General features: G+C 67.0%; 49 protein-coding genes and 1 pseudogene (1 of these 50 running past the window's edge). 26 read left to right on the top strand and 24 right to left on the bottom strand.

Annotated features, from left to right (window positions below):
* The 12 genes in view from ACIGFL_RS22550 to ACIGFL_RS22495 are tightly spaced (at most 34 nt apart) and all read left to right on the top strand, a layout consistent with a single transcriptional unit that may run on beyond the window.
* Positions 1-381 carry the 3' end of a type VI secretion system accessory protein TagJ gene (locus tag ACIGFL_RS22550; protein ID WP_397498644.1) on the top strand. It extends 405 nt beyond the left edge of the window, so only the last 381 of its 786 coding nucleotides appear in the window; its start codon lies off the left edge, out of view; its stop codon occupies positions 379-381.
* Positions 382-383: 2 nt separating this feature from the next.
* Positions 384-899 (top strand): type VI secretion system baseplate subunit TssE, encoded by a 516-nt coding sequence (tssE, locus tag ACIGFL_RS22545; RefSeq protein ID WP_397498643.1) that lies wholly within the window; start codon positions 384-386, stop codon positions 897-899.
* Positions 896-2755, top strand: coding sequence for a type VI secretion system baseplate subunit TssF (gene tssF / locus ACIGFL_RS22540; RefSeq protein ID WP_397498642.1), 1860 nt, complete (start codon positions 896-898; stop codon positions 2753-2755). The genes tssE and tssF overlap by 4 nt, the downstream gene beginning before the upstream one ends.
* Positions 2719-3756: a type VI secretion system baseplate subunit TssG gene (gene tssG / locus ACIGFL_RS22535; RefSeq protein WP_021444751.1), complete on the top strand. Its 1038-nt coding sequence runs from the start codon at positions 2719-2721 to the stop codon at positions 3754-3756. The genes tssF and tssG overlap by 37 nt, the downstream gene beginning before the upstream one ends.
* Positions 3749-6451 carry a type VI secretion system ATPase TssH gene (gene tssH, locus ACIGFL_RS22530; protein ID WP_397498641.1) on the top strand — a complete coding sequence of 901 codons (2703 nt, stop codon included), beginning with the start codon at positions 3749-3751 and terminating at the stop codon, positions 6449-6451. Before tssG ends, tssH begins: the two co-directional genes overlap by 8 nt.
* Before the next feature lie 29 nt (positions 6452-6480).
* Complete coding sequence (locus ACIGFL_RS22525; RefSeq protein WP_397498640.1) at positions 6481-8706, top strand: type VI secretion system Vgr family protein; 2226 nt, start codon at positions 6481-6483, stop codon at positions 8704-8706.
* A gap of 34 nt (positions 8707-8740) precedes the next feature.
* Entirely contained in the window at positions 8741-9175 is a 435-nt protein-coding gene (locus tag ACIGFL_RS22520) for a DUF6484 domain-containing protein (protein WP_397498639.1), read from the top strand.
* A 13-nt stretch (positions 9176-9188) separates the two neighbouring features.
* Entirely contained in the window at positions 9189-10301 is a 1113-nt protein-coding gene (locus ACIGFL_RS22515; RefSeq protein ID WP_397498638.1) for a DUF2169 domain-containing protein, read from the top strand.
* Positions 10298-11338, top strand: coding sequence for a hypothetical protein (locus ACIGFL_RS22510; protein ID WP_397498662.1), 1041 nt, complete (start codon positions 10298-10300; stop codon positions 11336-11338). The genes ACIGFL_RS22515 and ACIGFL_RS22510 overlap by 4 nt, the downstream gene beginning before the upstream one ends.
* Complete coding sequence (locus tag ACIGFL_RS22505; RefSeq protein ID WP_397498637.1) at positions 11338-12519, top strand: PAAR-like domain-containing protein; 1182 nt, start codon at positions 11338-11340, stop codon at positions 12517-12519. Before ACIGFL_RS22510 ends, ACIGFL_RS22505 begins: the two co-directional genes overlap by 1 nt.
* A 21-nt stretch (positions 12520-12540) precedes the next feature.
* Positions 12541-13449, top strand: coding sequence for a hypothetical protein (locus ACIGFL_RS22500; protein ID WP_397498636.1), 909 nt, complete (start codon positions 12541-12543; stop codon positions 13447-13449).
* Complete coding sequence (locus tag ACIGFL_RS22495; protein WP_397498635.1) at positions 13449-14693, top strand: TIGR02270 family protein; 1245 nt, start codon at positions 13449-13451, stop codon at positions 14691-14693. Before ACIGFL_RS22500 ends, ACIGFL_RS22495 begins: the two co-directional genes overlap by 1 nt.
* A gap of 30 nt (positions 14694-14723) precedes the next feature.
* Here ACIGFL_RS22495 and ACIGFL_RS22490 read toward each other — a convergent pair whose 3' ends face one another.
* The 3 genes from ACIGFL_RS22490 to gorA are packed head-to-tail and all read right to left on the bottom strand — an operon-like array spanning position 14724 to position 17099.
* Positions 14724-15107: a VOC family protein gene (locus tag ACIGFL_RS22490; RefSeq protein ID WP_397498634.1), complete on the bottom strand. Its 384-nt coding sequence runs from the start codon at positions 15105-15107 to the stop codon at positions 14724-14726.
* A gap of 2 nt (positions 15108-15109) precedes the next feature.
* Positions 15110-15733 (bottom strand): trimeric intracellular cation channel family protein, encoded by a 624-nt coding sequence (locus ACIGFL_RS22485; protein WP_397498633.1) that lies wholly within the window; start codon positions 15731-15733, stop codon positions 15110-15112.
* Positions 15734-15740: 7 nt separating this feature from the next.
* Positions 15741-17099, bottom strand: a complete 1359-nt coding sequence (gene gorA, locus ACIGFL_RS22480) for a glutathione-disulfide reductase (RefSeq protein WP_397498632.1) — start codon at positions 17097-17099, stop codon at positions 15741-15743.
* A gap of 76 nt (positions 17100-17175) precedes the next feature.
* On the opposite strand from gorA, the gene ACIGFL_RS22475 reads away from it, so the two are divergent.
* Positions 17176-17598 (top strand): VOC family protein, encoded by a 423-nt coding sequence (locus ACIGFL_RS22475; protein WP_397498631.1) that lies wholly within the window; start codon positions 17176-17178, stop codon positions 17596-17598.
* A gap of 87 nt (positions 17599-17685) precedes the next feature.
* Here ACIGFL_RS22475 and galU read toward each other — a convergent pair whose 3' ends face one another.
* The 12 genes and pseudogenes from galU to ACIGFL_RS22415 form a co-directional block, all read right to left on the bottom strand.
* On the bottom strand, positions 17686-18525 hold the full coding sequence (gene galU, locus ACIGFL_RS22470; RefSeq protein ID WP_397498630.1) for a UTP--glucose-1-phosphate uridylyltransferase GalU: 840 nt from the start codon (positions 18523-18525) through the stop codon (positions 17686-17688).
* A 39-nt stretch (positions 18526-18564) separates the two neighbouring features.
* The gene (locus ACIGFL_RS22465; protein WP_122107878.1) at positions 18565-19926 is read right to left on the bottom strand and encodes a UDP-glucose/GDP-mannose dehydrogenase family protein; all 1362 of its coding nucleotides are present in this window, start codon (positions 19924-19926) and stop codon (positions 18565-18567) included.
* 102 nt (positions 19927-20028) lie between these two features.
* The gene (locus ACIGFL_RS22460; protein ID WP_021442129.1) at positions 20029-20352 is read right to left on the bottom strand and encodes a hypothetical protein; all 324 of its coding nucleotides are present in this window, start codon (positions 20350-20352) and stop codon (positions 20029-20031) included.
* 372 nt (positions 20353-20724) lie between these two features.
* Positions 20725-22278 (bottom strand): BCCT family transporter, encoded by a 1554-nt coding sequence (locus ACIGFL_RS22455; RefSeq protein ID WP_031302648.1) that lies wholly within the window; start codon positions 22276-22278, stop codon positions 20725-20727.
* A gap of 268 nt (positions 22279-22546) precedes the next feature.
* The gene (locus ACIGFL_RS22450; protein WP_256217931.1) at positions 22547-23824 is read right to left on the bottom strand and encodes an MFS transporter; all 1278 of its coding nucleotides are present in this window, start codon (positions 23822-23824) and stop codon (positions 22547-22549) included.
* 91 nt (positions 23825-23915) lie between these two features.
* A complete protein-coding gene (locus tag ACIGFL_RS22445; protein ID WP_021442126.1) occupies positions 23916-24287 on the bottom strand; it encodes an ethanolamine utilization protein EutQ in 372 nt (123 codons plus the stop codon).
* Complete coding sequence (locus tag ACIGFL_RS22440; RefSeq protein WP_397498629.1) at positions 24284-25612, bottom strand: NAD(P)/FAD-dependent oxidoreductase; 1329 nt, start codon at positions 25610-25612, stop codon at positions 24284-24286. The genes ACIGFL_RS22445 and ACIGFL_RS22440 overlap by 4 nt, the downstream gene beginning before the upstream one ends.
* A gap of 10 nt (positions 25613-25622) precedes the next feature.
* Positions 25623-26873, bottom strand: a complete 1251-nt coding sequence (locus tag ACIGFL_RS22435) for an FAD-dependent oxidoreductase (RefSeq protein ID WP_256218099.1) — start codon at positions 26871-26873, stop codon at positions 25623-25625.
* A pseudogene (locus tag ACIGFL_RS22430) lies at positions 26862-27026 on the bottom strand (rubredoxin); the annotation flags it as partial. The gene ACIGFL_RS22435 and the pseudogene ACIGFL_RS22430, both read right to left, overlap by 12 nt.
* Before the next feature lie 5 nt (positions 27027-27031).
* A complete protein-coding gene (locus ACIGFL_RS22425; RefSeq protein WP_397498628.1) occupies positions 27032-28477 on the bottom strand; it encodes an aldehyde dehydrogenase family protein in 1446 nt (481 codons plus the stop codon).
* A 10-nt stretch (positions 28478-28487) separates the two neighbouring features.
* Positions 28488-29678, bottom strand: a complete 1191-nt coding sequence (locus ACIGFL_RS22420) for an aromatic ring-hydroxylating dioxygenase subunit alpha (protein WP_031303219.1) — start codon at positions 29676-29678, stop codon at positions 28488-28490.
* A gap of 269 nt (positions 29679-29947) precedes the next feature.
* Entirely contained in the window at positions 29948-30877 is a 930-nt protein-coding gene (locus ACIGFL_RS22415) for a LysR substrate-binding domain-containing protein (RefSeq protein ID WP_031303220.1), read from the bottom strand.
* A gap of 479 nt (positions 30878-31356) precedes the next feature.
* On the opposite strand from ACIGFL_RS22415, the gene ACIGFL_RS22410 reads away from it, so the two are divergent.
* From ACIGFL_RS22410 to ACIGFL_RS22395, 4 genes are all read left to right on the top strand, one after another.
* Positions 31357-32541: an acetyl-CoA C-acyltransferase gene (locus ACIGFL_RS22410; RefSeq protein WP_397498627.1), complete on the top strand. Its 1185-nt coding sequence runs from the start codon at positions 31357-31359 to the stop codon at positions 32539-32541.
* A gap of 421 nt (positions 32542-32962) precedes the next feature.
* A complete protein-coding gene (locus ACIGFL_RS22405; protein ID WP_397498626.1) occupies positions 32963-34510 on the top strand; it encodes an AMP-binding protein in 1548 nt (515 codons plus the stop codon).
* Positions 34511-34524: 14 nt separating this feature from the next.
* Positions 34525-35688, top strand: coding sequence for an acyl-CoA dehydrogenase family protein (locus ACIGFL_RS22400; protein ID WP_397498625.1), 1164 nt, complete (start codon positions 34525-34527; stop codon positions 35686-35688).
* 73 nt (positions 35689-35761) lie between these two features.
* Positions 35762-37063 (top strand): MFS transporter, encoded by a 1302-nt coding sequence (locus ACIGFL_RS22395; RefSeq protein ID WP_021442726.1) that lies wholly within the window; start codon positions 35762-35764, stop codon positions 37061-37063.
* Here the strand turns inward: ACIGFL_RS22395 and ACIGFL_RS22390 are convergent.
* Positions 37027-37998 (bottom strand): LysR family transcriptional regulator, encoded by a 972-nt coding sequence (locus ACIGFL_RS22390; protein WP_021442727.1) that lies wholly within the window; start codon positions 37996-37998, stop codon positions 37027-37029. The two genes, ACIGFL_RS22395 and ACIGFL_RS22390, sit on opposite strands and share 37 nt — an antisense overlap.
* Positions 37999-38285: 287 nt before the next feature.
* Here ACIGFL_RS22390 and ACIGFL_RS22385 point away from each other — a divergent pair, with 287 nt between their 5' ends.
* From ACIGFL_RS22385 to ACIGFL_RS22370, 4 genes are all read left to right on the top strand, one after another.
* On the top strand, positions 38286-40067 hold the full coding sequence (locus tag ACIGFL_RS22385) for a DUF1302 domain-containing protein (protein WP_397498624.1): 1782 nt from the start codon (positions 38286-38288) through the stop codon (positions 40065-40067).
* Between the two features lie 12 nt (positions 40068-40079).
* Positions 40080-41450: a DUF1329 domain-containing protein gene (locus ACIGFL_RS22380; RefSeq protein WP_397498623.1), complete on the top strand. Its 1371-nt coding sequence runs from the start codon at positions 40080-40082 to the stop codon at positions 41448-41450.
* Between the two features lie 265 nt (positions 41451-41715).
* Positions 41716-42099, top strand: coding sequence for a YidH family protein (locus ACIGFL_RS22375; protein ID WP_397498622.1), 384 nt, complete (start codon positions 41716-41718; stop codon positions 42097-42099).
* Positions 42092-42385 carry a DUF202 domain-containing protein gene (locus ACIGFL_RS22370; protein WP_397498621.1) on the top strand — a complete coding sequence of 98 codons (294 nt, stop codon included), beginning with the start codon at positions 42092-42094 and terminating at the stop codon, positions 42383-42385. Before ACIGFL_RS22375 ends, ACIGFL_RS22370 begins: the two co-directional genes overlap by 8 nt.
* 40 nt (positions 42386-42425) lie before the next feature.
* Here the strand turns inward: ACIGFL_RS22370 and ACIGFL_RS22365 are convergent, their stop codons facing one another.
* Both ACIGFL_RS22365 and dsdA read right to left on the bottom strand, forming a co-directional pair.
* Positions 42426-44390 (bottom strand): alkyl/aryl-sulfatase, encoded by a 1965-nt coding sequence (locus tag ACIGFL_RS22365; protein WP_397498620.1) that lies wholly within the window; start codon positions 44388-44390, stop codon positions 42426-42428.
* A 130-nt stretch (positions 44391-44520) separates the two neighbouring features.
* On the bottom strand, positions 44521-45870 hold the full coding sequence (dsdA, locus tag ACIGFL_RS22360) for a D-serine ammonia-lyase (protein ID WP_397498619.1): 1350 nt from the start codon (positions 45868-45870) through the stop codon (positions 44521-44523).
* A gap of 164 nt (positions 45871-46034) precedes the next feature.
* Here dsdA and ACIGFL_RS22355 point away from each other — a divergent pair, with 164 nt between their 5' ends.
* The 3 genes from ACIGFL_RS22355 (at position 46035) to ACIGFL_RS22345 (ending at position 48684) form a co-directional block, all read left to right on the top strand.
* Positions 46035-47474, top strand: a complete 1440-nt coding sequence (locus tag ACIGFL_RS22355) for a sensor histidine kinase (protein WP_397498618.1) — start codon at positions 46035-46037, stop codon at positions 47472-47474.
* A complete protein-coding gene (locus ACIGFL_RS22350; RefSeq protein ID WP_021442539.1) occupies positions 47471-48097 on the top strand; it encodes a response regulator transcription factor in 627 nt (208 codons plus the stop codon). Before ACIGFL_RS22355 ends, ACIGFL_RS22350 begins: the two co-directional genes overlap by 4 nt.
* A gap of 98 nt (positions 48098-48195) precedes the next feature.
* Entirely contained in the window at positions 48196-48684 is a 489-nt protein-coding gene (locus ACIGFL_RS22345) for a heme-binding protein (protein ID WP_397498617.1), read from the top strand.
* A 108-nt stretch (positions 48685-48792) separates the two neighbouring features.
* On the opposite strand, the gene ACIGFL_RS22340 is transcribed toward ACIGFL_RS22345, so the two are convergent.
* Genes ACIGFL_RS22340 through ACIGFL_RS22315 form a run of 6 tightly spaced genes read right to left on the bottom strand, consistent with a single transcriptional unit; the run spans position 48793 to position 55172 of the window.
* Entirely contained in the window at positions 48793-49740 is a 948-nt protein-coding gene (locus ACIGFL_RS22340; RefSeq protein WP_397498616.1) for a D-2-hydroxyacid dehydrogenase family protein, read from the bottom strand.
* 22 nt (positions 49741-49762) lie between these two features.
* Positions 49763-51274: a tripartite tricarboxylate transporter permease gene (locus ACIGFL_RS22335; protein WP_021442542.1), complete on the bottom strand. Its 1512-nt coding sequence runs from the start codon at positions 51272-51274 to the stop codon at positions 49763-49765.
* 4 nt (positions 51275-51278) lie between these two features.
* Positions 51279-51731, bottom strand: a complete 453-nt coding sequence (locus ACIGFL_RS22330; protein ID WP_122107862.1) for a tripartite tricarboxylate transporter TctB family protein — start codon at positions 51729-51731, stop codon at positions 51279-51281.
* A 52-nt stretch (positions 51732-51783) separates the two neighbouring features.
* On the bottom strand, positions 51784-52764 hold the full coding sequence (locus tag ACIGFL_RS22325) for a Bug family tripartite tricarboxylate transporter substrate binding protein (RefSeq protein WP_397498615.1): 981 nt from the start codon (positions 52762-52764) through the stop codon (positions 51784-51786).
* Positions 52765-52806: 42 nt separating this feature from the next.
* Positions 52807-54057: an OprD family porin gene (locus ACIGFL_RS22320; RefSeq protein ID WP_397498614.1), complete on the bottom strand. Its 1251-nt coding sequence runs from the start codon at positions 54055-54057 to the stop codon at positions 52807-52809.
* A 38-nt stretch (positions 54058-54095) separates the two neighbouring features.
* On the bottom strand, positions 54096-55172 hold the full coding sequence (locus ACIGFL_RS22315) for a 4-oxalomesaconate tautomerase (protein ID WP_397498613.1): 1077 nt from the start codon (positions 55170-55172) through the stop codon (positions 54096-54098).
* Positions 55173-55384: 212 nt separating this feature from the next.
* Between ACIGFL_RS22315 and ACIGFL_RS22310 the strand changes: the two genes are divergently transcribed.
* Both ACIGFL_RS22310 and ACIGFL_RS22305 read left to right on the top strand, forming a co-directional pair.
* On the top strand, positions 55385-56308 hold the full coding sequence (locus ACIGFL_RS22310) for a LysR family transcriptional regulator (protein WP_021442547.1): 924 nt from the start codon (positions 55385-55387) through the stop codon (positions 56306-56308).
* A gap of 288 nt (positions 56309-56596) precedes the next feature.
* Entirely contained in the window at positions 56597-57538 is a 942-nt protein-coding gene (locus tag ACIGFL_RS22305; RefSeq protein ID WP_397498612.1) for a 1-phosphofructokinase family hexose kinase, read from the top strand.
* Positions 57539-57671 lie beyond the last annotated feature (133 nt).

The raw sequence follows: 57671 nt of genomic DNA, 5'->3' as shown, positions 1-57671 counted from the left end.
CTCAACGACGAGCCCTTCGCCTGGTGCGCCGATGCCGATCCGCGGCTTGGCCCGGTGCTGGAGCTGATCGTCAACGGCCGCTACGTCTGGCTGCCCATGGAGAACATCGCCAGCCTCAGCTGCGAGGCGCCCAGCGACCTGCGCGACCTGGTGTGGATGCCGGCCGAGCTGACCCTGCGCAACGGCGGCAGCACGGTGGCACTGATCCCCAGCCGCTACCCGGACACCGTCGAACTGGGCGACGACGCCGCGCGCCTGGCGCGCAAGGTCGACTGGCTGGATAGTGGCGTGCCCATCGGCCAGCGCCTGTTCGCCACCGACCGCGGCGAAACCGCGCTGTTCGACCTGCGCAGCCTGCGCTTCGCCGCCGGGGACGCCTGAGCATGGCCGAGCTGACCCTGCAGGAGCGGCTGCAGCCCTCCCTGCTCGATCGTCTCACCGACGACGACCCGGGCAACCCCAAGGAAAGTGCCGAGCGCCGGGTGATGAATCTCAATCAGCTCAAGGCCTCGGTGCTGCGCGACCTGGCCTGGCTGCTCAACACCACCGCCCTGTTCGATAGCGAAACGGCCGCACAGATGCCGGCCGGCAGCTCGGTGATCAATTTCGGCCTGCCGCCGCTGTCCGGCCACACCGCCTCGAGCATCGATGTGCAGCTGGTCGAGGACCTGCTCGCCGAGATCATCGAGACCTACGAGCCGCGCCTGCTCAAGGGCTCGCTGCGGGTGCGCGCGCAGCTCGAAGGCGAGGAGATGAACCACAACGCCCTGAGCTTCGAGATCGAGGCCGACCTCTGGGCCGAACCGGTGCCGCTGCGCCTGCTGCTGTCCACCGATCTCGACTTGGAAACCGGGCATATCAAGGTGGCGTCGGCCGACACCGGCAGGAGGCGCGCATGAACCCGCGCCTGCTCGACTACTACAACCAGGAGCTGCAGCACATCCGCGAGAGCGCCGCCGAGTTCGCCGCCGAGTTCCCCAAGATCGCCAGCCGCCTGACCCTGGCCGGCATCGACTGCGCCGATCCCTATGTCGAGCGCCTGCTGGAGGGCTTCGCCTACCTCACCGCGCGGGTGCACCTGAAACTGGATGCCGAGTACCCGACCTTCACCCATAACCTGCTGGAGATCGCCTACCCCCACTACCTGGCACCGACCCCATCGGTGGCGGTGGTACAGCTGTGCGCCGATCCCGAAGAGGGCTCGCTGGCCAGCGGCTTTCGCGTCGAGCGTGGCGCCGCCCTGCGCGGCCAGCTCGGCCACGAGGAGCAGACCGCCTGCGAGTACCGCACCTGCCACGACGTCACCCTGTGGCCGCTCACGGTCAGTCGCGCCGAGTATTTCGGCAACCCGGCCACCGCCCTCGGCCGTCTCGCCGCCGCAGAACCCAAAGCCAAGGCCGGCCTGCGCATCCGCCTCAGATGCGGCGCCGGCATGCCGTTCAAGGCCCTGGCGCTGGACAGCCTGCCGCTGTTTCTCGGCGGCGCCGACGAGCAGCCGTTTCGTCTGTACGAGCAGCTGCTGGGCAACGCCTGCGCCTTGATTATCAAGAGCGTCGATGGCGAATGGGTCGAACGCCTGCCGCTGACCTGCATCCAGGCGCGCGGCTTCGACGACGCGGATGCGGTGCTGCCGGTGGTGCCGCGCGCCTTCCAGGGCTACCGCCTGCTGCAGGAGTACTTCGCCCTGCCCAATCGCTTCCTGTTCGTCGAGTTCAGCGGGCTGTCGCGGGGCGTGGCGCGTTGCGCCGCCCAGGAGCTGGAATTGGTGGTGCTGTTCAACCGCCTCGATAGCAGCCTGGAAGGTGCGGTGTCGGCCGCCCAGTTCGTGCTTTTCTGCACCCCGGCGGTCAACCTGTTTCCGCGCCGCGCCGACCGCATCCACTTAAGCGACCGGGTCCACGAGCACCAGGTGATCGCCGACCGTACCCGCCCGCTGGACTTCGAGATTCATTCGCTGACCCAGGTCAGCGGCCACGGCAGCGGTCCCGAGCAGCCGTTCCAGCCCTTCTACGCCATTCGCGATCCGGCCCGTTACGGCCGCGAACAGGCCTATTACGTGGTGCGCCGCGAGCCGCGCCGGTTGTCCAGCCAGGCGCGCCGGCGCGGGCCGCGCTCCACCTACGTCGGCAGCGAGACCTTCGTCTCCCTGGTCGACGTCAACCAGGCGCCCTATCGCCACGACCTGCGCCAACTGGGCATCGGCGCGCTGTGCACCAACCGCGACCTGCCGCTGCTGATGCCCATCGGCACCGGCAAGAGCGACTTCACCCTCGAAGACAGCGCCCCGGTGCAGACCGTGCGTTGCCTGGCTGGGCCGAGCCGGCCGCGCGCCAGTCGCGCCCATGACGCCAGCGCCTGGCGGCTGATCAGCCAGCTGTCGCTCAACTACCTGTCGCTCAGCGAGCGCGGCCAGGGCGCCGCGGCCCTGCGCGAGTTGCTGCGCCTGTACGGCGATCCGGCCGATTCGGCGCTGCAGCTGCAGATCGAGGGCCTGCGTGAGGTGCGCAGCCAGCCCTGCACGCGGCGCCTGCCGATGCCCGGGCCGATCGTATTCGGCCGCGGCCTGGAGATCAGCCTGGAATTCGACGAGAACGCCTTTCGCGGCACCGGCGTATACCTGCTCGGCGCGGTATTCGAGCGCTTTCTCGCCCGTTACGTATCGATCAACAGTTTTACCGAAACGGTATTGCGCACCACCGAGCGCGGAGAGGTCATGCGATGGCAGGCACAACCGGGTCGCCGCCCGAACATCTGAGCGGCGCCGCCGAGATGGCCGCCGCGCCCTGGAGTTACGACTTCTTCCAGGCGCTGCGCCGTATCGAATGCACGGCCGTGGCGCAGCCGCGCATCGGCCGTTCCGTGCGCCTGGCCGACGATCCGCTGCGCCTGGGCCAGCAGCCCGACTGCAGTTTCGCCCCGGCGACCCTGGCCAGCGTGCACCAAGGCCCGGTGCCGCGTATCGAACAGTTCTTCTTCGGCCTCACCGGCCCCAACGGGCCGCTGCCGCTGCACCTGACCGAGTACGCCCGCGAGCGCCAGCGCAACAATGGCGACGCCACCTTCAAGCGCTTTCTCGACGTCTTCCACCATCGCCTGCTGACCCTGTTCTACCGCGCCTGGGCCGAGGCGCGGCCCACCGTCAGCCACGACCGGCCAGACGACGACTACTGGTCGATGCGCCTGGCCGCCCTGTCCGGCCGCGGCATGCCCAGCCTGCTCGGCCAGGGCCCGCTGGCCGATTCGGCGAGCCTGCACTTCAGCGGCCACCTGGCCGCGCAGACCCGCTACCCGGACGGCCTGCGCAGCATCCTCGAAGCCTATTTCGAGGTGCCGGTGCGCATCGAGGAATACGTCGGCCAGTGGCTGCAGCTGCCGCAGTACAGCCAGGTCGGCGCGGCCGCCTGCACCCTCGGCAGCGACCTGTGCCTGGGCACCCACGTGTGGGATCGCCAGCACAAGTTCCGCATCCGTCTCGGCCCGTTGAGCCTCGAGCAGTACCAGCGCCTGCTGCCGGGCCAGGAGAACTTCGCCGAGCTGGCCGCCTGGGTCGCCGAGCACCAGGGCGACGAGTTGGACTGGGAGATCAACCTGGTGCTGCGCTGCCAGGAGGTGCCGCGCATCGACCTCGACGGCGGCACCCAGCTCGGCTTCAACACCTGGCTCGGCACCCCGTTGCACGACCCCGACGACCTCTCGCTGGTACGCGACTACGCCAGCCAATCCATCCCCGATTCGAGGAGCTGCGAACATGAGTGAGATCAGCCGCGCCGCGCTGTTCGGCAAGTTGAACAGCCTGGCCTACAAGGCCATCGAAGCCGCCACGGTGTTCTGCAAGCTGCGCGGCAACCCCTACGTCGAACTGGTGCACTGGCTGCACCAGATCCTCCAGCTGCAGGACTCCGACCTGCACCAGCTGGTGCGCCAGTTCAGCCTCGACCCGGCGCGCCTGGCCAAGGACATCACCGAGGCGCTGGATCACCTGCCGCGCGGTTCCACCTCGATCACCGACCTGTCCTCCCACGTCGAGGAAGCGGTCGAGCGCGGCTGGGTCTACGGCAGCCTGATGTTCGGCGAGAGCCAGGTGCGCACCGCCTACCTGATCGTCGGCATCCTCAAGACGCCGAGCCTGCGCCATGCGCTGACGGCGATTTCCCGCGAGTTCGACAAGATCAAGGTGGAGAGCCTGATCGAGCGCTTCGACGAGTATGTCGGCAACTCGCCGGAGAACGGCCTCGGCGCCAGCGACGGCTTCAACGCCGCCGGCGCGCCGGGCGAAGCCAGCGGCGCCATGGCCCCCAGCGCCATGGGCAAGCAGGAGGCGCTCAAGCGCTTCACCGTCGACCTCACCGAGCAGGCGCGCAGCGGCAAGCTCGACCCCATAGTCGGGCGCGACGAGGAGATCCGCCAACTGGTGGACATCCTCATGCGCCGCCGGCAGAACAACCCGATCCTCACCGGCGAGGCCGGCGTCGGCAAGACCGCGGTGGTCGAGGGCTTCGCCCTGCGCATCGTCGCCGGCGACGTGCCGCCGAGCCTCAAGGACGTCGAGCTGCGCGCCCTCGACGTCGGCCTGCTGCAGGCCGGGGCGAGCATGAAGGGCGAGTTCGAGCAGCGCCTGCGCCAGGTGATCGAGGACGTGCAGAGCTCACCCAAGCCGATCATCCTGTTCATCGACGAGGCCCACACCCTGGTCGGTGCCGGCGGCGCGGCCGGCACTGGCGATGCCGCCAACCTGCTCAAGCCGGCGCTGGCGCGCGGTACCCTGCGCACCGTGGCGGCCACCACCTGGGCCGAGTACAAGAAGCACATCGAGAAAGACCCGGCGCTGACCCGGCGCTTCCAGGTGGTGCAGGTGGACGAGCCGTCCGAGCACAAGGCGATCCTGATGATGCGCGGCGTGGCCTCGACCATGGAGCAGCACCACAAGGTGCAGATTCTCGATGAGGCGCTGGAGGCCGCGGTCAAGCTGTCGCACCGCTATATCCCGGCGCGCCAACTGCCGGACAAGTCGGTGAGCCTGCTGGATACCGCCTGCGCCCGCGTCGCCATCAGCCTGCACGCGGTGCCGGCCGAGGTGGACGATAGCCGCCGGCGGATCGAGGCGTTGGAAACCGAGCTGGCCATCATCGCCCGCGAACAGGCCATCGGCATCGCCATCGGCAGCCGCCAGAGCGACGTGCAAGGCGCCCTGGCCGAGGAGCGCGAGCGCCTGGCCGCCCTGGAAAGCCGCTGGAGCGAGGAAAAGGCCCTGGTCGACGAGCTGCTGGCGACCCGCGCCAGCCTGCGCGCCGCCGCCGAAGCGGTGGACACCACCGGCGCGGCCCAGGCGCAGCCGCCGAGCCCGCAGCTGAGCGACGACGAACGCCAGGCGCTGCACGGCAAACTGGCGGATCTGCAGAGCCGCCTCAGCGCGCTGCAGGGTGAAACGCCACTGATCCTGCCCACCGTCGATTACCAGGCGGTGGCCTCGGTGGTCGCCGACTGGACCGGCATCCCGGTCGGGCGCATGGCGCGCAACGAGATCGACACCGTGCTGCGCCTCGACGAGCACCTGAAAAAACGCATCATCGGCCAGGACCACGCCCTGAGCATGATCGCCAAGCGCATCCAGACCTCACGCGCCGGGCTGGACAACCCGAGCAAGCCGATCGGCGTTTTCCTTCTCGCCGGCACCTCCGGGGTGGGCAAGACCGAGACCGCCCTGGCCCTGGCCGAGGCCATGTACGGCGGCGAGCAGAACGTCATCACCATCAACATGAGCGAGTTCCAGGAGGCGCACACCGTCTCCACCTTGAAGGGCGCCCCGCCCGGCTACGTCGGCTACGGCGAAGGCGGCGTGCTGACCGAGGCCGTGCGGCGCAAGCCCTACAGCGTGGTGCTGCTGGACGAGGTGGAAAAGGCCCACCCGGACGTGCACGAAATCTTCTTCCAGGTGTTCGACAAGGGCGTGATGGAAGACGGCGAAGGCCGCATGATCGATTTCAAGAACTGCCTGATCCTGCTCACCACCAACGCCGGTACCGAGATGATCGCCGGCCTGTGCAGCGACCCCGAGCTGATGCCGGACCCCGAGGCCATCGCCAAGTCGCTGCGCGAGCCGCTGCTCAAGGTGTTCCCCCCGGCCCTGCTCGGCCGCCTGGTGACCATCCCCTACTACCCGCTGAGCGACAAGATGCTCGAGAGCATCAGCCGGCTGCAGCTGGACCGCATCAAGAAGCGTGTGGAGGCCACGCACAAGGTGCCGTTCGACTACGAGCAGAGCGTGCTCGACCTGGTGGTGTCGCGCTGCACCGAGGCCGAGAGCGGTGGCCGGCAGATCGACGCCATCCTCACCAACAGCCTGCTGCCGGACCTGTCGCGCGAGTTTCTCGGCCGCCTGCTGGAGGGCAAGCCGCTGGCCGGTGTGCATATCGGCGCCGAAAATGGCCAGTTCAGCTACCGCTTCGACTAGCAGGCCGTGATCGCCAAGGGAGAACGTAGATGGCACTGACCCAATCCCAGCGCCTGGTGCAGGTCAACGGCCCGCTGGGCGCCAACGTCCTGCTGCTGCAGAGCCTGGAAGGCAGCGAGGAACTCGGGCGGCCCTTCCAGTACCACCTGGAGCTGACCTCGGAGGACGCCTCGGTCAAGTTCGACCAACTGCTGGGTAAACCCATGGGCCTGGCGCTGGAGCTGTACGACGGCGGCGAGCGTTACTTCCACGGCATCGTCTGTGCCTGCCGGCAGACCGTCGGCACCGGCCAGTACGCCGGCTACCAGGTGACCCTGCGGCCCTGGCTGTGGCTGCTCAGCCGCACCTCGGACTGCCGCATCTTCCAGAACAAGACGGTGCCGGACATCATCAAGCAGGTGTTCCGCGACCTGGGGTTCTCCGACTTCGAGGACAGCCTCAGCGGCAGCTACCGCGAGTGGGAATACTGCGTGCAGTACCGCGAAACCAGCTTCGACTTCGTCAGCCGGCTGATGGAGCAGGAAGGCATCTACTACTACTTCCGCCACGAAAAGGCGCGCCACGTGCTGGTGCTGGCCGATGCCTACGGCGCCCATTCGACGGTGGAGGGCTACGCCTCGGTGCCTTTCTTCCCGCCCGAGCAGCAGATGCGCGAGCGCGATCATTTCTACGACTGGCAACTGGCGCGCGAGGTACAGCCCGGCGCCCTGGCGCTGACCGACTACGATTTCCAGCGCCCCAGCGCCAGCCTGGAGGTGCGCTCCAGTGTGTCGCGCAGCCACAGCAACGCCGAATACCCGCTGTTCGACTACCCCGGCGAGTACGTGCAGAGCAAGGACGGCGAGCATTACGCGCGCACCCGCATCGAGGCCATCCACACCCGCTTCGAGCGCGTGCAGCTGCGCGGCCGCGCCCGCGGCCTGGGCTCGGGGCACCTGTTCAAGCTCAGCGGCTACGAGCGCGCCGACCAGAACCGCGAATACCTGGTGGTGGGCGCGCGCTACCGCATCCACCAGGAGCCCTACGAAACCGGCTTCGGCGACAGCAGCGAGCAGTTCACCAGCGAGCTGGACTGCATGGACGCCAGCCAGGCCTTCCGCCCGCTGCCGCTGACGCCGCTGCCCATCGTCCGTGGGCCGCAAACCGCCATGGTGGTCGGGCCCAGCGGCGAGGAGATCTGGACCGACCAGTACGGCCGGGTCAAGGTGCACTTCTACTGGGATCGCCACGACCAGTCCGACGAGAACAGCTCCTGCTGGATGCGCGTGTCGCAGGCCTGGGCCGGCAAGAACTGGGGCGCGATCCAGCTGCCGCGCATCGGCCAGGAGGTGATCGTCAGCTTCCTCGAAGGCGACCCGGACCGGCCGATCATCACCGGCCGCGTCTACAACGCCGAGCAGACGGTGCCCTACGACCTGCCGGCCAACGCCACCCAGAGCGGGGTCAAGAGCCGTTCGAGCAAGGAAGGCACGCCGGCCAACTTCAACGAGATCCGCATGGAGGACAAGAAGGGCGAAGAGCAGCTGTTCATCCACGCGGAAAAGAACCAGGACATCGAGGTGGAGAACGACGAGACCCACTGGGTCGGCCACGATCGCACCAAGATCATCGACAACGACGAAACCGTGCACGTCAAACACGACCGCACCGAGACGGTGGACAACATCGAGACCATCACCATCGGCGTGGACCGTATCGAGAAGGTCGGCAACAACGAATCCATCACCATCGGCGTCAACCGCACCGAAAGCGTCGGCAGCAACGAAGACATCACCATCGGCGCCAACCGCACCGAGAACGTCGGCAGCAACGAGAGCATCACCATCGGCAGCAACCGCACCGAGAACGTCGGCAGCGACGAGAGCATCACCATCGGCAACAACCGCACCGAGAACGTCGGCAGCAACGAGAACATCACCATCGGCAGCAACCGCACCGAGAGCGTCGGCAGCAACGAAGAGATCAGCATCGGCAGCAACCAGAGCACCAGCATCGGCAAGAACGAGTCGCGCAGCGTCGGCCAGAGCCGCGATAGCAGCATCGGCAAGGACGACAGCCTGAGCGTCGGCAAGAACTTCTCGCTGACCGCCGGCGACTCCATCACCCTGACCACCGGCTCGGCCAGCATCACCATGAAAAAGGACGGCACCATCACCATCCGCGGCAAGGACATCACCATCGACGGCTCCGGCGCGATCAACGTCAAGGCGAGCAAGAACGTGGTGGTCAAGGGGCAGAAGATTCTGCAGAACTAGCAGGCCGGTTCTACCCACGGCCAGGAGCCCAGCTATGACGGTTCAATACTGCCTGCCCAGCCAGGCGCGCCTCGACGGCGTGATGATCGGCACCCTGCTCGCCCTGTCCGAGGACGGCGTGCCGCGGGTGAACTTTCCCGGTTGCGCCGATGCCCTGGGACTTGTCGCCCGCAGCATGGCGCCGCTGGCCGCCGCGGATATCGGCGCCCAGGTCGCGCTGATGTTCGAGAACGGCGACCCGAGTCGCCCGCTGCTGATCGGCCGCCTGCTCGGCGCGCCGGCGACGCCCCAGGTGCAGCTGGACGACGAACGCCTGGAGCTGCGCGCCGAACGGGAAATCGTGCTGCGCTGCGGCAAGGCCAGCATCACCCTGACCCGCGCCGGCAAGGTGATCATCCAGGGCGCCTACCTCTCCAGCCGCTCCAGCGGGGTCAACCGCATCAAGGGCGGCTCGGTGCAGATCAACTAGAAGGCGCAGGCCCATGCAACTGCTCAATGCCACCCGACTGATGGCGGCCTTCACCCAGGGCCTGGCGCCCGACGGGCGCGAATCGCTGGTAGTGATCGCCAAGGGCACCTTCGACCTGCCGCTGGACGGCCGCGAGGCGCGCCTGCTCGACACCCAGCAGCCGCTGCTGATGGCCGATACCTTTCACGGCGAGCCGGGCCTCAGCGCACCGCTGCAGGAAATGGACTTCGCCCCGGTCAAACCCTTCTGCGACGTGCTGGTACAGGGCAAGGCCCATGCGCCGGGCGGCAAGCCGGCGACCCAGATCACCGCCGGCATCCGCATCGGCCGGGTCGGCAAGGCCTTCTCGGTACTCGGCCCCAGGCAGTGGCAGCCAGGCCTGCTCGGCGTCGCCCCCGGGCTGCCGCAGCCTTTTCTCGAACAGACGATTTCCTACGCCCAGGCCTTTGGCGGCGCCCATCCGCTCAAGGGCAACCCCGAGCAACAACAGGCCTACCCGGATAATCCGGCCGGCATCGGCTGGTATCCGCGCGGCACGGACAGCGCCGACATGCTCGGCATGCCGATGCCCTGCACCGAGGAGCTGGGCAAGCCGGTCGACAGCCCGCAAGGGGACTTCCGCCCCATGGCGCTGGGGCCCATCGGCCGTCACTGGCCGCAGCGCGCCGCCTTTGCCGGCACCTACGACGAGGCCTGGTTGGCGGACTGCTTTCCCTTCCTGCCGGCCGATTTCGACAACCGCTACTTCCAGGCCGCGCCGGCCGATCAGCAGACCGATTACCTCAAGGGCGGCGAGGAGGTGCTGCTGCTCAACCTCACGGCGCAGGAACGCGCGGGCTTTCGCATTCCCCAGATGTCCGTGCCGGTAACCTTCTTTCTCAACAAGGGCGGCCATGAGACGGTGCATGCCGTGATCGACACCCTGCTGATCGACACCGAGGCGCGCCAGGTGCAGCTGACCTGGCGCATATCGCGTCCGCTCAAACGCAACATGTTCGAGATCGCCCAGGTACTGGTGGGCAGCATGTCGCGCGCCTGGTGGCGTGCGCGCGAGCTTGGCAAGGATTACCACGCCGGCCTCGGCAGCCTGGTCAAGTCCAGACACCAGGCGACGGAGGCCGACTGATGAACGCCCTGTGCATTCTCGGCTCCGGCATGGTCAGCGCGGTCGGCCTCAGCGCCCCGGCCAGTTGCGCGGCGATTCGCTGCGCCATCGACAACTTCCAGGAAACCCGCTTTATCGACCGCGGCGGCGAATGGCTGATCGCCGCCAGCGTGCCGCTGGAACAGCCCTGGCGAGGCCGCGCCAAGCTGATCAAGATGGCCGCCCGCGCCATCGCCGAAGCCCTGCAGAATGCACCCGGCGTCGATCCGGCGCAAACCCCGCTGCTGCTCGGCGTCGCCGAACTGGAACGCCCAGGGCGGCTGGAGGGCCTGGACATCGAATTGCTGCACGATATCGAACGGGAACTGGGCCTGGCCTTTCATCCCAGCTCCAACCTCATCGCCCGCGGCCGGGTCAGCGGCGCGGTGGCCCTGCTCAACGCGCGCAAGCTGATCTACCAGGGCGGCCATCGCCACGTGCTGATCGCCGGTGTCGATTCCTTCCTCAGCGCGCCGACCCTGGCCGCCTTCGAGGAGCGCGAACGTCTGCTGACCAGCCAGAATTCCAACGGCTTTATCCCGGGTGAAGGTGCCGCCGCCGTGGTGATCGGCGCTCCGGTCGCCAGCGAGGAGCCGCAACTGGCCTGCCTCGGCCTGGGCTTCGGCATGGAGCCAGCCACGGTGGAAAGCGAAGACATCCCCCTGCGCGCCGAGGGCCTGACGCAGGCCATCCGCGCTGCGCTGGCCGAGGTGGGCTGCGGTCTGGAGCAGATGGACTACCGCGTCACCGACCTGTCCGGCGAGCAGTACTACTTCAAGGAAGCCTCGCTGGCCCTGAGCCGCAGCCTGCGTGTGCGCAAGGAGTTCTTCCATATCTGGCACCCGGCCGACTGCATCGGCGAAGTCGGCGCCGCCATCGGTCCGGCAATGCTCGCCGTGGCCCTGGCCGCCAGCCGCAAGGCTTACGGCGATGGGCCGAACATCCTCTGCCACCTGGGCAACGACGCCGGCCAACGCGCCGCCGCCCTGCTCAGCTACCAACCGGTGAGGGCCGCCTGATGGGCAACCAGGTCTACGCCAACAATATGGAAGTGTCGTGCAAGTCGGCCGACGGCAAGGCCGTGGCCTGCTTCCCCGACGTCTGCTTCACCCCGCCGCAGACCCCGGCCACCCCACCCGGGGTGCCCATCCCCTACCCCAACACAGGCATGGCCAAGGACACCACCAACGGCACCCGCACGGTGAAGATCACCGGCAAGGAAGTAATGCTCAAGAACAAGAGCTACTTCAAGACCAGCTACGGCGACGAGGCCGGTTGCGCGCCGAAGAAAGGGGTGATCACCAGCAAGAACAAGGGCAAGGTGTACTTCACCTCCTGGTCGATGGATGTGAAGTTCGAGGGAGAGAATGTGGTCAGGAACCTGGATATGACCACCCATAACCATGCTTCGATGCCAGGCAATACTCCCCCCTGGATGTACGCCGATGAAATTGCGACCCCTGGCGGCAAAGACCCCTGCGCCAACGATCGCAAAAAGCAGCAAGACAACTGTAAGGACTACAAGCCCAACGAAGCCTGTGACGGTGCCAAACCTTCCAGGCGTAAAGACAGTGGCGAGGCACACTCCCTGGCGGATCAAACTGCTGCGGACAAATGTCTGGCGGCGATGCGCTGCACCCTACGCCCGTACAAGCCAACCGACTCCGAGAAAGCAGAAGGCAACTCCTGCTGCCCCTCGCAAACTCCGCACCACCTGATTGAAGCCAGCGCAGTACATGCCAGTGGCCGCAGCGGTTCAACACTGGCTGGGGTTTCCGAAAACTACCGCGAGGGTAAGGCGCTCTCTATTTGTGCCGAGGGGCAAACACAGTTCACCGGATCTCACGGCATGTTGCATACCTTCCAGAGCGCGGCTGCGGCTGGGGCCCCGACCGAAACGCTGGCGGTCAACGGTGGCGGTTCGGTGACGGCGCCAGCGACAACTTATGGGGTGGCCAAGGCGAATGCGGCCAAGGCCGTCACCAAGACATTCCCTGAGTCGGCGTGCAACGAGGAATGCATCAAGCATCAGCTGGACTACTACCACAAGCGTCAGGGCATGACGGACGACACGAAGATCAAGGCGGTGCAAACCGGAAACTTTGCCGCTGAAGATGTGTCTGCCGCAACGGCACAGGCTGCTGCACGCACAAACGCTATTCGCTCAGCAGGCACGTCCGGCCCTGGCGGCGGGCGATAAACAATACCCAGGAGGAAATCAATGAGTGGCCATTGGACTGGTACCTATTCGTTTGTAACCGGCGCAGTTCGTTTTTTCGATCTGACCTACATCGCAATGAGCGCCGACGAGCTCGATAAAGCGAAATATCCCCATTCTGACTTCGTCGAATGGGATAACCACGTCTGGCGCGATGGGGGACGCACACTGTGGCCGACTGTGGGTATTGCCATTGCGCAAAAACCGCTGCAGCAGATGTGTGCCGTCGGCGTTTATGGGGGAGTGTTGCTGCTGGGTAGTGGTGATCGACACGAAGAACAGATCGGCAATACCGACGAGCTCATCAGAGCCCGAGGCCCGTTACGGGGTGTTCGTACCATCGGTGAACATGTCTACGTCGTTGGAATGAACCGACAGGCTTGGCGTAGAAACGACGCCCATCAGTGGGTCTCCATAGATCAGGGCGCTAGACCGGCAGACGGCAGCAAAGAAGTCGTCGGTTTCGAGGCGGTGGACGGATTCTCCGAGTCGGATATCTATGCGGTGGGGTGGAACGGTGATATCTGGCACTTCGACGGCAAGACCTGGAGCCAGAAGGAAAGCCCAACCAACCTTGTGCTGACCCGGGTACTCTGCGCGGACGACGGTATGGTTTACGCATCGGGACGCAAGGGGTTGCTGCTCAGGGGGCGCGGGGATGTATGGGACGTCATCGATCACCAGAGCATGATCGACGATATCTGGGATCTCGCCTGGTATCAGGACAAGCTGTATCTATCGACCATGTACGGACTATTCACGCTCAACCAGGGCAGGCTCTTGTCGGTCGATTTCGGTGAGGACTCGCCCAGTAGCTGCTATCACCTCAGCGCCTCCGATGGTGTGTTGTGGTCAATTGGCGGCAAGGACATCATGGCCTTCGATGGTAACAATTGGGCGCGTATTGATTGATGAGCGCCAGAATTCATCAGGTCATTGACCAGCACATCGAAGAAGCCGCCTTCCTCGGCCTGCTGCGCAGCATCGCCGTCCACCAGCCCCACTACGACCTCAACCATCTGAGCACCCTGGACAACCGAATCGAGGCCCATCTGGACGGCCTGCGTATCGCCGGCCCGGTCGCTCTAGAAACCCTGCTCCAGCAGCTCGATCCCAACGCCCAGGGCGAAATCTTCGCGGCCACGGTGCTGGCCTTCGAGACCGCCAATACCGCCGCCATGGCCCGGCTGGCCGAGCATGTGCGCGCCGCCCCCGACAGCGCGCGCTTTATGGCCGCGGCCCTGGGCTGGCTGGATTGGGCCCGAGTCGAGCCCTGGGTGGACAAGCTGCTTGGCTCGCCCGAGGCACTGTTTCGTCAGATAGGCCTGGCCGCCTGCGGCATGCACCGCCGCGATCCGGGGCCGGCGCTGATCGCCGGGCTGGCGCATGCCGACGCGGCAGTCGTCGCCCAGGCCGCGCGCACCGCCGGCGAGTTGCGCCGGCGCGATCTGCTGCCGGCGATCCGTGCCCATCGCCTGCAGGCCGACGAAAACGCGCGCTTCTGGGCCAACTGGGCCACGGTGCAGATGGGCGACGAGGAGGCGCTGCTGCCGCTGCGCCAGTTCGCCGAACAACCGGGCCCGCTGCAGCAGCGCGCCTTGCCGGTGCTACTGGCCTGGCAGCCCAGAGAAACCAGCGTCGCCTGGATTCGTCAGTTGATGCCGCAAGCGCAGCAGCGCCGCATGGTCATCCAGGCGGTCGGCCTGCTGGGCGATCCGCTAAGTCTGCCCTGGCTGATCCAGCAGATGCAGGAGGTGCCGCAGGCCCGGGTCGCCGGCGAGGCCTTCAGCCTCATCACTGGAGCAGACCTGGCGTTGCTCGATCTGGAGCTGCGCGACACCCCCGAGCACGACGCCGGCCCCAACGACGATCCGGCGGATGCCAACGTGGCCATGGACGAGGACGAGAACCTGCCCTGGCCCGATCCGGCGTTGGTCGAGGCCTGGTGGCAAGGGGAGAAAGGCGCGTACCAGAATGGCCAGGGCTATTTCCTCGGCCAACCGGTAAGCGAGCAGGGCTATCGCCTGGCCCTATCCACGGCACAGCAGCGCCAACGCAGGGTCGCGGCCTATGGCCTGGCGCGTTTTCGCCCGACCGAGGCGTTGTTCCCGGTCGCCGCGCCCGCCTGGCGGCAGCGGGCCTTGCTCAAGACATGAACGTGAAACAACCGCTCCTGGCGGTGCACCCTAGGCGGCCGGATAACGGCTGACTTCGATCAGATTGCCGTCCGGGTCGCGGAAGTACACCGACTCGATGGGCCCGACGGCGCCGGTGCGCGCCACCGGCCCCTCCTCCACCTCGACGCCCTGCTCCGCCAGATGGCTGAGGATGCGCTCCAGCGGCCAGGCGCTGATCAGGCACAGGTCGATGGCACCCGGCGTCGGCCTGGCGGCCTTGGGCTCGAACTCGCGGCCGGCCCGGTGCAGGTTGAATTTCTGTTGGCCGAAGACCAGCGCATTGCGCCCGGCGCCGAAGCGCTCGTGGCGCATGCCCAGCACGCGTTCGTAAAAGGCGACGGTGGCGTCGATATCGGCCACGGTCAGCACCAGGTGATCCAGTCGTTCGATCATGTTCAATGCCTGTCCAGCAGATGAAAACGCGGCAGCCCCAGGTGCCAGTGGATCGCCGCCAGGCGCGCGCCCAGCACCACCAGCATGGCGGCGCTGGTATCCAGCCAGTGCGGCGTGTCCAGCGCGCGCAGGCCGATGAAGGTCAGCGCGCCGGCGATGCAGGCGGTGGCGTAGATTTCCTTTTGAAAGATCAGCGGGATCTCGTTGCACAGCACGTCGCGGATCACCCCGCCGACCACGCCGGTCATCACCCCCATGATCACCGCGGTGCTGACCGGCGTGCCGTGCTGCAGGGCCAGTTCGGTGCCGTACACGGTGAACACCGCCAGGCCGAAGGCGTCGGCGATCAGCAGGCCCTTCTCATGGATCGGTCGGGTCATGCGCACCCAGACCACCGTGCCCAGCGCCGCCAGCGACGCCACCAGGATATAGGTGTCGTCGCGTATCCAGCTGACCGGGTGATTGTCCAGAATCAGGTCACGCAGGGTGCCACCGCCCAGGGCGGTGACGATGGCCATGACCAGCACGCCGAACAGGTCCATGGATTTGCGCCCGGCCATCAGCGCGCCGGTGATGGCGAACACCGCCACGCCGAACAGGTCGGCGAAGTAGAACAGCTCCTGCATAACCGCCTCAGCGACTGACTGGCGTACGCAAAGTGACGAACTCTTCGGCGGCGCTCGGGTGCACGCCGATGGTTTCGTCGAACACCTGCTTGGTGGCACCAGCCTTGAGCGCGATGGCCAGGCCCTGGACGATCTCGCCCGCCTCCGGGCCGACCATGTGGCAGCCCAGCACGCGGTCGCTGTCGGCATCGACCACCAGCTTCATCAGGGTGCGCTCCTGGCATTCGGTGAGGGTCAGCTTCATCGGTCGGAAGCGGCTCTCGAAAATCTGCACGCGGTGCCCCGCTTCGACCGCCTGTTCCTCGCTCAGGCCGACGGTGCCGATATTCGGCAGGCTGAACACCGCGGTGGGGATCATCCGGTAGTCCAGCGGGCGGTACTGCTCCGGCTTGAACAGGCGGCGCGCCACGGCCATGCCTTCGGCCAGCGCCACCGGGGTCAGCTGTACGCGGCCGATCACGTCACCGATGGCGAGGATCGACGGTGTACTGGTCTGGAACTGCTCGTCCACTTCGATATGGCCGCGCTCGTCCAGCTTCACCTCGACGTTTTCCAGGCCCAGGTTGTCCAGCATCGGCCGGCGGCCGGTGGCGTAGAACACGCAGTCGGCCTGCAGCACGCGGCCGTCCTTGAGGGTGGCGTTGAGGCTGCCATCGGTTTGCCGTTCGATACGCTCGATGTCGGCGTTGAACTGCAGGTCGATACCTTTCTTGCTCAGCTCCTCCTTCAGGTGCCGACGCACCGCGCCGTCGAAGCCGCGCAGGAACAGATCGCCGCGGTACAGCTGGGTGACCTGGGCGCCCAGGCCATGGAAGATCGAGGCAAATTCCACGGCGATATAGCCGCCGCCCACCACCAGCACGCGCTTGGGCAGGGTTTCCAGGAAGAACGCCTCGTTGGAGCTGATGGCATGCTCGCGCCCGGGAATGTCGGGGATCTGCGGCCAGCCGCCGGTGGCGATGAGGATGCGTTCGGCGCTGTGGCGCTGACCGTTCACCTCGACGCTATGGGCGTCGAGAATCCGCGCGTGACCTTCGAACAGGCTCACCCCGCTACTCTCCAGCAGGTTGCGGTAGATGCCGTTGAGGCGCTGGATCTCGCGGTTCTTGTTGGCGATCAGGGTCGCCCAGTCGAAGTTCGCCTCGCCCAGCGACCAGCCGAAACCGCCGGCCTGCTCGAAATCTTCGGAAAAATGCGCGCCGTAGACCAGCAGCTTTTTCGGCACGCAGCCGACGTTGACGCAGGTGCCGCCCAGGTAGCGGCTCTCGGCCACGGCCACGCGGGCCCCAAAACCGGCGGCGAAGCGCGCCGCGCGGACGCCGCCGGAACCGGCGCCGATAACGAACAGGTCGAAGTCGTAACTCATCTGCGGCCTCCTTGGACAGGACGCCAGCATACCGGAAAGGCAAAGACTAAGCTGACTGCCAAGGAGGAAAGCCGCCATGCGTCCGACCCTGACCCACCTGGCGCTGCACGTGCCCGACCTGGACGCCTGCATCGCCTTCTACCAACGCTACTGCGCCATGCAGGTGATCCACCAGCGCCCCGGCAAGGGCACGCGCATCGTCTGGATGGCCGAGCCGGGCAAGGAGCATCAGTTCATCTTCGTCATCATGCCCGGCGGCCAGGATCGCCGGCTGGCCAGCGACGACTACAGCCATTTCGGCTTCGCCCTGGCCAGCCGCGAGGAGGTCGACCGCGTCGCGGCCATGGCCGAGGAAGACGGCTGCCTGATCTGGCCGCCACGCGACGAGCCCTACCCGGTCGGCTACTACTGCGGCCTGCGCGACCCGGCCGGCAACTACGTGGAGTTCAGCTACGGCCAGCCGCTGGGGCCGGGGTCGGAGCGGATGCCCATCCCCTGAAACGCAAGACGCCACCCGAAGGTGGCGTCCTGTGTTGCGCAGGCCTGGTGGCACGGCACATCCTACGGGGGCCCCGGTCGCCGAAGCTCAGTAGGCCTTGCCGGTCTTGTACAGGTTCTCGAAGCAGAAGTTGGTCGCCTCGATATAGCCTTCGGCGCTGCCGCAGTCGAAGCGCTGGCCCTTGAACTTGTACGCCATCACGCAGCCCTGCTGGGCCTGGCGCATCAGCGCGTCGGTGATCTGAATCTCGCCGCCCTTGCCCGGCGGGGTGTCGCGGATCAGATCGAAGATGTCCGGGGTGAGGATGTAGCGGCCGATGATCGCCAGGTTCGACGGCGCGTCCTCGGGCTTGGGCTTCTCCACCATGTTGCTGACCCGGTAGATGTCGTCGCGGATCATCTCGCCGGCGATCACCCCGTACTTGTGGGTCTCGTCCCGCGGCACCTCCTGGATGGCGACGATGGAGCAGCGGAATTGCTTGTACAGCTTGACCATCTGGGTCAGCACGCTGTCGCCTTCCAGGTTCAGGCACAGGTCGTCGGCCAGCACCACGGCGAAGGGTTCGTCACCGATCAGCGGCTGGCCGCAGAGGATGGCGTGCCCCAGGCCCTTCATCTCCACCTGGCGGGTGTAGGCGAAGCTGCAGTCGTCGATCAGGCGGCGGATGCCGACCAGGTACTTTTCCTTGTCGGTGTCGCGGATCTGGTGCTCCAGCTCGTAGCTGACGTCGAAATGGTCCTCCAGCGCGCGCTTGCCGCGGCCGGTGACCATGGCGATCTCGGTGAGGCCAGCGGACAGAGCCTCTTCGACGCCGTACTGGATCAGCGGCTTGTTCACCACCGGCAACATTTCCTTGGGCATGGCCTTGGTCGCGGGCAAGAAGCGGGTGCCGTAACCGGCGGCGGGGAACAGGCATTTCTTGATCATGGGACTCCCAGATGGCGTGTGGAATGCGCCGCCAGTCTATCAAGCTGCGCTGGCCTTACAACTGCCCAGCGCCGGCCGGCCGATGCCGCGATAGAGGAAACCCAGCTCGGCGAGCTGCGCCGCATCGTAGATATTGCGCCCGTCGAACAGCACCGGCATGCGCATCGCGGCGCGGATGCGCAGAAAGTCCGGCTGGCGGAACTGCTTCCACTCGGTCACCAGCACCAGGGCGTCGGCGCCCTCGCTGACCACATAGGGCGAATCGCTGAGCAGCAACTGGCCCTTGGCCAGGTACTCGGCGTAGCGCGACGCCAGCGCCGGGGTCGCCACCGGATCGCAGGCCTGTACCCGTGCGCCCGCCGTCAGCAGCGCGTCGAGCAGCACCAGGCTGGGCGCCTCGCGCAGATCGTCGGTGCCGGGTTTGAACGCCAGCCCCCAGAGCGCCACCACCCTGCCCTGCAGATGGCCGTTGAAGTGCTCGCGCAGCGCCTGGAACAGCAGGGTCTTCTGCAGCGCATTGCGCGCCTCCACCGCCCGCAGGATGCCCGGTTCGAAACCCTCCAGCTCGGCGGTGCGGATCAGCGCGCGCACGTCCTTGGGAAAGCAGGAGCCGCCGTAGCCGCAACCGGCGTAGATGAAGTGGGTGCCGATGCGCTTGTCGCTGCCGATGCCGCGGCGCACCTCCTCGATGTCCACCCCCAGGCGCGCGCAGATGCCGGCCATCTCGTTGATGAAGGAAATCTTGGTGGCGAGGAAGGCATTGGCCGCGTACTTGCTGAACTCCGCGGCGCGCACGCCCATGCACAGCAGGCGGTCGTGGTTGCGCAGGAACGGCGCGTAGAGTCGGCGCAGCAGCTCCCGGCCGCGCTCGTCGTCGCAGCCGACTATGACCCGGTCGGGGCGCATGAAGTCCTCGACCGCCGAACCCTCCTTGAGAAACTCCGGGTTGCTCGCCAGCATGACCCGGGCACGCAGACCACGCCGCGCCAGGGCGGCGTTGATGCGCTGGGCGACGCGCTCGGCGGTGCCCACCGGCACGGTGGACTTGTCCACCACCAGGCAGCCGTGCTCGAGTTGTTCGCCCAGCTCATCCGCCACCGCCAGCACATGGGACAGATCGGCCGAACCGTCCTCGCCGCTGGGCGTGCCCACAGCGATGAAGACCACCTCGGCGCGGCGAATGCCGGCCTTGAGCTGTGCGGTGAAACTGAGTTGGCCGCTGGCCAGTTGCGCCTTGAGCATCGCCTCGAGGCCGGGCTCGTAGATCGGCACCTCGCCGCGGGCGAGCCGCGCCACCCGCAGGGGATCGCGCTCGACGCAGATCACCCGGTTGCCCATCTCGGCAAAGCAGGTCGCCGTCACCAGCCCAACGTAGCCAGCCCCAATTACGCATATCTGCATCGCTGCATCCTCTCGACGGGTTGCAGCGATTGCAGCGGATGGCGGTGGCAGCGGTATGACCGTCAGGTGACCGGGCCATGACAGTCGGCGCAAGGTCGTCCCTCAGTCGTCATCCCACTCCTTGCATTTCACCTCTTTCTTGTACTCGTCGCGCTTGGCGTCGATCTTCACCCGGCAGGCACCGTCGCGGAACTCCTCCTTCCATTCGCCGCGCGGCCAGCTTCGCCCGTGGCCGTCCGGGCATTTGATTTCCAGCAGGTAATCGCCCCGGTCGAACTCCTCTTTGACGCGGCACGGCCCGTCCCGGTAGCGGTTTTCCCATTTGTCATGACCATCGTGACGGTGTTCGGCACTGGCCTGGCTGGCCAATAGCGCCGCCCAGCAGAACGGCAGAACACCGCGCGAAATGAACCGACAGAGCATCATGCAACCTCGCCAATCAACCTCCTCCGCGACGGCGGAGGCACCGGATACCTCTCAGACAGCGGCGCCAGGCTATTTGCTCGCGGCTTGTTCGTTGCTTTTACGCCGGCTCGCTGCCCCCCGCCGCTCTCCTGGGAATTCGTACGTTTGCGAAACTGCCCCGGGACGATGTCGAACATCTCGCGCAAGCGCCGCTGAAAATGCGAGGAGGTCACCAAGCCGCCGGCAATGGCGACTTCGCGCAGGGATTTGAGGGTGGATGGCCGAGTGGCGGTCGGCGGCGTTAGAGGGCTGCCCTGCTTTTCGCCAACTGCAACAACGCCGCCCAACGACTGCCAGCGGGCAGCGCGTCGGGCGGCGTGGGTAGCCCGTGGTTCAGCTGCGGCAGTCCTGGATCAGGCCTTTGACCAGGCCGACCATCATCAGCAGCATCAAGGCCATGAACGGCAAGCCCATCGCCACTGCGCCGGCCTGAATGCCCTTGAGCGCGGTGTCGCCGCCGACCACGAACAGGGTGACGGTGACCAGGGCAATCATCACCAGCCAGAGCACCCGCTGCAGCGGCAGGGTATCGGGATCTCCGCCGGCGGCGAGGTTATCGACCACCAGGGCGCCGGAGTCGACCGAGGTGACCATGAAAATAACCAGCAAGGCCACGACCAGCAGCGAGGCAAGACCGCCCAGCGGCAGCACTTCGAGGAACTGGAAGATGGCCATGTTGACGTCGGTCAGGCCCGCCGCCAGCGCCCCGCTGCCGTCGACGACCTGGGCGATGGCGCCGCCGCCGAAGGCGGCGAACCAGAGCACGGCGACCAGGGTCGGTGCCAGCATCACCATGCCCACCATCTGCCGCAGGGTGCGGCCTTTGGACACGCGCGCGACGAAGATGCCAACCAGCGGGCCCCAGGTGCACCACCAGGCCCAGTAGAACACCGTCCAGCCCTGGAACCAGTCCTGATCCGGGCGTTCGACCCAGTTGCTCAGCGGCAGGAAGAAGCGGCCGTAATCCAGCGCGGCCGTCAGGGCGCCGAAGAAGAACTCCAGCACGCCGATACCGACCACCACCAGCAGGAACAGCCCCAGGGCCAGTAGCATGTTGATATTGCTCAGCAGCTTGACCCCGGCATCCAGCCCGCGCCACAGGGAAATCGCGGCGATGCCGGTCACGGTAGCGATAAACAGCAGCTGGAAGGTGAAGTTGTTGGGCACGCCCAGCACATGGGAAATGCCGGCGGTGGCCTGCATGGCGCCGAGGCCCAGCGAAGTGGCCAGGCCGAAGACGGTCAGCACCACGGTGAACACATCGACCAACTGCCCCGGCAGCCCCTTGTGCGCCTTGCCGATCAAGGGCTGCAGGCCGGAGCTCAGCGACAGCGGCAGGCCCTTGTTGTAGGAGAAGTAGCCGACCACCAGGGCGCTGGTCAGATAGATGGCCCAAGGGTGGAACCCCCAGTGAAACAGGGTGGCGCCCATCGCCGCGTGCTGCGCCTCCGGCGTGTTGGCCGTGACATCCAGCGGCGTCTTCCACCAGGCGGTGTACTGCGCCACGGGTTCGGCCACGCCCCAGTACAGCAGGCCGACACCCATGCCGGCAGCGAACATCATGGAGAACCAGGACAGCGTGCTGAACTCCGGCTTGGCCTCGCGCCCGCCCAGGCGCACCTTGCCCAGGGGCGAGAGCGCCAGGCCCGCGCAAAACAGCACGGCCAGGTTGCCCATGATGATGATGAACCAGTCGCAGTTCTTGAGAATCCAGCCCTTGACGCTCTCCAGTGTCTGGCCGAAGAGCACCGGGTTACTCAGCGCCAGCAGAACCAGCAGCAGGACTATTGAGAACGAGACTGGAAAGATAACCCGATGGAAGTTCAGGCCCAGCACTCGAATATTGAACTCTCGACTGACCAGGCCTTGCGCAGCTATAGGCTTCATGCACGCACCTCGATATTGTTCTTGTAATAAGTTGTTCTACCGAACCCAACCCAGGCACCGAGGTTCCTGGTTCTGGACGTTCTGCAGATGCTCAATGGTCAGTCAGGGGTATGTCCTCGACAAACCATTTAAACTCCGCGACTTATGAGTTTTGGTCATTAATCCGGGCGTGCGCGGCGCCTGCCCTTAACGCCGGGAGAGTCCGACGCCAGCGGCTCCGTTGCCGGCATGGCCGCGTCCGCGCCGCTTCGCTATGAGACTCGATGGCTCATGGACCGGAGTGGCCGGGGTCGCCTGTCAGATCGGGCGCAGGCGTCAGCGGCCCTGCACCGGGCGGCTCGATCACCGCCGCCAGAGTCGCACAGGCGATGCCGTTGGGGGTGGCCTGATGATGCAACGGCGCATCGTCCTGCAGGTGCTCGCCAGTCATGCGCCCCTGCCCCACCGCCAGCGCCAGCACGGCGGCGCTGACGGCGAAGAACAGATAGAGGCTGGAGGCGCCGAAATGCCCCATCAGCGCACCGGCCAGCAGCGGGCCGATACAGGCGCCGACGCCGAAGGTGGCCAGCAATAGCCCCGCCAGCGAAACCCGCAGGCGTGGCTCCATGTTGTCGTTGGCCAAGGCGACGCCCAGTGGATACAGGCAGAACTGCAGAAAGCCGATGCAGGCGCTGAACAACAGCAGCACACCGAACGACAACCCCTGATAGAACGCCAGCGGCAGGCAGGTAAGCATCAGCAACGCCGCCACCGCGCGAATCAGGCTGGCCCGCGGCAGTCGGTCCGACAGCCAGCCGAGCGGCAGTTGCGCGAGCAGGCCGGCAGCGATCGCCAGGGCCATGAACTGCCCCACTTCGACCGTGCCCAGGCCCTGCCGGCTGGCGTAGATCGACGACAATCCATAGAAGCCGCCATTGATCATGCCCGATACCAGCACGGTGATCAGCGACTGCGGCACCCGCTGCAGGAACAGCCGCAGATCGACCGGTTCCGCACTCGGTATGGCCGGGTGCGTGCTACGGGTCAGCGCCATCGGCACCTGGCTCAGGGCGAAGGCGATGACCACGCCGAGCAGCGCGTGCAGGCCCAGGTCGCCGTCGATACTCAGCGCCAGCTGGCCGAGCATCATGCCGACGTAGGCCGAGACCATGTAGATGCCCAGCACCTTACCGCGCTGATCGCTCTGTGCGCAGTCGTTGAGCCAGCTCTCCACCACCATCAGCTGACACATCATCGCCACGCCGACCAGCAGGCGCAGCAACAGCCAGAGGGGCAATCCTTCACTGAAGGCGTGGGTCAGCACCGCCGCGCAGATGATGCCGGAGCAGGCCACGTAGGTGCGGATATGGCCGACGCGACCGATCAGCACCTGGCCGACCTTGCCGCCGACCACCATGCCCAGGGCATTGGCCGCCATCAGCGCGCCGCCCCAGAAATCGGCGACACCGCCGGCGGTCAAGCGCAGCGCCAGATAGGTCATCAGCAGGGTCGAGCCGAGCTGCATCAGCAGACTGGCCAGATACAGTGCAGCGAACGCCTGGGTCAGTCCGAGCAATTGCTCACCCCTTTTTCACGGATAACAACTGCGCCTGAGCCGGGCGCGCAGCAAAGCGGGACCATCTGCAACGCTCCCCTGGCTAGGCCAGACCGTGGCGCTGCTTCCAGTCGCCCGGATGGACCACGTAACCGAACAGCGCATGCCCGCCGTAGACCAGCTCGGTGCCCTCGGGAATCCACAGCAGCTGGCCCGGCCCGACCCGGTACAGCTGGCCGTTGGCCTTGAGTTCAAAGCAGCCCTGGATGACGAAGATCACCTCGTCGTACAGCAGGGTCCAGGCCACCTCGGCACCCTCCCAGCGGGCGAAACCTATGCCGATGTGCGGCGAGACCTCGTTGCCGATCGCCCGCGCCACGAAGGCGGCGCCGGGCGGGCCGCCGCGCGGGATGAAGTCCAGGTCATGGTGATCGACCAGCAGCACCGGGCCTTTGTCGGAAACGACCTGGCTCATAGCTCGCTCCGACTGTTCCAGGCCGCCAGGCGAATGCGCGAGCGCACGCCGAGGCCGAGGAAGGGTTCCGGCGGGTTCAGCGACGGCATGCCGGTGACCGCCTGGATGTCGCGCAGCTGCGCCGAATCGGCGCCCACCGCCAGGTCGGCCAGCAGAGTGCCGGAGATGGTGCCCCAGGCCGCGCCGACGCCGTTGTCGCAGGCCGAGGCGAACACGCCTGGCTCCAGCTCGCCGAAGAAGTTGGTGAAGTTGCGTGAAATGGCGTAGACGCCGCCCCAGGTGTGGCTGAACGGCACCTCGGCCAGCTGCGGGAAGCGCGCTAGGAAAGCCTTGCGATGGTCATTGCGCACCGACTCGCGCATGGCGTCGCTGGTGCTCTTGCCGTACTTGGGCACGTGCTTGTAGGTGTTGCGGATGATCAGGCGGCGGTCCTGGGTCATGCGCACCGTGGTGCCGGCGTGATCGGCCGGGGTCAGCCCCCAGTCGAGCTGGCCGCCATAAACGGCCAGTTCGGCGTCACTCAGCGGCCGGGTCCAGCTGGCGAAGGTCATCACCGGCAGCAGGCGGTTGCGCAGGTAGCCGAACTCCTGGGTGAAGATGCTGGTGCCCAGCAGCAGCCGCGGGGTGCGGATGCTGCCGGTGCTGCCGTGGAGAATCCAGCCGCCCTGGCCATCGCGCTGCAGGCGCTGGATCGGTGACTCCTCGAGCAGCTCGACATTGCCGGGCAGCGAGCGACCCAGGCCGCCGACCAGCGCCGCCGGCTGCATCAGATAGCACCCCGGGGTGTAGATCGCCCCGCTGTAGTGCTGACTGCCCAGGACCTTGGCCAGTTCGCCGCGCTCGACCCACGCGAAGGGCTCGCCGAGATCCTGCATCAGGCGCTCGAAATGCTGCAGATAGGCCACGCCGCGCGGCCCCACCGCGCCCTGGTACTTGCCGGCGTGGGACCACTGGCAGTCGATCCCGTGACGCTGGATCAGCCCCTGCAACTGGGCGATGGCGGCGCGGTTGAGGCCGAGCAGGCGCTGCTTGTGCGCCGGATCAGGGTGTTCCAGGGCGAACTTGTGCGGCAGGTCGATGACGAAGCCGGAGTTGCGCCCCGAGGCGCCGTAGCCGACGCGCTGGGCATCGACCAGCAGGATGCGCGCCTCGGGATGGTGCTCGGCCAGGCGCCGGGCGGCGGCCAGGCCGGCGAAACCGGCGCCGATCACCGCGTAGTCGGCACGCTGCTCGCCCTGCAGGCGTGTGGCGGGCTCGGCGGCGGGCAGCGCGGCGTACCAGCCGCAGCTGGCGTCGTCGTGGGGCAGATTGATGCTCTTGTTCATGCTTGCGCCCTCAGGCCACGGCCCGTTGTGCGTTCTGACAGGATTGCAGCCAGCTGTTGCGCTGCGCTTGGGCTTGCCGGCCGAGCAGGACGAAGCCGCACAGGGTGCCGGCGGTGTCGTAGTAGCCGGCGCTGAGGCCATCGGCGGTCGCCGTGCAACGCCATTCGCCGGCTACGCCGACGGCCGGCGGCAGCAGGCACAGCGGTGCGGCCGGGGTCTTCACCGTCACCGGCATCAGCGGGTAGCTGACCGTGGTTGGCTGGCCGAGCAGGGTCTTGCTCAGGGCGGCGATGCCCTGGTTGATCGGCGCCAGGTAGGGCAGCAGCTGGCCGTCGATCTCGATGCAGTCGCCCAGGGCGTAGATCCCCGCTTGCGAGCACTGCAGGCGGGCATCGACCCGGATGCCGCGACCCACGGCGAGCCCGGCGCTTTCGGCCAGGCCCAGGTTGGGCCGCAGGCCGACGGCGGAGAGCACCAGATCGGCGTCCAGGCCCTCGCCATCGGCCAGGGTCAGGCGGTAGCCCTGCTCCAGTGCGTCTATGCGCTGCAGAGTGTTCTGCAGGTGCCACTGCACGCCCAGCTCCGCCAGCGCGGTCTGCAGCTGCCGGCCGGCCTCGGCCGGCAACAGGCGCTCCATCGGCCATTTACCGAGGCCGATAACGCTGACCTCGAAGCCGCTGGCCGCCAGGTCATTGGCGAACTCGCAGCCGATCAGGCCGTCGCCGAGGATGGCGACGCGGCGCACGCCGACCAGGCGCTCGCGGAAGCTGCGATAGTCGTGCAGGTTGTTGACGCTGAGCAGCGCGTCGCTGGCCCCTTCGATGGGCAAGCGAATCGGCGCCGCGCCGCTGGCCAGCACCAGCTGGCCGTACTCCATCTCGCCGATAGTGGTGTGCAGGCGTCGCTCCGTGGTGTCGATGCGCTCGACCCTGCAATGCGGGTAGACGCGAATCTTCAGGCGCCTCTCGATGGCCAGGGCCGACTCGCCGGCCAGCGCCTCGGCGCTCTTGCCCTGAGCCAGGCCGATGGACAGCGCCGGTTTGGAGTACAGGTGCCCGGACTCCTGGGTTAGCACGCGGATTTCAACCTCGGCATCGGCGCGGCGCAACGCCTGGGCCAGGCCATAGCCGGCATAACCGCTGCCGATGATGACGATGGGCTGACGCACGCCAGCCGCAGGTTGTGCGGGCGCCGCCGGGGGCACCGGCAAGGGCGTCGAGGGGGTCGCTGCCGCGGCGACTACCGGGCTGATGTCGAGCATCTCGAAATCTTCCTTGCCGACCTTGCACTCCGGGCACTTCCAGTCCGCCGGCACATCTTCCCAACGGGTGCCGGCGACAATGCCGTCGTCCGGCCAGCCCAGGGCCTCGTCATAGATCAGGCCGCAGACCACACAGAGCCAGGTCTTGAACATGTCGTTCACTCCCCCGCCACGCGAATGGCGACGTTCTTGGTACGTACGTAGCTATACAGCGCTTCCTGGCCCTTCTCGCGGCCGAAACCGGACAGCCCCACACCGCCGAACGGCGTTTCGATGCCGCCGGCATACCACTCGTTGACGAATACCTGGCCGGCCCGCAGGCGCCGCACGCAGCGCATGGCGCGGCTGATGTCCTGGGTGAAGACGCCGGCGACCAGACCGAAGTCGGTGCCGTTGGCGATCTCGATGGCCTGCTCCTCGCTGTCGAAGGGGATGATCGCCAGGACCGGGCCGAACACCTCTTCCCGGGCGATACACATCTCGGGGCGCACATCGCGGAACACGGTCGGGCGCATAAAGTGCCCGGCCCTGTCGCTGAAAGCCTCGCCACCGGTGGCCGCCACTGCGCCCGCGTCGACGGCGCGCCGGCACAGGCTTTCGATGCTGGCCAGTTGTGCGGCGCTGACCACCGGGGTGAGGTCCGGGTTGTCCTGGCCGAGGCCGACGGACAGCCCTTCGGCCAGCTCGACCACGGCGGCGACGATCTCTTCGTAGATCTCGCGCTGCACCAGCAGGCGCGACATGGCCGAGCAGACCTGGCCGGCATTGAAGAAGATGCCGCCCTTGACGCTGGCCAGCAGCTGCTGGCGGTCGACGTCGGCGAAGGCGATGGCCGCCGACTTGCCGCCCAGCTCCATGACGCTGGGAATCGCATTCTCGGCGGCATCGCGCAGGATGGTCTGGCCAGTGGGCACCGAGCCGGTGAAGACGATCTGGTCGACCTTGGCGCTGCTCACCAGATGCGCCCCGACCTCGCGGCCGCGGCCGCAGATCAGGTTGACCGCGCCCCTGGGCAGGCCGGCGCGGGCGATGGCACGCAGCAGCACGCACAGGCCCAGCGGCGACAGCTCCGGCGACTTGATCACCACTGCGTTGCCGGCAGCCAAAGCGGGTGCCAGGGAGCGGGCGCAGATGGACACCGGGAAGTTCCACGGCACGATCTGCGCCGACACGCCCATGGGGTCGTAGAGGGTGAAGTCCATGTAGCCGTTGCCCAGCGGGATCGAGGTGCCCTCGATCTTGTCGGCCATGCCGGCGTAGTACTCGAAGTAGCGAGCGGCTTCGATGAACTCGTCGCGGGCATCGTTGAGGCTCTTGCCGTTTTCCTGGCACAGCACCCAGGCCCCCTCCTCGGCCACCGCGCGAATCTCGGCGGCGGCGCGCAGCAGCCAGGTCACCCGCTGCGCCGGGCGGGCGCGGGTCAGCTCACCGCTGTCGACGCAACGCCGCGCCGCCAGCAGGGCGTGCTCGGCGTCCTCACGCGAGGCCTGGGCGATGGTCGCCACCGGCTCGGCGGTACCGGGATTGCTCACCTGCAGGTGCTGGGCACTGTCCACCCATTCACCGTCGATGTAGTTCAGCCAGTGTTCGGCAATCGGAAACATGGCGAGCTCCTCAGGCGTTCTGGGCGATGGCCAGCAGCTTGCGCGCGGCCCACTGGTGGAAGTAGTGAGTCGGGATGTCCATCTCCGGGGAGAACGCGCCGCCGCCGTAGCCGGGCGAGTGACGGCCCTTCTGCATGCCTTCGACCGAGGCGATGTCCTCGGCGAACACCACCTTCCACGACTCCAGGATGGCGTTGCGGCAGGCGGCGTATTCGTCGCCCAGCGCCTCGTCGCCGACGTAGAACAGGCGCAGGTGCTCGATGGTGCGCCCCGGTGCGACCGGTTCCAGCTGCATGGCGAAGGCGTGGTCGGCCTGGATACCGAGCAGCACGTTGGGGAAGAAGGCCACGTACTCGGCGTTGCGCAGGCGATCCTGCGGCCAGCTGGGGAACTGCGGCAGGTGGGTGCCGGCGACGTCGGAGAGGTTGTACGCGTAGCTGCCCTGGCCGGCGAACTGCTCGTCGAACAGGATGTTGTAGTGATCCTCCAGGCGCGAGTAGCTGTTCAGACTCGGGTGCACCCACGGCAGGTGGTACGCCTCGCAGTAGTTCTCCACTGCCAGTTTCCAGTTGCAGGCGATGTCCAGGGTGGTGGCGTCCATGTTGGCGCGGCGGCGCATCAGGCCCATGCCGTCGTCGCCGAGGAACTGGCTCCAGCGCGCGGTCAGCGGCGCCAGCATCTCTTCCAGCGGCTGCGCGTCGCCGGACAGGTTGACGAACACCATGTCCATCCAGATGGCGCTGCGGATGGCCTTGAGGCCGTGCTTTTCGCAGGCGAAGCGCTCGTCCTTGTGCTTGTCGATGCCGCCGACGTGCGGGGTGCCCTTGAGGCCGCCGTTGAGGTCGTAGGTCCAGGAGTGGTAGGGGCAGCGGATCACGCCCTGCACAGTGCCCTCTTCCTCCACCAGCTTCATGCCGCGGTGGCTGCAGACGTTGTGGAACACCTGTACCAGGCCGTCGCGGTTGCGCATCAGCAGCAGCGGCAGGCCCATGAAGTCGACCGGCTTGACCGAGCCGTTCTGGCTCAGGTCGCTGGCAAAACCGACGCAGGCCCAGGTCTTGCCCATGATCTGGTCGCGCTCGAGCTCGAACAGCTTCTGATCGGTGTAGAACGCGTTGGACAGGCCGGTGGCCTCGTGGATCGGCGCGAGAACGGTTTCCAGCTGATGCACTGGGATCTGCTGAGAAGTGGCTTGAGTCATTGTTGTTATCCCCTGCAAGGCACGGTGGTGGTGATCGGCAGGCGCGCTGGCCTTGTCCGTTGGCGGCCAGTTTCGGAAAGCGGGGGATTGTTCGACAAACGATTTTTTACCGCCGCATTTATGACTATTACTCATTAATGCGTCAATGCAGAGCGGCCGCAGGCAGCACGGGACGGTAGCTCCCCATGCGTGAAGATAAGCGGTTTATGACAAAGCATGGCCCGACGAGCGGGCGTAGGCTATCGCGCGACCTAAGCGGCCGCGTCGCTTCAGGGGGGGCTTGCTTCGCCGTTCGCCTGGCCGGCTACCTGCTCCATCAGCCAGCTGCGAAAACGCTTGACGCTCTGCCGGCTGCTGCCGCGACCAAGCGGCTCGAGCAGGCAGAATTGCGCCTCGGTGCGCAGCACGTCCTCGATGGGCCGCACCAGCGCGCCGGTCTGCAGGTGATTGTCGACCAGGTTCGACCAGGCCAGCGCAATGCCCTGCCCGCTCAGCGCCGACTGGATCAGCATCGAGTAGCTGTTGATGTTGATCCTGTGCCTGGGGTTCCGTGCCTTGTGGCCCAGTCGCTGAAACCATTCCGGCCAGCTGATCCAGTCGCGCTGCGGGTCTTCCAGCCACAGCCAGGTGCCGGCGGCCAACTGCGCCAGCCCGGTGAGCTCCGGATGCTTGGCGAGATAGCCCGGGCTGCACACCGGGAACACCTCCTCGGCGAACAGCGACGTCACCTGCATGTTCTTCGGCGGCGTGCGGCAGTAATAGAGCGCCAGGTCGCAATCGAGCCGGGAAAAGTCCCTGACATGGTCGTAGGCGATGATGCGCAGATCGACCTCCTCGTTGTCGCGCTGGAACTCAGCGACCCTGGGCAACAGCCAGAGCGACGCCATCGCCGTGCTGGTGACCACCGTCACCTGCTGGGCGCCGCGCCAGTGACGGATTTCGCCCGTGGCGTGGGCCAGCTGCAGCAAGGCCTCGCGCACCGTTTCGTAGTACTGGCTGCCGGTGGGGCTGAGGTTGATCTCGCGGGTGGTGCGCTCGAACAGGGTCTTGCCGAGGTAATCCTCAAGCAGGCGCACCTGTCGACTGATCGCCCCCTGGGTGACGTTCAGCTCTTTGGCGGCCAGGGTAAAGCTCAGATGCCGGGCGGCGGACTCGAATGCCACCAGGCTATTCAGGGGCGGTAGAGGTTGAATTTTCATGCAGGCGTTCACGCAGGCGTTGTTGTTGTTTGGCAGGAGTCTATAGCTCCGGCCTGCCGCCGGCATTCAAATTGTGCTGGTCGCGGCGTCAGTAGCGCCGATCACCCTGACTGGGAAAATGGCCGCTAAAAATCAGTTAAATAGAAGCGATAAGTCGTAATCAGGCGGCCATCCTGCAAATTATCCAGCAGTGCTTCGGGGCCGCCTGACAGCGCGTCCGCGAGCGCTGCGAGAAGCCTGCCGGCCGTTGAGCTGGGCGGATCAAGCCGGCGCATCAATTCAGCGAGCGAATACCTGGCATCACGACATGTCATTTCTCAAATAGTCGCCGGGTCACTAGGGTGCGATGAGCCGGGCTCAGCGACATCGGCCAGGCGGTGTAGCTCGCCGGCCCCGCTGTCCGGCCTTCAGGGCCGGCCCGCTTGGCGGTCTCGCCTCCATTTCCCTCCGCGACGCCAGCGATCAGCCAGGAGTTGACCATGCAAGATGCCGTAATCCTTTCCACCGCGCGCACGCCGATAGCCAAGGCCTTTCGCGGCGCATTCAACGACCTCAAAGCGCCCAGCATGAGCGCCATCGCCATCCAGGCGGCCGTGCAGCGCGCGGGGATCGACCCGGCGGCTATCGACGATGTGGTGATGGGCACGGCGATGCAGGGCGGTAGCGCCTCCACCAACCTGGCGCGCCTGTCCCTGCTGGCCGCCGGGCTGCCGCTGACGGTCAGCGGGCAGACCATCGACCGCCAGTGCGCCTCCGGCCTGATGGCCGTGTCCATCGCCGCCAAGCAGATCATGGTCGACGGCATGCAGATCGCCCTGGGCGCCGGCCAGGAGCAGATCAGCCTGGTGCAGAACCCGCATATGCAATGGGCCGCCGCGGATGCCGACGCCAATGTCACCCGCCACGCCGAGCACGCCTACATGCCCATGCTGCACACCGCCGAACGAGTGGCCAAGCGCTACGGCATCAGCCGCGAGGCGCAGGATGCCTATGCCCTCGAATCGCAGCGGCGCACCGCCGCGGCCCAGGCGGCCGGCCTGTTCGCCGAGGAGATAGTGCCGGTGACGGCGCGCAAGAAGCTGGTGGACAAGGCGAGCGGCGAAGTCAGCTACGAGGAAGTGACCCTGAGCCTGGACGAAGGCAATCGCCCGCAGACCCAGCTGGAGGATCTGAGTCGGCTCAAGCCGGTGGTCGACGGCGGCTGCGTCACCGCCGGCAACGCCAGCCAGCTGTCCGATGGCGCCAGCGCCTGCGTGCTGGTGAGCGGCAGCCTGGCCGCCCGCCACGACGTCGCCCCGCTCGGCCTCTATCGCGGCATCGCCGTGGCCGGCCTGGCGCCGGAGGAAATGGGCATCGGCCCGGTGTTCGCCGTGCCCAAGCTACTCAGGCAGCATGGCCTGAGGGTCGACGACATCGGCCTGTGGGAACTCAACGAAGCCTTCGCCTGCCAGGTGCTGTACTGCGCCGAACGACTCGGCATCGACCCGAGCAAGCTCAACGTCAACGGCGGCGCCATCGCCATCGGCCACCCTTACGGCATGAGCGGCGCGCGCATGGTCGGCCACGCACTGCTGGAGGGCAAGCGCCGCGGCGTGAAGTTCGTCGTGGTGACCATGTGCGTGGGCGGCGGCATGGGCGCGGCCGGTCTGTTCGAAGTGCTGTAACGCCGTTCATACCCCATCCAGCCCGGCCGAAACCGTGCGCACCAGCCGTTGGTGCGCGCGGCGCAGCCTACGAGCGGCCGCTTGGCCGCCGATGCAGGGCCAATGCATCGGCCGGCCCCTCCGCTGAAATAGTCGTCATTCCCGCGCAGGCGGGAGCGCAGCTTTATCGCTGAACAGCGCTTGCGCTGACCTGATCCACAACCGGCCTGGTAGCTGGGCTCCCGTCGTCGCGGGAGTGACGGTACAGGGCATTTTCAGCACGTCCCCGGACACTCTTGCCGCACGGTAAGTTAGCGCCGGTTGGCGTTATATCTGTCGCCATCCAATAACGATATGGGCTGCATCGAACTCTTGTATTAGTTATCGACGAACTTGCCTGGCTAGCATCGGCGAACATTGTCCAGCCGATGAGAACAACAAATTGAACCTCGGAAAAATCATCAACCGCAGTGCACTTTATTGGCCAGACCATGAGGCACTCGTCGATAACAAACAGCGCATCAACTTCGCGCAACTGGAACTTCGCACCAACAGGTTGGCCTCGGGCTTGTTCGAGCTCGGCCTGCAGCCCGGTGCGCATCTGGCCATATTGGCGCTGAACCGGGTCGAACTGGTCGAGGCGGAAATCGCCCTGTACAAGACCGCCATGGTCAAGGTGCCGGTCAACGCCCGCCTGTCCCTGGATGAGATCGTGCAGATCCTCAACGACTCGCACAGCCAGGCGGCCATAGTCGAGGGGCGCTTCGCCGCCGCCTTGCACGCCCGCCGTGGAGAGCTCCCAAGGCTGCGCTGGATCGTCTCGCTCGACGACGAGGCCGGCGATATCGCCTATTCCAGGCTGCTGGAACGCGGCAGCGAGGCGCCGGTGCACAGTGACCCGGCCGACGACGCCCTGGCCGTGCTGCATTACACCTCCGGCAGCTCCGGGGTGCTCAAGGCCGCCATGCTGACCTTCGGCAACCGCAAGGCGCTGATCCGCAAGAGCATCGCCAGCCCCACCCGCCGCGCCGCACCGGGCGACGTGATGGCCCATGTCGGGCCGATCACCCACGCCAGCGGCATGCAGATCATGCCGCTGCTGGCGGTCGGTGCCTGCAACCTACTGCTGGAGCGCTACGAAGACCGCCTGCTGCTGGAGACCATCGAGCGCGAACGGGTGACCCGGCTGTTCCTGGTGCCGGCGATGATCAATCGCCTGGTCAACTTCCCCGAGGTCGAGCGCTTCGACCTGTCCAGTCTGCGCCTGGTGATGTACGGCGCCGCACCCATGGCGCCGGCGCTGGTCAAGCGCGCCATCGCGGTGTTCGGGCCGATCCTCGCCCAGGGTTATGGCGCCGGCGAGACCTGCTCGCTGGTCACCGTGCTGACCGAGCAGGACCACCTGATCGAGGACGGCGACTTCAGCCGCCTGGCCTCCTGCGGCCGCTGCTATTTCGAGACCGACCTGCGGGTGGTCAACGACAACTTCGAGGACGTGAAGCCCGGCGAAATCGGCGAGATCGTGGTCAAGGGCCCGGACATCATGCAGGGCTACTGGCAGGCGCCGGAGCTCACCGCCGAGGTGATGCGCGACGGCTACTACCTCACCGGCGACCTGGCCACGGTGGACGCGCGCGGTTACCTGTTCATCGTCGACCGCAAGAAGGAAATGATCATTTCCGGCGGCTTCAACATCTACCCCACCGAAGTGGAACAGGTGCTCTACAGCCTGCCGCAGGTGTTCGAGGCGGCGGTGGTCGGCGTGCCCGACGAGCAATGGGGCGAGGCGGTGCGCGCCGTGGTGGTGCTCAAGCCGGGCGCGAGCCTGAGCGCCGAGGCCATCATCGAGCATTGCGGCCGCAGCCTGGCCAGCTTCAAGAAACCGCGCGCGGTGGACTTCGTCCAGGAGCTGCCGAAGAACCCCAACGGCAAGGTGGTGCGCCGCCTGATCCGCGAAGCCTACTGGCAAAACACCGACCGCCGCATCTGATGGGAGAGTTCAACATGATCGAACCAAGCGCCAAGGCCAGCCAACTGATCGACGGGCTCAAGGCCTTTATCCGCGACGAGGTCGCCCCGCTGGCGCAACGCGAGGGCATCCTCTGGGGCGAACCGGTGCCCAGGCCGCTGCTGCGCGACCTGTGGAAGCGTTCATGCGAACTGGGTTTCTACAACGCCATGCTGCCGGAAAGCCTCGGCGGCGCCGGGCTCAGTGTCGCCGAACTGTGCGCGGTGAAGGAGGCGGCGGCGCTCAGCGGCTCGCCGCTGGCCGCGCACGTGCTCGGCGAGCTGTCCGGGCCACCGCGCATCGGCCACCTGTTCAAGGTGGCCAGCGCCCACCAGGTCGACGCCTTCCTGCGCCCGGTGTGTGCGGCGGACAAGGCCGTGTGCTTCGCCCTCACCGAGGCCGAGGCCGGCTCCGATGCCAGCGCCATCGGCACCACCGCGCGCCGCGACGGCGAGCACTATGTGCTCAACGGCGCCAAGCGCTACATCTCCGGCGCGCCCTATGCCGACCTCGCCGTGCTGCTCGCGGTGACCGAGCCCGGCCGCGGTGCCCAGGGCATCTCGGCCTTCTTCGTCGACCTGCACGCCGAGGGCGTGAGCATCGACAGCGACTATTCGGTGATGTCCGGTGGCGGCGCCCACGGCAACATCTACCTGGACAACGTACGGGTGCCGGTGGACAACCGCATCGGCGAGGAAGGCGCAGGCTTCAAGCTGGCCATGGGCCGCATCACCCTCAACCGCCTGCTGCATTGCCCGACCATGCTCGGCATGGCCGGCCTGGCGCTGAACCTGTCGCTCGAACATGCCCGCACGCGCAAGCAGTTCGGCCAGCCGATCGCCATGTTCCAGGCCATCAACCACCAGCTCGCCGACATGGCCACCGAGCTGTACGCCGCGCGCAGCATGATGTACGCCACCGCCGCGCTGAACGACGCCGGCGGCGACATCAAGCTGCAGGCGCCGATGTGCAAGCTGTTCGCCTCGGAAACCGCCTTCCGCATCGCCGACAAGGCGGTGCAGGTCCACGGCGGCGCCGGGCTGATCAAGGGCCATCCGGTCGAGTGGCTGTTCCGTGCCACGCGTATGATGCGGGTACTCACCGGCACCAGCGAAATCCAGCGCAATACCATTGCCAAGGGCATCCTGATGCCCGGCTAAGGGCGGCAGGACAGGCCCGCCCCCCACGCGGGACGGGCCTTTTTCCATAACAACAAGATCAGAGATTACCCCCATGACTCGCGACGCCCCTGCCTTCCACCCTCGCACCGCCTGGACCATCGCCTTCCTGCTGGCCTTCATGATGCTGGTCAACTTCCTCGACAAGGTGGTGATCGGCCTGGTGGCCGTGCCCATGACCCAGGAACTGGGCCTGACCCCGACCGAGTTCGGCCTGATCGGCGGCGCCCTGCACTGGTTCTTCGCCATCTCCGCGGTGATCGGCGGTTTTCTCGCCAACCGCCGGCCGACCCGCACCCTGCTGCTGGGCATGGGCCTGTTCTGGTCGCTGATCCAGCTGCCGATGCTGTTCGCCAGCTCGTTGTGGATGATCGTCGCCTGCCGCGTGCTGCTCGGCATCGGCGAAGGCCCCGCCTCGCCGGTGGCCACCCACGCGCTGTACAAGTGGTTCCCCAACGACCGCCGCAGTCTGCCGGTGGCCCTGCTCCATTCCGGCAGCGCCATGGGCCTGCTGGTGGCCGGCGCGATGATTCCCTGGATCAGCCTGAACTACGGCTGGCGGGTCAACTTCGCCGTGCTGGCCGCCATCGGCGCGGTCTGGTGCGTGCTGTGGCTGCGTTTCGGCCGCGAAGGCAGCCTCGATAGCCTGCGGGCCGGCCAGCTGGCGCCGGATGGCGAACGCCTACCCTACCGCCGCCTGCTCAGCGACGGCAGCGTGCTGGGCAACTACCTCTGCCACTTCGCCGCCAACTGGTCGCTGGCGCTGACCCTGACCTGGGTGCCCAGCTACCTGGAGATCGGCCTGGGCATCGACCCGCTGAAAACCGGGCACATCTTCGTCATGTTCGTGGTGGTGACCACCCCGCTCAGCCTGTTCATGGCCTGGCTGTCGCAGCGCCTGCTGCGCAGCGGCTACTCCTCGCGGGTGGCGCGCGGCGCCTTCGTCTCGGTGTGCCTGATCGCCAGCGGCCTGCTGTCGGCCTCGCTGATCCTCACCGAGCTGTCGGTCGCCACCCGCGTCGCCTGCCTGACCCTGAGCGGCGGCCTGGCGCTGGTGATGTACTCGGTGGGCCCGGCCATGCTCGGCGAGTTCACCCCCAGCAGCCAGCGCGGCGGCATCCTCGCCATCGGCAACGCGGTGGCCTCGCTGGCCGGCCTGTCGGCGCCGGTGATCACCGGCATGCTGGTACAGGGCGCCGGCGCCGCGCATCCGCTGGGCTATGCCCAGGGCTTTCTGGTGTGCGGCGGCGTGCTGGTGGTGGCGGGCCTGATCGGCCTGGTGAGCATGAACCCGCAGCGCTCGCGCCAGCGCCTGCTGGCTCAGGAAGCGGTGTCCGGCGCCTGTTCGCGGGCCTGATCCGACTCCTCCGGGCTGCGCTCGATCAGGCTGCCGCGCCAGCGGCCGTCGCCCACCGCATCGAGCAGCAGCCCGCGCACCAGATCGCGCATGCACGAGGCCGCGAAAGACAGCGGCTTGTGCACCGAGTAGGCGATGGACACGGTGCGGGTGATGCGCGGCTCGACGATCAGCCGCGCCGCGGTGGACTCGAACAATTCCTCCAGCGGCGGCCAGTTGCAGATGGTCGCCGCCAGCCCATGGCGCACCAGGCTGGCGATCCCCGGCGCGGATTGCTGCTCGTAGACCACGTTGAGCGTCACCCCCGCCTCCATCGCCGCCTGCTCGATACGCCGGCGCAGGTGCAGGGCCCGCGGCGCCATCACCAGGCGCGTGGCGCCGGCCTCGGCCAGGCTGATCGGCGTGCCGCTCTCGGCGCTCGAGCCCGGCCCAACCCAGTACAGGTCCTCGGTGAAGATCGGCTCGGCGATCACGTGCTCCAGCTCCTCGGCGTTGGGCACCACGCCGAAATCCACCTTGCCCAGCTCGATGGACTGGCCGCCTTCGCGGGTCAGGCCGTCGCAGATGGTCAGGCTGATGCCGGGGAACTTGTCCGAGGCCCGGCGGATGATCTCCGGCAGCAGCAGCGCCGAGACCGTGGCCGGAATCGAGATGGACACGTGGCCCCTGGGGTCGCCGCGGGTCGACGCCAGCTCGTCCTTCACCGAATCGAGTTTCTGCACCACCGAGCGGGCCACCTCGTAGAGCCGGCGCCCGGCGTCGGTCAACGCCACGCCGTCGTGCTGGCGCTCCAGCAGCTGCATCTCCAGCTCGCTCTCCAGCAGGCCGATCTGCCGGCTCAGGGCCGGCTGGGCGATATAGGCGCGGCGTGCGGCGGCGGAGAAGCTGCCGGCCTCGGCAATGGCGATCAGGTAGCGGAGCTGCTTGAGGGTCATGCGGTTCTCTCTGGCTATGCCGAAGCGTTATGGCAACTATCCGAAGACACTATTTGTCGGCTTTTTCAGGCGCCCCTAGTATCGCCGAAACACCGCCATCCAGGGAGTAGGCACTACCCAGAGTTACCGCGCGAAACATTAAGTTTTTCCATCGGGACAATTAATTCGCGGCCTGCCCTATATCGCCAGACGAATTAAACGTTCACCCCGAATATTGTCCGGACCAACTTATCGACAGCGCACCCACAACTTAACTATTCACTCGACAACAAAGAGGATAATGAGTGATGAGATGCAAAGCATCGGGCTTTATCAAGCCCCCTTATCTGCTGTTGCCGTTGAGCTGCCTGATCGGCTCGGCCGCCGCGGCGAACTTCCAGTTTGGCGAACTCGAAGCCCAGCTGGATTCTTCGCTGTCGATCGGCACCAGCATCGCCACCGCCAATCCCGACCCGAAGCTGATGCAGAGTGCCAGCGGCGACGACGGTCGGCGAAATTTCGGCGCAGGCGACGCCTTCTCCGGCATCTTCAAGGGCACCCACGACCTGGAGCTGCGCCATGGCGACTTCGGCGCCTTCCTGCGCGGCAGCTACTGGTATGACTACGTGCTGCGCGACCGCGAGCAGCCGTTCAAGGACGTGGTCGACAACAACCGCAAACGCTCGGCGAAATCGGCCGGCGCCGAGCTGCTCGACGCCTTCGTCTACTACAACTACGCCGTCGCCGATCAGCCCGGCTCGGCCCGCCTGGGCAAGCAGGTGGTGAACTGGGGCGAGAGCACCTTCATCCAGGGCGGGCTCAACACGGTCAACCCCTACAACCTGTCGGCGCTGCGCCGGCCGGGCGCCGAGGTCAAGGAAGGCCTGGTGCCGGTGAACATGTTCTACCTGTCGCAGAACCTCAGCGACGCGCTCTCCGGCGACTTCTTCTACCAGCTGGACTGGGAGCAGACCCAGCTCGACAACTGCGGCACCTTCTTCTCCAGCAACGACTTCATGGCCGACGGCTGCGATGGCCTCGACGTCGGCAGCGTGCTGACCGGCATTCCGGCGGCGGTGGCGGCGCTGACGCCGTTCGGCGTCAACCTCACCGACGAGGGCATCCGCATCCCCCGCGGCCAGGACCAGGACGCCCGCAACGGCGGCCAGTGGGGCCTGTCGCTGCGCTGGTTCGCCGCCGAGCTGGATACCGAGTTCGGCGCTTACCTGGCCAACTACCACAGCCGCCTGCCCTATCTGGGCACCATCAGCAGTCCGTACTACAACAGCCCGGTATTCGGCAACGCGCTGGACAACGCCCTGCGCCTGGGCACCTCGCAGTACGTGGTGCAGTACCCCGAGGACATCCGCCTGTACGGCCTGACCTTCTCCACCAACCTGCGTACCGGCACGGCGCTGCAGGGCGAGGTCAGCTACCGGCCGAACATGCCGATCCAGTTCAACGGCACCGACGTCATCCAGTCGCTGCTCAACGACGCCGCGCGTTCGCCGCTGGTCGCCGAAGGCATCCGCCCGGCGCAGGCCGACAGCCTGTTCAACGGCTACCTGCGCAAGGAGGTGACCCAGGCCCAGGCCACCGCCCCCCATTCCTTCAGCCAGGTGATGGGCGCCGATCAGCTGGTGCTGGTCGGCGAGGTCGGCGGCACCTGGGTCGGCGGCCTGGAAGGCAAGTTCGGCCCGCGCTACGGGCGCAACGGCACCTTCGGCAACGGCATCCTCGCCAGCGGCGCCTGCGCGTCCATCTCGAAGACGCCCGAGCACTGCAACGACCAAGGTTTCCTCACCTCCTTCTCCTGGGGCTACCGGCTGCGCGCCACCTGGAGCTATGCCAACGCCATCGCCGGCATCGACCTGCGCCCCAGCCTGTCGTGGCAGCACGACGTCGACGGCAACGGCCCCGGCGAAGGCTCGGCCTTCAGCGAAGGCTCCAAGGCCATCAGCCTCGGCCTCGATGCCACGCTGAACAACACCTACAACGCCAGCCTGGCGTACACCGACTATATCGACGGCGACTACGGCACCCGCGGCGATCGCGACTTCGTCTCGATCAGCCTGGGCGTCAATTTCTAAGCGGAGTCCCTGATGAACCACACCAAAACCCTGCTGCGCGGCGGCGCCCTGCTCTGCACCCTGCTGCAGGCCGGCTCGGCCCTGGCAGCCGTAACCGCCGAACAAGCGGCGCAGCTGCAAACCACCCTGACCCCCATCGGCGCCGAGCGCGCCGCCAGCGCCGACGGGCGCATCCCCGCCTGGGACGGCGGCCTGGCCAAGGCCAACCTGAGGCTGCTGGCCAACGGCATACCGGCCGATCCGTTCGCCGATGAGCAGCCGCTGCTGACCATCGATGCGAGCAACTACACCCAGCACCAGGAGCACCTCAGTCCCGGCCAGATCGCCCTGCTCCGGCGCTTTCCGGACAGCTACCGGCTGCCGGTCTACCCCAGCCACCGCAGCGTGGCGGTCTCCGAGTCCGTGGCCCAGGCGGCCGCGCGCAACGCGGTCAACGCCAAGCTGAGCAATGGCGGCAACGGCGTGGACGGTTTCGCCGGCGTGGTGGCCTTCCCCATTCCGCAGAACGGCCTGGAAGTGCTGTGGAACCACCTCACGCGCAACCGCAACCCCAGCTTCAGCCTGATCACCGACAGTGCCGCGCCGCAGAAGGACGGCGCCTACACCGTCATGACCACCCAGCAGTACTTCACCCGTGGCGAGGCGGTGCAGGGCCAGGCGCCCGACAAGGCGCGCAACATCCTCTACTACTACAGCCACAAGCTCACCGCGCCGGCGCGCATGGTCGGCGAGGTGGTGCTGGTGCACGAGACCCTCGACCAGGTCGCCGAGCCGCGTCTGTCCTGGGTCTACAGCGCCGGCCAGCGCCGCGTGCGGCGCGCGCCGAGCGTGGCCTACGACAGCGCCGGGCCGACCACCGCCGGCCTGCGCACCGCCGACGGCCGCGACATGTTCAACGGCGCGCCCGACCGCTACGACTGGCAGCTGGTCGGCAAGAAGACCCTCTACGTGCCCTACAACAGCTACCGCCTGGCCTCGCCCGAGCGCAGCTACGAGGCGCTGATCCAGCCCGGCCACGTCGCCCCCGAGGCCACCCGCTACGAGCTGCATCGGGTCTGGGAGGTGGTCGCCACCCTCAAGCCGGGCATGCGCCATATCTACAGCAAGCGCCATTACTTCATCGACGAGGACACCTGGGCGATCCTCGCCGCCGATCACTACGACAACCGCGGCGAGCTCTGGCGCATCGGCGAGGCGCACAGCTTCTACCACCCGACCGGCCAAGCCGCGGTCAACGCCATGGAAGTGACCTACGACCTCAACAACGGCCGCTATCTGGCCTCGGGCCTGGTCAACGAACAGCGCCAGCCGTTCGACTTCAGCTACCGTGCCAGCGCCTCCGACTACTCGCCGGGCGCCCTGCGCAGCAAGGGCCTGCGCTGATGCTTTAGCCGACTGCCGGCCCGTTGTGGGTCGGCGGTTTTTTTTGTGGCGGCCGCCCGAGGTTCATCCGCGTAAGGCGCGATGGGCAGCCTTGTAGGCTGGGCCGGGCGGCGATCCGCTTTAGCCCACGCGGACTACCACTGGTGGGCTAAAGCCCACGGGACTTTGCCGACACTTAACGCAGGCACAGCCGATAAATTCGCGCCTACAGGCGCCTTGCTCCGCTCCTCGCCGTGCAATCTGCCTCCGATCTTTCCGGTGCCCCATGACCCCTCCTCCTTTGCGCAAACCCCTGACGCAAGCCCTGCTCGGCGGCGAAGAGCCCGACCCCCGTTTCACCCTGGCCAACGAACGCACCTTCCTGGCCTGGGCCCGTACCGCGCTGGCCCTGCTCGGCGGCGGCATCGCCGTGGAGACCTTCGCCGGTCAGGCCTTCGCGCCCTGGTTGCGGCTGTCGATCACCCTCAGCCTGCTGGCGCTGAGCCTGCTGCTGAGCCTCGGCGCCTGCCTGCGCTGGCTGGCGGTGGAGCGTGCCCTGCGCCACCGCAGCGCCCTGCCCCTGCCCGTTCTGGTGCCGGTGCTGGCGATCGGCGGCGGCCTGGCGGCGTTGTTGCTGCTGGTACTGTTCGGGTGGCACGGGCATGGCTGATGCGGGGCTGCAGGCCGAACGCACCGAGCTGGCCTGGCGCCGTACCCAACTGTCGCTGCTGGTGGTCGCCTGCCTGGCGCTGCGCGGCGCACAGCCGGCGCTGATGCTGCTGGCGCTGGCCAGCGCCCTGGTGCTCTGGGCCGGGCAGCGCAGGCGCTATCGCCACAGCCTGGCGATGCTCGACGCGGAACGCGGCCGGGCCAGGATCGCCATGGTGCTGGGCATCGGCCTGGTGCAGGTGAGCCTGTGCGTGCTGGCGATAGAAGCGGCCCTGGCAGGCCGCTGAAAGGCGGGCGCGACGCCCCTGACGGGGCGCCGCGTGCAGCTCAGGGGGTGACCAGATTGAAGTTCGACTTCGGCTGTTCCAGCCCGCCCAGCAGCTTGAACAGCTTCTGCCGCTCGCCGCTGACGACGATGGCGCCGTCTTTCGTCGCCTGGGCGAAGCTGGTCTGCTTGAGGGCGATGCGATCGAGCAGCGCCTTGCTCATGCTCAGCTCGATATCCGCCTGGGCATGGCGTGCGCCGCTGCGGTGGGTGAGCACGCCGTGGCGCAGGGTCAGGGCATGCTCCTGCTCCAGGTCGGTGAAGCGCCAGTTGATCCGCAGGTCCTCGTCGGCTGCCTTGAGCGCATCGATGCGCACCGCCAGGTAGTCGAAGAACATGCTCGGGGTCAGCGCGCGCACCATGTCCGGCGCGCCGTTGCCCGCTCGCAGGGGATTGACGCCCTGGCGCAGTTCCTGGGCGCCGCTGAGGTAGATGTTGCGCCAGGTGGCGTTCTCGCTCTGGTAGCCGAGCTGCTCCAGGGTGTCGGCCTGCAGCTCCAGGGCGGCGCGGTTGTCCGGTTCGGCGAACACCAGGTGATTGAGCAGTTGCGCGCTCCAGCGGTAGTCGCCGGCGGCGAAGGCCTGGCGGGCGGTGTCCAGCACCGCCGCGGCGCCGCCCATGGCCGCCACGTAGCGCCGGCCCGCGGCTTCCGGCGGCAGCGGGTCGAGGTTGGCCGGGTTGCCGTCGTAGAAGCCCATGTAGCGCTGGTACACGGCGCGCACGTTGTGGCTCAGCGAGCCGTAGTAGTCGCGGCTGTACCACTTGCTGGCCAGGCGCGGCGGCAGGCTCTGCAGCTGCTCGGCGATCTCGGTGGAGGTCAGCCCCTGGTTGATCAGGCGCAGCGTCTGGCTGTCGAGAAAGGCGTACATGTCGCGCTGGTCGGCCAGGTACTCGCGAATCCTTTCGCCACCCCAGGTCGGCCAGTGGTGCTGGGCGAACAGCACCTCGGCCTCGTCGCCATAGCGCGCCAGCGACTCGCCCAGGTAGTGCGACCAGATTTTCGGATCGCGCACCAGCGCGCCGCGCAGGGTCAGCACGTTGTGCTGGGTATGGGTGGCGTTCTCGGCCATGCACAGGGTCTTGAACTGCGGGAAGTACAGGTTCATCTCCGCCGGCGCCTCGGTGCCGGGGGTGAGCTGGAACTCGATCTCGACGCCATCGATGCGGCGGGTCTCCAGCGGTTGGGCGATCAGCTCGCTGGGCGCGATCAGGGTCACCGTGGCATTGACCGGGGTGCTCTTGCCCAGGCCGGCATCCACCTGGCCGCGCTCGCCGCGCGGCAGCAGCGAGCCGTACATGTACTGCGCGCGGCGCATCATCGCCGGCCCGGCCAGCACGTTCTCGCTGACAGCGTGCTCGTAGAAGCCCTCCGGCGCGATCACCCGCACCTTGCCGGCCTTGACGTCGGCCTCGTCGATCACCCCGCGCACGCCGCCGAAATGGTCGACGTGCGAATGGCTGTAGATCACCGCCCGCACCGGCTTGCGCGGGCGGTGCCGGTAGTACAGCTCGAGCCCGGCGCGGGCGGTCTCGGCGCTGATCAGCGGGTCGATCAGGATCAGCCCGCTGTCGCCCTCGATGATGGTCATGTTGGACAGGTCCATGCCGCGAATCTGGTAGATGCGTTCGCGCACCTCGAACAGGCCGGCGATGTTGTTCAGCTGCGCCATGCGCCACAGGCTGGGGTTGACGCTGGCCGGCGCAGCGTTGCCGTCGAGGAAGTTGTAGGCCATGCGGTCCCACACCACCTGGCCGTTGGCGTTCTCGACGCGGCCGGCGAAGGCCTCGATCAGACCGCGCCGGGCATCCGCGAAGCTGGTCTGGTCCTCGAACGGCAGGCGTTGCAGCCAGGCCTGGTTGAGCGTGCGGGTGCCGTCGCTGGCCGGCTTGGCCGTCGGTACGTCGGCCTGCACCGTGGCGGAAAAAACGAGCGCCAGGGCGAGGGCGCTGAGGCGGAAAGTAGTCATGGGAAGTCCCGTGCTGTTCTTGTTGGAGTCGGTCGCGCCCGACTCTAGGGCGGCCTCGGCGCCCGCGCCAATATCAGAGGCGCATGCCTGCCATAACGCCCTGCAATGGCTCGCCCGCGGGCGGCGAGCGTCAGCGGCGCCGCTGCAGGCCGCGGCCTCGTTCGACATAGGCGGCGAATTCCGCGTCCGGCACCATGCTGCCGCCGGTTCCCCAGATCAGGTGCGTGGCGTTCGCCAGCTGCGTCGCGGCGACGCCGATGCGGTCGAGGTAGGCGTCGGCGCCCAGCACCCTGAGCATCCCCGGCGCCCCCGCCAGGGCCGAGGGCTCCAGGCGCACTCGCTCCTCCCGGTGGGCGATGGCCAGGAGCCGGTACAGCTCCTCGTCCGTGACCGTGTAGTAGCCGTCGATCAGCCGCTGCATCGCCCTGCCGACGAAGCCGGAGGGCCGGCCCACTGCCAGGCCGTCGGCCGCGGTGAGGTTGTCGATGCCGAAGTCCTGGACGCTGACCGCGTCGTGCAGCCCGGTGTACACCCCCAGCAGCATGCAGGGCGAATGGGTCGGCTCGGCGAAGATGCAGTGCACGGCATCGCCGAACACCAGCTTGAGGCCGAAGGCGACGCCGCCGGGGCCACCGCCGACGCCACAGGGCAGGTAGACGAACAGCGGATGATCGCCATCGACCACCACCCCGGCCTCGGCGAACTGCCGCTCCAGGCGCTCCGCGGCGACGGCATAGCCGAGAAACAGCTGCGGCGAGTTCTCGTCGTCGACGAAATAGCAGCTCGGGTCGGCCGCTGCCTGGCGGCGGCCCCGCTCCACCGCGACGCTGTAGTCCGCTGCGTACTCCACCACCGTCACGCCATTGGCGCGCAGCTTGTCCTTCTTCCATTGCCGCGCATCCGAGGACATGTGCACGCAGGCCTGAAAGCCGAGCTTGGCGCTGATGATACCGATCGACAGGCCGAGGTTGCCGGTCGAGCCCACCGCCACCTTGTAGCGGCCGAAGAACTGCCGCGCGGCAGCGCTGGCCAGGGCCTCGTAGTTGTCGTCGAGGCGGATCAGGCCGGCCTGCAGGGCCAGATCCTCGGCGTGCTTGAGCACCTCGTGGATGCCGCCGCGCGCCTTGATCGACCCGGATATGGGCAGCTCGCTGTCCAGCTTGAGCCACAGCGAACCGCTGCCGGGCAGGCCGGCCTCGTCCAGCAGCAACTGGTGCAACCTGGGCAGCGGCCGGATTGCCGACTCGATGATCCCGCCGCTGGCGGCGGTTTGCGGAAATACCTTGGCCAGGTAGGGAGCGAAGCGCTGCAGACGCGCGCTGGCCTGGGCGACATCCTCCGCGCCCAGCCCCACGTCGGCCAGGGCCTCGGCGACCGGCGCGCTGGCCGGGTTGAACCAGGCGGTTTCGCGCAGCGCGACCAGCTCCTTGAGCAGCGGGTGACTGGCGTACCAGGCAGCGAGGGTTTTGCCGTGGATCATCGTTGTTCCTGTCGACATCGTCTGCGCGACAAAAAGGCGCCGCGCACCTGGCGAGCTTATGGCGCAAATCCCGGCGCCGAGCAAGCCGATGGCACCCAACCGCCGTCACGCCTCCGTAGCCTTACGGATGGCAGCCCCCCGAGGCGGCTGGCATGATATCCGCCGTGAAGCCCCTGACCGACATCCGCACCCTGGTTCTCTGGCTGGCCCTGTTCGCTCCCGTGGCGGTCTGGATCGGCTGGCAGGAGCAGGCCGACCGCTACGAGCGCTTCGTCCAGGACACCAGCATCGCGCAGCGCATGCTCAGCCAGAAGGTCGTGCAGCACGAAGCGGTACTGGCCACACTGAGCGCGCTGAGCCATCCGCCCAGTCCCGCCCAACTGCTGCCCAGCCTGCAACCGGCCATGCCGCAGCTGCTGGGCCTGGGTTACCTGCGCAGCGGCGCCTGGGAGGGCAGCGGCGCAGCTCCGGCGGGCATGCCTGGCGCGCTGGAACAGGCCCGCCAGCTGGGGCGCCCCGTCACCCTGGCGGTGGATCGGGCGCGCTATTGGCTGGTGGCCCCGTCGAGCTGGAGCCTGTTGCTGGATGCCCGACGCTTTATCCCGGCCGGCGACTTTCCCCCGACGCTGGCCAGCCTGACGCTGGACCTGGGCATGGGGCCGCTGACGCTGCTGGCGCGCCAGCCCGCTGGCGGCTCGCTGGGCGGCACCATGAGCCTGCACAAGCCCCTGGGCGCGCTCAGCCAGCCCTTTCCCCTGCACAGTTGGCGCAGGCTCACACCCAGCGACTGGCCCTGGGCCGAGTGGCTGGCCTGGGCGCTGGCCAGTTACCTGCTGGCCGCAGCCAGTGCGGCCTGGCAGCGCTCGCGCGCCGAGGCGCGACGCCGGCAGGAAGAGGTCCGCCTGGCGGCGATGACGCGCCTGAGCACTCTGGGGGAAATGGCCGCCGGTATCGCCCATGAACTGAACCAGCCGCTGACCGCCATCCTCGCCCAGGTACGCGCCGCCGAACGCCTGCTCGACGACGAGGAGGAACGCCCCGCGGTGCGCCAGGCCCTGCTCGCCAGCGCCGGCCAGGCGCGCCGGGCGGCGGACATCATCAGCCGCATGCGCGGGCTGGTGCAGCCCTGCGCGCCCTCCCCGCGCGCGGCGGTAGACCCCGATGCCCTGGCGGCTTCGCTGCTGTTCCTGCGCGAAGAGGAGCTGAGCCGCCGCGGCATCCGCCTCAGCTGGCACAACGCGAGCCCCGGCGCCCGCCCGCTGGGCGACCGGGTGGCACTCGAACAGATCCTGCACAACCTGGTGCAGAACGCCGTCGATGCCCTGGCCGACTGGCCCGCCTCCCGCGTCATCGCCCTGAGCGGCGGTCGCGACGGCATGGAATACCGGTTCGAAGTCAGCGATAACGGCCCCGGCATCCCCGACGAAGCCCTGCCGCGGCTGTTCGAGCCCTTCTACACCACCCGCGCCCAGGGCATGGGGCTGGGCCTGGCGCTGTGCGAAACCCTCGCCGGCGCCATGGACGGCCGGATCACGGCGCGCAACCTCGACCCGGCGGGCGCCTGTTTCACCCTGCGCCTGCCTATCGCCGGAGCCGCTGCATGAGCCTGCCCGACCATTCCCCGCTGGTCCATCTGGTCGACGACGATGACGCCGTGCGCGAGGCCCTGGCGCTGTTGCTGCGCAGCGTCGGCTTGCGCAGCGAGGGCCATGGCGACCCTCAGGCCTTCCTCGCCTCGCTGTCGCCGCACGCGATCGGCTGCGTGGTGCTCGACATCCGCATGCCCGGCATCGGCGGGCTGGACGTGCTGGCCAGGCTGGCAGAGCTGTCCGACCTGCCGGTGGTGATGCTCACCGGTCACGCCAACGTCGACCTGTGCCGCCGCGCCTTCAAGGGCGGAGCCATGGAGTTCCTGCAGAAACCGGTGGACGACGACGTGTTTCTCGACGCCGTGCAGGCCGCCGTGCGCAGCCATATCGCCAGCCGCGAGCGCCTGGCACTGACCCAGGCGGCCGTCGAACGGCTGGCGCGCCTCTCCGGGCGCGAGCATGAGGTGCTGGAGCGTATCGTCCAGGGCATGAGCAACAAGGAAATCGCCCGCGAACTCGATCTGTCGCCACGCACGGTGGAGACCCACCGGGCCCACGTCTTCGACAAGCTCGCGGCCGACTCGCTGGCGCAGCTGATCCGCCAGTACGCCGGCCTGCTGGACGCGCCGCCTCCGTAGCACTACGGAGCCCCGGGCGTAGTCGAGCGAATACCCCGGCTGGCTGGCGCTGGTCACACTGACGACTCCTCACCTCGATCCACGACAAGGAGTTAGCCATGCCCCGTTTTTCGCTCGCCGCCCTGTTCTGCGCCCTGACGTGCGCCGGCGCCGCCAATGCCGCCGTGCTGCAGGAACGCAACCTCTCCAGCGCCGACGCCCAGCAACTGGCGGCCGCCACGGTCGCCGCCTGCCAGGCCAAGGGCTACAACGTCAGTGCCGCGGTGGTGGACCGCGCCGGTCTGCTCAAGGCCTTCACCCGCGCCGACAACGCCGGCCCGCACACCATCGAGGCCAGCCGTGCCAAGGCCTTCACCGCCGCGTCGGCGAAGACGCCGGCCCTGGCCATCATGGAAAACGCGCAGAAGCACCCGGGCGCCGCCAACCTCACCGACATCCCCGGCTTCCTCCTGCTGGGCGGCGGCGTCCCGGTGAAAGCCGGCGACAACGTGATCGGCGCGATCGGCGTGGCCGGTGCCCCGGGCGGCCACCTGGACGCCCAGTGCGCCGACGAAGTCCTGGCCGCCAACGCGGCCCTGTTCCAGTAAGCGAAGGTTGCCCCGACGCGGCGCAGGCGCGCCTGCAGCCTGCCGCAGTGTTGGGCAGGCTGCAGCACTGGCGAGAAGATCGCGAAAATGGCCAGTGCTAACTGGGGCTCAACAAAGCCCTGCGGGCTGCTCTCGCAATAACGCCCGAACATTGGCAAAGGCTTCGCCGAAGTAGGCCTCGTAGCTGTGCCGCTCGACGTAACCGAGATGCGGGGTGCAGAGCACGCGCGGGTGCCTCAGCAGCGGATGGTCAACCTGCAGGATCGGCTCCTGCTCGAACACATCCAGCGCGGCCTGCCCCGGCCGGCCGCGATCCAGTGCCTCGAGCAGTGCCCCCGGCGCGATCAGCTCGGCGCGGCTGGTGTTGACCAGCAGGGCGTCGGGCTTCATTCGCGCCAGGTCGGCGGCGCCCACGCAATGCCGGGTGGCCGGCAGCAGACGCAGATGCAGGCTGAGCACGTCGGCCTGCTCGAAGAAGGCCTCGCGCGTCGGCGCGGCCTCATGGCCATCGGCGACAGCGGCCTGGCGCGAGGCCGCGCTGCCCCACACCAGCACGCGCATGTCGAAGGCAGCTGCATAACGCGCCAGGCGCCGGCCGATCTTGCCGTAACCCCAGATGCCCAGCGTCTGGCCATACAGACGTTGGCCCAGGTTGACCTGCCAGTGTCCGGCGTAGAGGCCGTTCATGGCTTCACGCAGCTGGCGCCGGGCATTGAGGATCAATGCCCAGGTCAGCTCGGCCGCGGCGATGGGCGAACCGCTGCCCTCGGCCACGGTCACGCCGCGTTCGCGACAGGCCTGCAGATCGAGATGCGGCCCGGCTCGCCCGGTCTGGCTGATCAACTTCAGGTTCGGCAGCCGCGCCAGCAGCGCGGCATCGATACGGGTGCGCTCCCGGGTCAGCACCAACGCCTGAGCGTCGGCGAAGCGCTCGGCCAGCAGGTCCGGATCGCAGACGTGATCGTGATACACGCGGACGTCGAAGCCCTCCAGCAGGCGGAAGCAATCCAGAGACTGCACGACCCGCTGATAGTCTTCCGGTATCACCACATGCATGCGCATCCTCCTTCGCCGCGAATCAGGCCAGGCTAGCGGCGGTTTGCCGGCGACGTGCGCGCCAGGCGCGCCAGAACGGCAGCAGGATCATCACCGCCACCAGGCCCCAGACCACCCAGGTGATCGGGCTGGCGAACAGGATACCGATGTCGCCGCTGGACAGAGACAGTGCCCGGCGCAGGTTCTGCTCCATCATGCCGCCCAGGATGAAGCCGAGCAGGATCGCCGACAGCGGGAAGTCCAGCTTGCGCATGACGTAGCCGAAGATGCCGATGGCGATCATCAGGTACAGGTCGAAGGTCGTGGCATGCACCGCATACACCCCGATGGCGGTGATGATCGCCACCGCCGGTACCAACGCCCAGTAAGGCACGGCCAGCACCTTGGTGAAGACCTTGATCATCGGCACGTTCATGACGATCAGCATGAGGTTGGCGACGAACAGCGAGGCGATCAGGCCCCAGACGATGTCCGGCTGGTTCTGGAACAGCAGCGGGCCCGGGGTGATGTTGTACAGCGTTAGGGCGCCGAGCATCACCGCGGTGGTGCCCGAACCCGGCACGCCGAGGGTCAGCATCGGCACCATGGAGCCGCAGGCTGCGGCGCTGTTGGCGGTTTCCGGTGCGGCCAGGCCACGCAGGTCGCCGTTGCCGAACTTGTTGTCCTTGACCGCCAGGCGCTTCTCGCTCATGTAGGACACCGCGCTGGCCAGCGTCGCGCCGGCACCCGGCAGCACGCCGAGGACGAAACCGACCACGCCGCTGCGCAGGTTGGTGGCCAGGACGAAGCCGCCCTCCTTCAGGCTGAACAGCATGCGCCCGCTGGCCTTGATGGCTTTCTGGCCATGGTGGGTACGCTCGAGCAGCACCAGCAGCTCGCTGACCGAGAACAGACCCAGCACCAGCACCACGAACTGGATGCCATCGGCCAGCCCCAGGCTGCCGAAGGTAAAGCGATAGACGCCGCTGTTGGCATCGATACCCACGCACGACAACAGCAGGCCAATCAGCGCAGCTATGGCGGTCTTCAACGGCTTGTTGCCGGCCATCCCAGCCAGGCAGGTGATGGCGAACACCATCAGCACGAAGTATTCGGCGGGACCGAAGGCCACCGCCCAACTGGCCAGCAGCGGCGCGAACAGCACCACACCGACCGTGGCGATCAGGCCGCCGATGAACGAGCTCCAGGCCGACAGCGACAGCGCGACGCCGGCCTGGCCCTGACGCGCCAGCGGGTAGCCGTCGAGGGTGGTCATCACCGCGGACGCCTCACCCGGAATGTTGAGCAGGATCGAGGAGATGCGGCCGCCGTATTCGCAGCCCAGGTATACGGCCGCGAGCAGAATCAGCGCGGTTTCCGGCGGCAGGCCGAGGGCGAAGGCCACCGGGATCAGCAGCGCCACGCCGTTGATCGGACCGAGGCCCGGCAGCAGGCCGACGACGGTACCGATCAGGGTACCGCACAGCGCAGTGACCAGGTTGTAGGGGCTAAGCGCCACGCCGAAGCCATGGCTGAGATAACCGAAAGTATCCATGGGTTCAGCTCTCCAGGGTTGCAAGGATGCCAAGCGGCAGCGGTACCGCGAGGGCTCTGTCGAACAGCAGGTAGAGGCCGAGGGCCAGAACGCCCCCGCTGACCAGGCTTTGCAGCCAGCTACCACCGTAGAGACGCGCCATGCCGATACCGAACAGCACGCTGGCGGGGATGAAGCCGAGCGTTTCGAACAGCACTGCATAGCCGATCATCAGACCGAGGAAGGCGAGTGCCTTGAACATCACCTCTCGGTTCAGCGGCGGTTCCTCGCCATGGGTATCGCTGCTCGGCTTGAGCAGCAGTTGCACGCAGCCAAAGGCGATCAGCAGCAACAGCAGCAGCGGGAAGGCCTTGGGCCCCACCGGCTCGTAGGAAAAGGATGCGCTGTAACCCCAGGCGAGGAATGCCAGGACACAGCACAGCAGCAGGGTGATCCCCGCGAAGATACGATCATGCATGTGGATGCGCTCCAGAATGCTGCGCCGTCGGTGACGGCGCAGGAGGACTCGACTACTCGACCAGACCGAACTCGCGGCCCAGCTTGCGGTACTCCGCAACCTGGCTTTTCACCAGGGCTTCGAGCTCCGGACCGGTGACGTAGTAAGGCAGCACGTCGCGCTCGGCCAGGTAGGTCTGGAAGTCGCTGGAGGCGTTGAGCTTGGCGAAGCGCTCGCTCCACCAGGCCACGTCCTGCTCTTTCACATCCGGGCCGAGGAAGTAGCCGCGAATCAGCGGCCATTGGATCTCGTAGCCCTGCTCGCGGGCAGTCGGAATGGAGGCCAGCTCACCGCCCAAGCGCTCCTCGCTGAAGATCGCCAGGGTGCGGATCTTGTTGCCCTGCTGCGCACGAATCTCGCTGGCGCTGCCGGTGACCAGATCCACGTGCCCGCCCATCAGCGCCATGTAATGCTCGGCCCCGCCCTCGAAGGCGGCATAACGCAACTCGCGCGGGTCGACGCCGGCTGCGCGGGCCAGCAAAGCGATCTTCACCCAGCCCTGGCCGCCGACACTGCCACCACCGCCGACCACGATGCTTTTCGGGTCTTTCTTCAGCGCCTTCACCACATCGTCGAGGTTCTGGTAAGGCGAATCCTCACGCACCGCCAGGGTGCCGTAGTCGTTGCCGACGGTGGCCAGCCATTTCACCGCGTTCTCGTCGAAACGACCGTATTTGCCCAGGGCCAGGTTCAGCAGCGAGGCGCCGGAGAAGGCCACCAGGGTGCCGGGCTCGGCACGGCGGTTGGCGGCGATGGAGTTGTAGGCCACGGCGCCGATGCCGCCCGGCATGTAGGTCACGCGCATGGGCGCCTTGAGCAGTCCCTCGTCCTTGAATCCGGCCTGGGCCAGCTTGCAGGTCAGGTCGAAGCCGCCGCCGGGCTTGCTCGGAGCGATGCACTCCGGACGCGAAGGCTCGCCGGCGAGCACCGAACCACTGGCAAGCAACAGGGCGAGGGAAAACGGCAGAGTACGGCGAATGGAACAGGTGATCATGGTGAGGTTCCTCTTATTAGACTTGTATGCACAGCCGGCGCTTTACCAGAGCGGCACGATGTAACTCAGGATCAGACGATTCTCGTCCAGGTCGCGGACGAAGCTCGAACGGTAGGTGGCGTTCCTCCAGGTCACCTTGAGATTCTTCAGCGGGCCCTCGACGAAGGCGTAGGCGATATCGGTGTTGCGCTCCCACTCGCGGCCTTCGCCGACGGCCAGGTCGACCTGATCGCCGCGCACGTAGCGGGTCATGAAGGTCAGGCCGGGCACCCCGATGCGGGCGAAATCGAAGTCGTAGCGCAGCTGCCAGGAACGCTGGTCGGGGCCGGCGAAATCGTTGATCTGCAGGAAGTTGGTCAGATAGGGCGTGGCCCCGTCGACATAGGTAAAGGCGTCGTCGCCGAGCATTTTCTGGTAGGCCAGCCCCAGCGCATGGCCGGCGATGCTGTAGGTGAACATGGCGTTGATGACCTGGTTGTCGATGTCGCCCACCAGTTTCCGCCCGGCTTCGCTGTTGTTGAAGTAGCGCAGGTCGCTTTTCAGCTTGCCGTCGCCCAGCGCCAGGCCGTGCTGCAGCCCGAGGAAGTGCTGGCGATAGACGTCGCTCAGCTCGGCATAGTGATAGCTGGTCAAAAGTTGCGGATTGATCGCGTAATCCACTCCGCCGAAGCGCAGCTCATCGCTTTCAGGGCTGGCGCCGAAGCGGCGGTTCTTGTTGTTCAGCGCCAGCTTCTCGGAACCCGAGACGCTGCGCTGCACCACGCGGTCGATCTCGCCTAAGGTGAAAGTCGCGCGCTCGAGGTCCTTGCTCTGCAGCTGCCAGCCCTCGAATACCTGCGGCAGCAGGCGCGCGTTGCTGTACTGCAGATAGGGCATCTTCGGCAGCAGGGTGCCCACGTGCAGCTGGCTCTCGGCGAAACGCGCCTTGCCGGTCACGCCGAGCTTGCTGTAGTCGTCCTCGGCGCGGTTGCGGCTGTTGCGCGGCAGCAGATCGGTGCCGCTGCGATCCGGCGAGGAGTCGAGCTTGACGCCAAGCATGCCGAGGGCGTCGAGGCCGAAACCGACCGTACCCTGGGTGTAGCCGGACTCGAGGTTGAGGATGAAACCCTGCGCCCATTCCTCGCGCTTGTTCTGCCCGGCATCCTCGCGAAAGTCACGGTTGAGGTAGAAGTTGCGCAGCTCCAGGCTGGCCTTGCTGTCCTCGATGAAACCGGCGGCGTGAACGCTGGCGCCAGGCAGTGCCAGAACCGTGATGCCGAAGGCGGAGCAGCTTAGGGATTTTCTTCTTGTCATTGTGGTTGGCCCTAGGGTGTGGGTGTGGTGAGGCGAAGTCAGCTGCCGGTGCGGCGCAGGCTGGGGATGTAAACCTCGCCCGAGAACAGACGGCGCGCGGTGCGTACCAGCGAGGCGCGCAGGTTCTCGGGGTTGCCGTCGGCGGCAGGCTGCAGGGAAACCTCGATCTGCCCGCCCGGATGCTCCAGGCGCACCAGCGCCTCGCCTGCAATGGGCGCGACATCCTGGGCGACGCTGCCGAGCACGGCGCAGGCCGTGGCCAGGCCGATGGCACCGGTGGCGGCGACCGAACGGTGGCAGTTGTGCGGCATGAAATAACGCACGCTCAGCGTGCCGCCATGGCGCGCTGGGGCCAGCAGCACCGGCTTGGGAATGACCATCTGCGCAACGTCCCCCAGCCCCATGGCCAGCCCGGCCTGCAGGCGGATGCGCTCCAGGCGCTGGAGGAACGCCGTGTCGGCATCCAGTTCGGCCGGCGACTCGTAACCGGTCTTGCCCAGCGCCTCGGCATGCAGCAGCACCATGGGCATGGCCATGTCGATGCAGGTGACTTCGACACCGTCGAACAGGTCGCGCACCCGGCCGGTGGGCAGCAGGCGGCCGGTCTTGGCACCGGCGGCATTGAGGAAGGTCAGCTTGATCGGCGCAGCGCTGCCGGGTACGCCATCGATGGTGGTATCGCCGTCGTAGCGCACGCGGCCGCCCGGGGTCATCACGTCGGAATCGACGAAGGTATTGGTGTTGAGGTTGCGGATGCGCACCCGGGTCATCGGCGAGCCCGCGTTCACCAGCCCGTGCTCGATGGCGAAGGGACCGATGGCGCAGAGCATGTTGCCGCAGTTGGGCGCGGTGTCGACCCGGCGCTGGGTCACCATGACCTGCACGAACAGGTAGTCGACATCGGCGTCCGGGTGCGGCGAGCGGCTGACGATCGCCACCTTGCTGGTCTGCGGACTGCCACCGCCGATACCGTCGATTTCCAGCTCGTGGCCCGAGCCCATCAGGCTGAGCAACAGCTCGTCGCGCTGCAGCGGGTCAGTGGGCAGGTGGTTGGCCAGAAAGACCGGCCCTTTCGAAGTACCGCCTCGCATGAGTACGCAAGGTACCGTCCGCATGATGCCTCCAACGCAATAAAACTAGTGATTGTTGCTTTGCGTCGATTATGAGGAGCAATACTTTCTTCTGTAAAATGCATATATTTCGATATTTATTCCACTTTATGCATTAATGCATGGGGATATTTCCTCGCTTGCCAGTCCTCAGCGGAAAGACTAGGGTTCATTGGTAACCTAAAGACAAAAATACGACTGACTAATAAACAAAGCGCATGAATTACGAACTTCAAGACATCCGCGCCTTCGTGAAAATCGCCGAGTTCGGCAATTTTCACGAGGCCGCCAACGCCATCCACCTGTCCCAGCCGGCGCTGACCCGGCGCATGCAGAAGCTCGAGGAAAGCCTCGGCATCCAGCTGCTGGACCGCACCACGCGCCGCGTCAGCCTCACCGCAGTAGGCCGGGATTTTCTGCCCAAGGCGCAGCGCCTGCTGGACGACTTCGAACGCTCGATCCTTGGCATCCGCGAGCTGGCCGAGCGCCAGTCCGGCCAGGTCACCCTGGCCTGTATCCCCACAGCGGCCTTCTACTTCCTGCCCACGGTGATCCGCGCCTTCAATCAGCAGTACCCGAAGATCCGCATCCGCATCCTCGATCTCAGCGCCCATGAGGGGCTGGAGGCGGTGATCCGTGGCGAGGCGGATTTCGGCATCAACATGCAGAGCGGACAGAGCGCGGAAATCGACTTCACCCCATTGGTCAACGAACCCTTCGTGCTCGCCTGCCGGCGCGACCATCCCCTGGCCAAGCAGCCGGAAGTGGCCTGGCGGGAGCTCAGCGACTACCGCCTGATCGGCGTCGGCCGCCTGAGCGGCAATCGGGTGCTGCTCGACCACGGTCTGGCCCATCTCGACTGGCGCCCGAGCTGGTTCTACGAGGTGCAGCACCTGTCGACATCGCTGGGCATGGTCGAGGCCGGCCTGGGCATCGCCGCCCTCCCCAGCCTGGCCATGCCGGCCGAGGACCATCCGATCCTGGTCAGGCGCCCGCTGGTCGACCCGGTGATCAGCCGCACCCTGGGCCTGGTGCGCCGCCGCGGCTCGTCGCTGTCGCCGGCAGCCGAGCAGTTCGTCGAAACCCTGCTGCGGCAATGGCCCAATTACACCTCGCTGGGTATCGACAGCGAATCGAGCTGAATGCGGGCGCGCGCAATCGCTCGCGATTGCGCCGGTGCATGCCGAGCAGCCAAATACAGGAACAAAATCAGCGCCTCGCCCGCCACCCGTCTGCAATCCTTGCCGGGAAGCGACGGACACCTGAGCGGCCGGGATGGGTAATCAGACGCTCACCGGCATAACGGGGCAAACCCAAACGTTCAACCCATGAGCCCAGGGGCCTGGCCTGGTGCTTCGCGACCATCGGCCATCCAGACATCGCCTAAGCTGGAACCAGGCGCTGCAGTCTGGCAGCAGGAGGGAGCAATAGTGATCGCCCGCTGCATCCTCACCCTGACCCTGAGTCCCGCATTGGACCTGGCCACATGCGTACAGCACCTGCGCCCTCACGACAAGCTGCGCTGTAGCGCACCGGTGTACGCGCCTGGGGGTGGCGGGATCAACGTGTCGCGGACGATTCGACGACTCGGCGGAGAGACAGTGGCCCTGTTTCCCGTTGGCGGCTCCACTGGCGAACACCTGCTTGAATTATTGAAGGCTGAGGGCGTGCCTTTTCATGCGGTCTCGGTGTCCGGCTGGACACGCGAGTGCATCAACGTCACCAACCGGGCCGACAACCAACAGTACCGTTTCGTCCTCCCGGGAAATCCACTCTCGCCCCAGGAGCAGAGCGCGGTGCTGTCGGCTTTGGAGACATTGCCCGCCGCGGATTTTCTGGTCATCAGCGGTAGCCTGCCAGAAGGTCTGGCCGCGGACTTCCTGCCGCGTCTGCTGGGCAATGCACAACGCCGGGGTTGCCGCTGCGTGGTAGACAGCAACGGCAGCGCTCTGCGTCAGATGCTGGATATCGGTGGCCTGCTGCTGATCAAGCCGAATCTGGACGAACTCGCAGCCATGCTTGGTGAGCCTATCGCCGGACCGGAGCATCTGAATCAAGTGGCCCGGGATCTGGTGGCAGCGGGACGCACGGAAGCCGTGCTGGTTTCCCTTGGTGCACAAGGGGCGCTGCTGGTGACCGCCGACGTCTGCGAGCGCATTCCGGCTCCGACCGTGCCGCGCCGCAGCACGGTTGGTGCAGGCGATAGCCTGCTGGCGGCGATGGTACTCAAACGCGCCTCAGGGGCGAGCTGGTCAGAAGCGGCGCGCTACGGTGTGGCGGCCGGCACAGCGGCGATCATGGCCGAAGGCAGCGAGCTGTCCCGACTCGAAGACACGGAGCGCCTATATAGCTGGTTAGCTGCCTCCCGTTAGGAACCAAGCCAACGGTATACCGTTGCAGCTCTACAAGGTGAATCGCCCCGGCTTTCCTAGACACTCTCCAAGCTCTGGAAATAACGCTTTTCAAACTCCACTGGCGATAGCTGCATAGCGCTGCTGTGCCGGC

Source organism: Pseudomonas sp. NPDC077649 (genome assembly GCF_044542855.1).
Taxonomy (GTDB): domain Bacteria; phylum Pseudomonadota; class Gammaproteobacteria; order Pseudomonadales; family Pseudomonadaceae; genus Aquipseudomonas.
Note: the sequence above shows the minus strand (reverse complement) of the source record. Positions and strands in the feature narration are given on the sequence as shown.

Coding starts and splice junctions, on each gene's coding strand:
- tssE (WP_397498643.1), top strand. CDS start 384: ATGGCCGAGCTGACCCTGCAGGAGCGGCTGCAGCCCTCCCTGCTCGAT.
- tssF (WP_397498642.1), top strand. CDS start 896: ATGAACCCGCGCCTGCTCGACTACTACAACCAGGAGCTGCAGCACATC.
- tssG (WP_021444751.1), top strand. CDS start 2,719: ATGGCAGGCACAACCGGGTCGCCGCCCGAACATCTGAGCGGCGCCGCC.
- tssH (WP_397498641.1), top strand. CDS start 3,749: ATGAGTGAGATCAGCCGCGCCGCGCTGTTCGGCAAGTTGAACAGCCTG.
- ACIGFL_RS22525 (WP_397498640.1), top strand. CDS start 6,481: ATGGCACTGACCCAATCCCAGCGCCTGGTGCAGGTCAACGGCCCGCTG.
- ACIGFL_RS22520 (WP_397498639.1), top strand. CDS start 8,741: ATGACGGTTCAATACTGCCTGCCCAGCCAGGCGCGCCTCGACGGCGTG.
- ACIGFL_RS22515 (WP_397498638.1), top strand. CDS start 9,189: ATGCAACTGCTCAATGCCACCCGACTGATGGCGGCCTTCACCCAGGGC.
- ACIGFL_RS22505 (WP_397498637.1), top strand. CDS start 11,338: ATGGGCAACCAGGTCTACGCCAACAATATGGAAGTGTCGTGCAAGTCG.
- ACIGFL_RS22500 (WP_397498636.1), top strand. CDS start 12,541: ATGAGTGGCCATTGGACTGGTACCTATTCGTTTGTAACCGGCGCAGTT.
- ACIGFL_RS22495 (WP_397498635.1), top strand. CDS start 13,449: ATGAGCGCCAGAATTCATCAGGTCATTGACCAGCACATCGAAGAAGCC.
- ACIGFL_RS22490 (WP_397498634.1), bottom strand. CDS start 15,107: ATGATCGAACGACTGGATCACCTGGTGCTGACCGTGGCCGATATCGAC.
- ACIGFL_RS22485 (WP_397498633.1), bottom strand. CDS start 15,733: ATGCAGGAGCTGTTCTACTTCGCCGACCTGTTCGGCGTGGCGGTGTTC.
- gorA (WP_397498632.1), bottom strand. CDS start 17,099: ATGAGTTACGACTTCGACCTGTTCGTTATCGGCGCCGGTTCCGGCGGC.
- ACIGFL_RS22475 (WP_397498631.1), top strand. CDS start 17,176: ATGCGTCCGACCCTGACCCACCTGGCGCTGCACGTGCCCGACCTGGAC.
- galU (WP_397498630.1), bottom strand. CDS start 18,525: ATGATCAAGAAATGCCTGTTCCCCGCCGCCGGTTACGGCACCCGCTTC.
- ACIGFL_RS22465 (WP_122107878.1), bottom strand. CDS start 19,926: ATGCAGATATGCGTAATTGGGGCTGGCTACGTTGGGCTGGTGACGGCG.
- ACIGFL_RS22460 (WP_021442129.1), bottom strand. CDS start 20,352: ATGATGCTCTGTCGGTTCATTTCGCGCGGTGTTCTGCCGTTCTGCTGG.
- ACIGFL_RS22455 (WP_031302648.1), bottom strand. CDS start 22,278: ATGAAGCCTATAGCTGCGCAAGGCCTGGTCAGTCGAGAGTTCAATATT.
- ACIGFL_RS22445 (WP_021442126.1), bottom strand. CDS start 24,287: ATGAGCCAGGTCGTTTCCGACAAAGGCCCGGTGCTGCTGGTCGATCAC.
- ACIGFL_RS22440 (WP_397498629.1), bottom strand. CDS start 25,612: ATGAACAAGAGCATCAATCTGCCCCACGACGACGCCAGCTGCGGCTGG.
- ACIGFL_RS22435 (WP_256218099.1), bottom strand. CDS start 26,873: ATGCTCGACATCAGCCCGGTAGTCGCCGCGGCAGCGACCCCCTCGACG.
- ACIGFL_RS22425 (WP_397498628.1), bottom strand. CDS start 28,477: ATGTTTCCGATTGCCGAACACTGGCTGAACTACATCGACGGTGAATGG.
- ACIGFL_RS22420 (WP_031303219.1), bottom strand. CDS start 29,678: ATGACTCAAGCCACTTCTCAGCAGATCCCAGTGCATCAGCTGGAAACC.
- ACIGFL_RS22415 (WP_031303220.1), bottom strand. CDS start 30,877: ATGAAAATTCAACCTCTACCGCCCCTGAATAGCCTGGTGGCATTCGAG.
- ACIGFL_RS22410 (WP_397498627.1), top strand. CDS start 31,357: ATGCAAGATGCCGTAATCCTTTCCACCGCGCGCACGCCGATAGCCAAG.
- ACIGFL_RS22400 (WP_397498625.1), top strand. CDS start 34,525: ATGATCGAACCAAGCGCCAAGGCCAGCCAACTGATCGACGGGCTCAAG.
- ACIGFL_RS22395 (WP_021442726.1), top strand. CDS start 35,762: ATGACTCGCGACGCCCCTGCCTTCCACCCTCGCACCGCCTGGACCATC.
- ACIGFL_RS22390 (WP_021442727.1), bottom strand. CDS start 37,998: ATGACCCTCAAGCAGCTCCGCTACCTGATCGCCATTGCCGAGGCCGGC.
- ACIGFL_RS22385 (WP_397498624.1), top strand. CDS start 38,286: ATGAGATGCAAAGCATCGGGCTTTATCAAGCCCCCTTATCTGCTGTTG.
- ACIGFL_RS22380 (WP_397498623.1), top strand. CDS start 40,080: ATGAACCACACCAAAACCCTGCTGCGCGGCGGCGCCCTGCTCTGCACC.
- ACIGFL_RS22375 (WP_397498622.1), top strand. CDS start 41,716: ATGACCCCTCCTCCTTTGCGCAAACCCCTGACGCAAGCCCTGCTCGGC.
- ACIGFL_RS22370 (WP_397498621.1), top strand. CDS start 42,092: ATGGCTGATGCGGGGCTGCAGGCCGAACGCACCGAGCTGGCCTGGCGC.
- ACIGFL_RS22365 (WP_397498620.1), bottom strand. CDS start 44,390: ATGACTACTTTCCGCCTCAGCGCCCTCGCCCTGGCGCTCGTTTTTTCC.
- dsdA (WP_397498619.1), bottom strand. CDS start 45,870: ATGATCCACGGCAAAACCCTCGCTGCCTGGTACGCCAGTCACCCGCTG.
- ACIGFL_RS22350 (WP_021442539.1), top strand. CDS start 47,471: ATGAGCCTGCCCGACCATTCCCCGCTGGTCCATCTGGTCGACGACGAT.
- ACIGFL_RS22345 (WP_397498617.1), top strand. CDS start 48,196: ATGCCCCGTTTTTCGCTCGCCGCCCTGTTCTGCGCCCTGACGTGCGCC.
- ACIGFL_RS22340 (WP_397498616.1), bottom strand. CDS start 49,740: ATGCATGTGGTGATACCGGAAGACTATCAGCGGGTCGTGCAGTCTCTG.
- ACIGFL_RS22335 (WP_021442542.1), bottom strand. CDS start 51,274: ATGGATACTTTCGGTTATCTCAGCCATGGCTTCGGCGTGGCGCTTAGC.
- ACIGFL_RS22330 (WP_122107862.1), bottom strand. CDS start 51,731: ATGCATGATCGTATCTTCGCGGGGATCACCCTGCTGCTGTGCTGTGTC.
- ACIGFL_RS22325 (WP_397498615.1), bottom strand. CDS start 52,764: ATGATCACCTGTTCCATTCGCCGTACTCTGCCGTTTTCCCTCGCCCTG.
- ACIGFL_RS22320 (WP_397498614.1), bottom strand. CDS start 54,057: ATGACAAGAAGAAAATCCCTAAGCTGCTCCGCCTTCGGCATCACGGTT.
- ACIGFL_RS22315 (WP_397498613.1), bottom strand. CDS start 55,172: ATGCGGACGGTACCTTGCGTACTCATGCGAGGCGGTACTTCGAAAGGG.
- ACIGFL_RS22310 (WP_021442547.1), top strand. CDS start 55,385: ATGAATTACGAACTTCAAGACATCCGCGCCTTCGTGAAAATCGCCGAG.